Source organism: Collinsella sp. HCP28S3_G2, from assembly GCF_052065125.1.
GTDB lineage: Bacteria > Actinomycetota > Coriobacteriia > Coriobacteriales > Coriobacteriaceae > Collinsella.
Map to the genome: position 1 here is coordinate 1 of NZ_JBQHUO010000010.1, position 57671 is coordinate 57671.

The following is a 57671-nucleotide window of genomic DNA, read 5'->3' on the forward strand; positions in this document are numbered from 1 at the left end:
GCGTTTCCTCAGCTCCGCACCCTTGCGGGTTCGAATCCCATGCACCGGGCGCAAACAAAAACGGTCCCCTTGCGAGGACCGTTTCCAATTCAGTGGTGGGCGATGAGGGATGTCCGCGTGCGGCTGGCGCCGCCCGCGCCCCGCTTCGTCGCTTCGCTCCTCGCGTGCTACGCTGGAAAACGCTTCGCGTTTCCTCAGCTCCGCACCCTTGCGGGTTCGAATCCCATGCACCGGGCGCAAACAAAAACGGTCCCCTTGCGAGGACCGTTTCCAATTCAGTGGTGGGCGATGAGGGATTCGAACCCCCAGCCTTGTGCGTGTAAAGCACCTGCGCTAACCGTTGCGCCAATCGCCCGCGGGAATTGAGTATAGCGGAAACCCTGCGGGGTTCACCGCTAATTCATAACGAAATCTAAGCGGCGACTTCGGTGCCCTTGTTCTCGTCGATAAAGAAGCGCTTGTACCAAATGAGGAACGTCAGCGTGGTGTAGATCTTGCGCTGGTTGAGCGCGCGGCCCTCAAAGTGATCGTCGAGCAGCTTCATGAGCGCATCGGTGTCAAAGAAATCGGCAGCCCACGGTGCGGTGAAGTACTCCTTGACGTAGTCGTAGTATTTCTGCTCGCGCAGCCAGAACTTAACTGGCACCGGGAAGCCAACCTTCTTGCGTGTTGCCCACTCATCGGGCAGCGTGCGATTGGCGGCGTGGCGCAGGACAAGCTTGCAGCCCTCTTCGTTGACACGGTAGTTGGCGGGAATATGCTCGGCGAACTCCATGACCTTTTTGTCCAGGAACGGAACGCGGAGCTCCAGGGAGTGTGCCATGCACATCTTGTCTGCCTTGAGCAGAATGTCGCCCGGAAGCCACATGTTCATATCCAGATATTGCTTCTTAGAGAGCTCGCAGCAGTCGGGGACCTGCTTGTAGTACTCTGCGCACATTTCGGAGGCGTTCTTGTCGGTGTCGTAAGCTGGCTTGAGAACCTCGTCAACCTCGGACGGGTCGAACACCTTTGCCTGGCCCACGTACCAGCGCTCGGGGACCTCGGCGCACTTGGTCAGGAAGTTGTGACCCTTAAAGTAGGGGAGATGCTGAACGAGCGAGCCCAGGGCACGGCGCACGCCGAGCGGCACGCGCTTCTTGAAGGATCGCATCTCGGGGGTGTCCTCGTACCACTCGTAGCCGGCAAACAGCTCGTCGGCGCCCTCGCCCGAAAGGACGACGGTAACTTCCTCGGCGGCCATCTGTGCCAGATAGTACAGCGGTACGCTGGAGAGGTTCGATTGCGGCTCGTCCATGTGGTACTGGATATCGGGTAGCGCGTCGAAGAACTCGTCGGCGGTGATCATCTTGCGCACGTTCTTAATGCCAAGCTTGTCGGAAAGCTCGGCGGCGTAGTTGGTCTCGTTGAAGTTCTTGTAGTCAAAGCCGACGGAATACGTGGTGTCGGGCATGAGGCAGGCGGCAATGTAGCTGGAGTCGACGCCGCCGGAGAGGAACGAGCCAACTTTAACATCGGCGATGCGGTGCGCGGCAACGCTCTCGTGCACGACCTTGTCGCACTCGTCCACGTACTCCTCGAAGCTCTTGGAGTTGTCATCGGTAAAGTCGCAGCTCCAGTAGCGCTTGATGTCCATAGTGTTGGTCGTAAGGTCGTACGTAAAGCAATGCGCGGGGGCAAGCTTGAACACGCCCTTAAAGAACGTCTCCTCCGTGGCAGGGAACTGCAGCGTGAGGTAGGGACGCAGCGCGTCGCGGTTGACGGCCTTCTCAAACTTGGGGTGGTCCAGGAAGCTCTTGATCTCGGAGCCAAACAGCAGCGAGCCGTCGGAGGCCCGGTAGTAATAGAACGGCTTGATGCCAAAGATGTCACGGGCGCCGAAGAGCTTGTTCCTGTTCTGGTCGTGAATCACGAACGCATACATGCCGCGCAGGCGGTTGACCAGGTCCTCGCCCCACTCCTCGTAGCCGTGCACCAGGACCTCGGTGTCGGCGTTGCAGTGGAAGACGTAGCCGGCAGCCTCGAGCTCGGCGCGAAGCTCCTGGAAGTTGTAGATCTCGCCGTTGAAGACGATGGTGACCTTGCCGTCATCGCTCGACATGGGCTGAGCGCCAGCCTCGGAAAGGTCGAGAATCGAAAGACGGCGGAAGCCGAGGGCGACGTTATCGACGATGTGCTGGCCACCCATATCCGGCCCGCGATGGATGATGCGATTCATCATGGCCGTGAGAACCAGCTCACTCTGTTCATCTGTACCGGTAAAACCGACAAAACCGCACATGCAAGATCCTTTCTGCTGACGGCTTAGGTCCGCTGCCGCAAGGTTTGCAGCAGTCGATATCAATCAATCCTTACTATCATGCCAATCTTTTGCTTCGTGATGGGGCATAAGCGCCGAGGGGACCGAAAAACCACGGCCCGCACGTTGGGTGAAGCGGCGGGCCGTGACTGCGACGATTGCTGTGTGCGAGAGCGCGAGAGGGGCTAGCGCCTGCCGCGCTTGGCAAGGCGGTGCTCTACCTTGGCGACGACGTGGATGAGCGGAATCGTCACAACCAGATAGTAGGGTGCGGCGCAAATGTAGGGTGTGATGTTGCCCGTGGTGGTCGTGAGGTTTTTGGAGAACAGCACGAGTTCCATGACGCCGACGCTCGAAAACAGCGACGTGTCCTTGTAGAGCATGACAAACTCACTGGTCATCCCCGCATCACGCGCATCTGTAGGGCGGGGTTTTGTTATTTCGAATTAACCGTGCGCTGGTCCTTGCAAGTTTTTAGGGTGCTGAGACACTCGCAAGGTCAGGTGGCATATTAGGATGGTTGATAATACAGGGGCGCGGCCGGATTCATCTGGGACGGTTTTTGCTCTTTTAAGGTTAGGTTTAGCGAGAAAGGTCGTTATATGTCGGGTACGACGAAGGAGAAGCTGGCTTTGATGCGCTATGTGGAGCTGCTCGAGGCCGAGGCCCTTGTTGTTTCCAAGCCGGATACTCTTTGCGACCAGCGCATCGAGTTTGCGACCGACGACTCGCGCCAGGTGCGTCCGGGCACATTGTTTGTCTGCAAGGGCCGTGCGTTCAAGCCCGAGTATCTGGTCTCGGCGATTGCCGAAGGCGCCGTGGCGTACGTGTCCGAGGTCGATTACGACGTCGATATTCCCGCTGTGATCGTCAACGATATCCGCCGCACGCTCGCTGTGGTGGCGGACGCCTATTACGGTCATCCCTCGGGCAAGGTGAAGGTCTGCGCTTTTACGGGCACCAAGGGCAAGTCGACCTGCAGCTTTTATCTGCGTGGCATTCTTGCCAACGAGGCTAAGCTCACGGGCCGTCATCGACCAGCCCTCAACACGGGTATCGAGTTCGATGACGGTATCGAGGCCGGTCCTTCTAAGCTAACGACCCCCGAGTCCTTCCTTTTGCAGTCGCGTATCGCCCATGCCGCCGAGGCGGGCGCTCCGTGGCTGGTCATGGAGGCGTCGAGCCAGGGCCTCAAATACGAGCGTACGGGCAAGATTGACTTTGAAGTGGGCGCCTTTACCAATATCGGTGAGGACCATATCTCGCCGATCGAGCACCCCACGCTCGAGGATTACTTTGCCAGCAAGCTCAAGATTTTTTCGCAGAGCCGCTTTGCCGTGGTCAACCTCGATATGGACCACGTCGACCGCGTGCTCGAGGCGGCGTCCCGCTGCGAGCGCACGGTGACGTTCTCGCTGACCGATGGACGCGCCGACGTGCGTGCGTTGGCCATTCGCAACGGCGATTGCGGCGTGATCGCCACGGTCCGCACGCCGCGCTTTACGCGTGACATCGTGATCCCCACGCCCGTCAAGTTCAACGTGTCCAATGCGCTTGCCGCTATTGCCTGCGCCGAGGCCCTCGGCATTTCCGAAGAGGGCATCGTCCATGGCTTTGAGGGCGTCTTTGTTCCCGGTCGCATGGAGCTCTATCCGTCTGCATCGGGCAAGATTTTGGGCGTCGTTGACTATGCGCACAACGGCATGAGCCTCGAGACGCTTTTGCGCGACCTGCGCGAGAACTATCCCGAGCGCGAGCTGGCGGTTGTCTTTGGTGCAACGGGAGGCAAGGGTGTCGATCGCCGTACTACGATGGGTATCGCTGCCGGCAAATACGCCGATCGCATCGTGATTACCGAGGATGACCCGGGCCCCGAGGACGTCGAGGACATCTGCGCCGAGATCGCGCGCAATGTCCAGGCGCAGGGAAACGATAACTGGCAGATCGTGTGCGACCGCGCCGTCGCTATCGAGACGGCCGTGCGCGAGACCGACCGCCCCGCTGTGGTTATCGTGACCGGCAAGGGCGAGGAGGAGTGCATGCTGCGCAAGAACGGACCCGAGCCCTGCGAGCGTGATGGCTCGGTTCTCAAGCGCATCCTTGCGGCGTACGACGCCTAAGCGCCGCTGCCTTTAGGATGGCGTTTGCGAATCATCGACGCCCGATGATGCGGTGCCTCTCAAGCGTGTTCACCTTAGGGAAAACGCGGTACCAAGATTAAGTCTTTTCTACGTAATAAATGGAGTGACCATGTCCCACAACACCCTGCCGACCGTTGCCGAGCTTTCGGGCGAGATGCGCGAGCGCCTTGCCAAGGTCAAGTACGTCTTTACCGATCTGGACGCCACGATGCTCGCGCCCGGCTCGTGCGTGCTGCGCGACAACGACGGCAATCCCTCGACCAAGCTCGTCGAGGCCGTCGTGGCGCTTGCCCGCGCTGGCATCCAGGTAATTCCCACCTCGGGTCGCAACCGCACCATGATCCACGAAGATGCCCGCGTGCTCGGCCTCAACTCCTACATTGGCGAGATGGGTGGCCTGGTCATGTACGACCTCAAGGCCAACGACTGGGAGTATCTGACCGGCGACATGCCTTACGACCCCGCCTGCGGCCTTACGCCGCACCAGGTGATTGAGCAGACCGGCGTGTGCGAGAAGATTCTCGCTCGCTGGCCGCACAAGATCGAGTACCACAACGACATGTCGACTGGCTATAAGTACCGCGAGGTCACCGTCGGCATGCGCGGCGATATTCCCGATGACGAGGCGCAGGCCATCCTCGACGAGGCTGGCTGCGGTCTGGTCTGGGCCTGCAACGGCCACTTGACTCATCTGTCCAAGCCGACGACCCTCGAGCTCGATCGCGTCGAGGACGGTCGAGCCTTTAACATCAATCCGTCGGGTCTCGACAAGGGCGTGGCGGTCGCGCGTTTCTGCGAGCGTCTGGGCATCGAGCGCGACGAGACGCTGGCACTCGGCGATTCCGAGTCTGATTTCTACATGGCCGACCACGTGGGCACGTTCTGCCTGGTCGAGAACGGTCTGACCAGCGCCGGCGCGTCCGAGTTTCTTGCGTCCTGCGATAACGCCTTTGTCACGCGCGGCAGGATCGTTGACGGCTGGGCGGCGACGGCGGAGCTGCTCGTCGCGGCCCGTTCATAGCGCAGTGCCGTTACGCTTGGCCATATCTTTTCGAGAGAGAATCTGGTGAGGTAATGTCCGATATCGAGAATCTGGCCGGTGATACGCGCCCCATCGGCGTGTTCGACTCGGGCCTGGGCGGCTTGACGGTTGCGCGCGCGATTGCGACGGCGCTTCCGCACGAGTCCGTCTACTACTTTGGCGATACCAAGCGCTGCCCTTACGGCACCCGCACCGAGGACGAGGTGCGCTCGTTTGCGCTACAGGCGGGGCGCTGGCTTTCGAGACACGACGTCAAGATCATGGTCATCGCCTGCAATACGGCGACGGCAGCGGCGCTTCGCCTGGCTCAGCAGGTGCTCGATGTCCCCGTGATTGGCGTAATCGCGCCGGGCGCGCGTGCCGCCATCAACAGCACCCGCACGCGCCGTGTGGGCGTGCTCGCCACCAACCTCACCATCCGCTCGGGCGCCTACACGCGCGCCATCCAGGACTTGGATGCCGGCGTGGACGTGTATGGCTGCCCTGCCTCGAGCTTTGTCGAGGTTGTCGAGCACGAGCTCGCCTCGGGCGCGCATCTGCAGGAGCAGTGGCTCGAGAACGAGGATATTTTTGATACGCCAGCCGTTCGCGCGCTGGTCAACGCCACAGTCGAGCCACTGCACGATCGTGGCATCGATACCGTGGTGCTCGGCTGTACGCACTTTCCGTTGCTGGTGGGCCCCATCCGTCATGCGTTGGGGCCCGGAGTGCGCGTGGTGAGCTCCGCCGAGGAGACCACCCGCGAGCTGACCGATATCCTCACGCGCCGTGAGCAGCTGGCGGGCAACACCGCCGAGCCGCAGCATCGCTTTGCCACCACGTCCGACAACATTGCCGAGTTTGCGGTGGCGGGCAGCTTTATCTTTGGCCAGCCGCTCAAAAGCATCGAGCATGTCGATATCGACGAACTCGGTTAGGCACGCAATGTCGCCGGAGTCTTCGCCACATCTTTTGCCGAAAGGATAGTTCCATGGAATATATGCAGGTCAACCGCGCCAACGGCCGCGCCGCAAACGAGCTGCGTCCCGTTAAGCTCACTCGCGGCGTCATGAAGCACGCCCACGGCTCGTGCCTGGCAGAGTTTGGCGACACGCGCGTGCTGTGCGCCGCCACCATCGAGGAGGGCGTTCCGGGCTGGCGCAAGGGCGCCAAGGCCGGTTGGGTAACGGCGGAATATGCGATGCTGCCGGCGTCGACCGGCAAGCGCTGCAAGCGCGAACATGCCAACCGCAAGGGCCGTTCCATGGAGATCGAGCGCTTGATCGGCCGCAGCCTGCGCACCGTCGTCAACATGAAGGCGCTCGGCGAGTACACCGTTACCGTTGACTGCGATGTGATCCAGGCCGATGGCGGCACGCGTACGGCGAGCATCACCGGCGCCTGGGTGGCGCTGCACGACGCCCTTGCCATGTGGGTCGAGGCGGGCAAGCTCGAGCGCATTCCGCTTACCGGTCAGGTTGCCGCTATTTCCATGGGCGTCGTCGACGGCAACACCCTGCTCGACTTGGATTATTCCGAGGACAGCCACGCCGAGGTCGACATGAACCTCGTCGCCACCGACTCCGGCGAGATGATCGAGCTCCAGGGTACCGGCGAGCAGGCGCCCTTCGACCGCAAGCGTCTCAACGCCCTGCTCGATCTGGGCGACAAGGGCATCGCCGAGCTCATCGAGCTTCAGCGTCAAGCCCTCGCCTAACCTGCCAAAAGGGGATGTTGATTTTGGCAGGTTTAATCTGCGAAAACGCCGAAGTATAAGACTGCCGTTGATTGAGAGGGGAGAGGCCGAGGCCCTCGTCGTCCTCTACACGGCATTGCTATAAGAGACAAGGAGGCCAGCTATGGCACTTGAGAAGATTGACATCGACACCCTCGACCCGGCGGCGACCATTGTTGTGGCCACGGGTAACGCCCATAAGCTCACCGAGATCGAGGCCATTTTGGGCAAGGTCATGCCCGAGGTGCGCTTTGTGGCGCTCGGCCAGCTGGGCGATTTTGAGGACCCCGAGGAAAACGGCACGACGTTTTTGGAGAACGCCATCATCAAGGCGCAGGCTGCGGTCGAGGAGACGGGCCTTATGGCCATCGCCGACGATTCCGGCTTGGTCGTCGACGCGCTGGACGGCGAGCCGGGTGTGTATAGCGCGCGTTATGCGGGCGTACACGGCGATGATGCCGCCAACAATGCCAAACTTCTCGTTAATCTGGAAGGCGTGGCAGACGAGGATCGCACCGCACGCTTTATGAGCGTCGTTGCGCTCATCGACCAAGACGGCCTGGTCACCTATGGCGAGGGCGCCTGCGAGGGCGTTATCGCACACGAGGGCCGCGGCGACCACGGCTTTGGCTACGACCCGCTGTTCCTGCCGGTCGATACGCCGGGCAAGACTATGGCCGAGCTCACAGCGGACGAGAAGAACGCCATCAGCCATCGTTTCCATGCACTCGAGCACCTGTCCGCCAAACTCACGGGCGAGGAGTAGGCCGTGCGTGCGGTGGTGCAGCGCGTGCTCAACGCCGGTGTGACGGTCGACGGCGAGTGCGTGGGCCGCATTGGGCGCGGCTATCTGGTATTGCTGGGTGTGGGCCATGGCGATACGCGTGCCGAGGCCGATAAACTATGGGGCAAGCTCCGCGGGTTGCGTATCAACGAGGACGAGAACGGCAAGACTAACTTGGCGCTTGCCGATGTCGACGGCGAGGTGCTCGTGGTGTCGCAGTTTACGCTGTTTGCCGATTGCCGCCACGGCCGTCGTCCGTCGTTTACGGATGCTGGCGCGCCCGATGTTGCCAACGAGCTTTATGAGTACTTTCTGACGCTCGTCGCCCAGGACGTCGACCACGTGGCGCACGGCATCTTTGGCGCCGACATGAAAGTCGACCTGGTCAACGACGGCCCGTTCACCATTGTCCTCGATACCGACAATCTGTAAGTAGCCTAATTAGCTACTTGCGTGGGGTTGTAACAGGGTGCTATAGTATTAGAGTTTTGTCTATCTTAGGGGTATTATCCCCTTTTTGAATTGCACCTTCTGGAGGCCCTGTTCATGGAAGAGATGGAAGTCAATTACGTCGACGACATCCACGAGAAGCTGACCGATATGGTGGGCGATCGCGTCAAGGTGAAGGCCAACATGGGCCGTACCCGCGTTGTCGAGCGCATGGGTACCATCAAGAGCGTCCACCCGGCTGTCTTTATCGTCGAGGTTGACGAGCGCCGCGGCCGCAAGTCGCGTCAGTCCTACCAGTACATCGACGTCCTTACCGGTCAGGTTGAACTGTTCGACCCCGAGAGCGGCGAGCACATCTTTACTCCGCTCGGCAACCAGCTCGAGGAGCATTAACGGTGACCGATCGGTCCCTCATCCTTACTGCGCCGGCAAAGATTAACCTCTACCTGGGGGTTCATACCGAGCGCGATACCCGCGGCTACCACAAAGTCGATTCCCTGATGGCAGCTGTCGGCCTAGCCGATACCGTGACGGTCACGCCGGCGCAGGCGTTGACCGTCCAGACGGTTCCGGCATCAGATTTTCCCATGCAAAAGAATACTGCCTACCGCGCCGCCGTCGCCATGGCCGATCATTTCGGGCGCGAGGCAAACGTGTGCGTGACGATTGAGAAGCGCATCCCGCTGTGCGCCGGCCTGGGCGGCCCCTCGACGGATGCCGCGGCGGTTATCGTTGCCCTGGCTGAGCTGTGGGGCATCGACCGCACTGATCCTGCGCTGGACGAGATTGCGCGTGGCATCGGCGCCGACGTGCCGTTCTTTTTGCATGCGAGCCCCGCATTCTACGTGGGTGGGGGAGACGTTCTGGCAACTGAGTACCCCGCGCTTCCTGTGACGCCCGTTGTGCTGGTCAAGCCGCGGGAGGCGAGCGTTTCGACAATTGAGGCCTATCGACGTTTTGACGAGGCCCCGGTGCCCGCGACTGCGCCCGGTGCCATTGCATCGGCTCTTAGCGTGAATGATGCGAAGATGGCGTATTCGCTCATCCATAACAACTTGGGCGTCATTTCTGCTTTGATGGAGCCGCAGATCCAGGCGGTTCTCGACTGGCTGAGCGCACAGGAGGGAACCGTTGCCGTGGACGTGTGCGGGTCGGGTGCCTGCTCGTTTGCCATTTGCGACACCGCCGCCACGGCCGAAAGGCTTGTCGACGCCGCCCAGCAAAATGGCTGGTGGTCCTGCGCGACTGAGCTTATTCCCAACACGGTTCAAATCGACGCGCCAAAGAAATAAAAATTTCTCTAGCACGCGGCGAAAAACTTTGTTACTATAGTCGAGCTAACGGGTTGTGGCTCAGTTTGGTAGAGCACTGCGTTCGGGACGCAGGGGTCGCTGGTTCAAATCCAGTCAACCCGACCAGAGCATGAGGAGGGACCGCTTCTTGCGGTCCCTTTTTTTAGCTATTGTTGTGATACCGCGATACCCGCGGTATACTCATTCGAGCTTGTCTCGCTGTTTTGTGGAGGTCTACATGTTTGGACTGAGGGCTCCTGAGCTCATCATTATTCTCGTCGTTGTCCTGATTATCTTCGGGCCCAAGAACCTGCCGAAGCTCGGCAAGTCCCTCGGCTCTACCGTCAAGAATATCCGCGAGGGTATGGAGGGCGACGATAAGGACGAGACCAAGCAGGCCGAGGACGTTGTGGTCGAGGAGTCCGAGGAGGACAAGAAGATCGCAGAGCTCGAGGCCCAGCTCGCCGCCGCCAAGAAAAAGAAGGCAGAGGACGGCGACGCGGACGCAGAGTAGTCCCATCCCTTTGGGGTGAGCACCTGACCGGCTTGCCCGCAGGCTAGCCGGTCTTTTTCGTTATGTTGACAGTTGATTGTTACATCATAGTTGGGGAGATATCCGTATGGACGCAAGCCAGATCGTACTGACCGCTGAGGGCCGCCAGAAGCTCGTCGAGGAGCTCGCTTGGCGTGAGGGCGATTACGCCAAGGAGATCGTCGAGGACATCAAGGAAGCCCGCGCGTTTGGCGACCTTTCGGAGAACTCCGAGTACGATGCCGCCAAGGACAAGCAGGCTCAGAATGCTGCTCGCATTGCCGAGATTCAGGCTATTCTCGCCAACGCTCAGGTTGCTGCCACCACGGGCGATCTGACCGTCTCCATCGGTTCCACCGTTTCGCTGATTGATCCCAACGGTGAGGTCATGGAAGTCACGCTCGTCGGTACCACCGAGACCAACTCGCTCGAGCACAAGATCTCCAACGAGTCCCCGGTCGGCCACGCCATCATCGGCCACGGCGAGGGCGACTCCGTCGAGGTCGTTACGCCTTCCGGCAAGACTCGCGTCTACACCATCGCCAAGATCGCACGCTAGACCACGGTCCCGCGTAAAGGTATGTTTTCGCTCCCTGGGACCGAATCCTGGGGAGCGTTTTAGTTTGAGGAGCTAACTTATGGCAGAGAACCAAAACGCCGCCGAGCAGGCATCGACGCTCAACGACGAGCGCGCCACGCGCCTGGCCAAGCGCGCCGCCCTGTTCGAGGCGGGCCAGAACCCCTATCCCGAGCACTCCGAGATCGAGGACTACGTTGCCGACATCGAGGCTAAGTATGCCGATCTTGCCGATGGCGAAGACACCGAGGACGTCGTGAAGATCGGCGGCCGCGTGGTCGCCAAGCGTGGTCAGGGCAAGATCATGTTCATCGTCGTGCGCGACGCAACGGCCGAGATTCAGCTGTTCTGCCGCATCAACGACATGGACGAGGCAGCCTGGAATACGCTCAAGGCCCTCGACCTTGGCGATATCCTGGGTGTGACCGGTGTGGTTGTGCGTACTCAGCGCGGCCAGCTCTCCGTCGCCCCTAAGAGCGCGACCCTGCTCTCCAAGGCCGTTCGCCCGCTGCCCGAGAAGTTCCACGGTCTCTCCGACAAGGAGACCCGCTATCGTCAGCGCTATGTCGACCTGATCGCCAACGACGATGTCCGCGAGACCTTCCGCAAGCGCTCGCAGATCCTCTCCACCTTCCGTCGCTTTATGGAGTCCGACGGGTACATGGAGGTCGAGACTCCCATTCTGCAGACCATTCAGGGTGGCGCTACGGCTAAGCCGTTCATCACGCACTTTAACGCTCTCGATCAGGAGTGCTACCTGCGCATTGCTACCGAGCTGCACCTCAAGCGCTGCATCGTCGGTGGCTTTGAGCGCGTCTTCGAGATCGGTCGTATCTTCCGTAACGAGGGCATGGACCTCACCCACAACCCCGAGTTCACCACGATGGAGGCCTACCGTGCCTTCTCCGATCTCGAGGGCATGAAGGCGCTCGCCCAGGGCGTCATCAAGGCTGCCAACAAGGCCATCGGCAACCCCGAGGTCATCGAGTACCAGGGCCAGACCATCGATCTTTCCGGTGAGTGGGCAAGCCGCCCCATGACTGATATTGTCTCTGACGTGCTCGGCAAGAAGGTCACCATCGACACGCCTGTCGAGGAGCTTGCTGCCGCCGCGCGCGAGAAGGGCCTGGAGATCAAGCCCGAGTGGACTGCCGGCAAGATCATCGCCGAGATTTACGATGAGCTGGGCGAGGACACCATCGTCAACCCGACCTTCGTGTGCGATTACCCCATCGAGGTCAGCCCGCTCGCCAAGCGTTTTGAGGACGACCCGCGTCTGACCCACCGCTTTGAGCTGGTCATCGCCGGCCACGAGTACGCCAACGCATTCTCCGAGCTCAACGACCCGGTCGACCAGGCTGAGCGCTTTGCCGCCCAGATGGCCGAGAAGGCCGGCGGCGACGATGAGGCCATGGAGTATGACGAGGACTACGTGCGCGCCCTCGAGTACGGTATGCCTCCCGCGGGCGGCATTGGCATCGGTATCGACCGCGTGGTCATGCTGCTCACCAACCAGGCTTCTATCCGCGATGTCCTGCTGTTCCCGCACATGAAGCCCGAGAAGGGTTTCCAGTCCGGTGCCGCTGCCGCCAAGGCTGCAGAGGCCGGCAACGCCGCGAGCCCGTTCGTTAAGTCGCTCAAGCCCACGCTCGATTACTCCAAGATCGCCGTTGAGCCGCTGTTTGAGGAGTTCGTCGACTTCGATACCTTCTCCAAGAGCGATTTCCGCGCTGTGAAGGTCAAGGCATGCGAGGCCGTCAAGAAGTCCAAGAAGCTGCTGAACTTTACGCTCGACGACGGTACCGGTGCCGACCGCACCATCCTCTCCGGCATCCACGAATACTATGAGCCCGAGGACCTGGTCGGCAAGACCCTGCTTGCCATCACCAACCTGCCTCCGCGCAAGATGATGGGCATCCCCAGCTGCGGCATGCTCATCAGTGCCATCCACGAGGAGGAGGGTGAGGAGCGCCTCAACCTGATCCAGCTCGACGCCTCCATTCCTGCCGGCGCAAAGATGTACTAACTAGTTACGCGGTTCTACGAACCGCGTAACGGCTCGACGCTGCGCGGGCCGCACCTGTACAATCTGACGTTCAACTTCAAGGGCGCGACCGAAAGGTCAACGCCCTTTCGTTTCACGTCACCTTGTCTCAAATGCAGCCCGCTCGCTGACTTATGCTCAACCTGCGGCGCCATTTTGCTTGAAGGTACCTTGCTCGCTCTGGCGGGCTTTCGCTGTCGTTGCCAACACATCGGCGTTGCCTTGGCCGTCAAGCTAAACGTCGCTCGCTGTCCGTCCTCTACCTGCGGCGTTGCTCGCTTTGTCTTCCGACGCGCCTTCCCCATGGGAACCGTCTTTGAAGAGCAGCATATGGAGCTCGTGCGCATGCCGGGCGCTTCCGTTGCCGATGCCGTCAATGACGTTGCCGAGGACATGGGTGTTGAGCCCGCCTGCTAGGCAACAGCCTCTAACCTAGAGCGCCCGCCGCACCCGGCGATTCCTTTTTTGTAGACGTTGTCGTATGGCTGCACGCGGAAAAGGCCACAGCGGTTAACATATACTCCATATGGGTAAAGAGACCAAAGCGCCGCCACGAGTGGCGCTTTGCGTTTGAAAAACTAGCTCGTCTAAGAGGAACTAGCATGTTGGACCGTTTTACCGATCGCGCGCGCAAGGTCATGTCCATGGCCAAGCAGGAGGCGCTCGATCTTCACTCAAATAAGGTGGGTACCGAGCATCTGCTGCTCGCGCTCGCCAAGGAGGACGAGGGCATTGCCGCCGAGGCACTGCGCTCACTCGATATCTCCTACGATGACATCATGGACACGCTCAAGGAGGTCCAGACCACCGTTCCCGAGCCCAGCGAGGAGACCGAGGCCGCTAAGCTCGCCTTTACGCCGCTCGTCATCAGCGTGATGGAGCGTTCCTTCCGCGTGGCGCGCGAGAACAACCAGACCTATGTGTCGACCGAGCACCTGCTCATCGGTATCGTCGAAGAGGGCAACGGCATGGCCATGGACATTCTCATGCGCCTGGGTGTTTCGTCCGCTTCCATTAAAAAAGCCATCGAGAAGCTTACCGCCAAGGATCAAGACAAGAAGCGCCCGCTCGCCGGTGCCGGTGCCGGGCGTCCCGGTACAGGCCTGCCGTTCTTTAGCGGCTCGGACGCCTCGCAGCAAAAGGGGAGCGGCACCGACACGCTCAAACAGTTCGCCACCAACCTTACGCAGAAGGCGCGCGACGGCGAGCTCGACCCGGTGATCGGTCGCGAAAAGGAAGTCCAGCGCATGATGGAGATCCTTTCGCGCCGCACCAAGAACAACCCGCTTATCTTGGGTGACCCCGGCGTGGGCAAGACGGCCATCGTCGAGGGCCTGGCGCAGCAGATCGCTGCCGGCAACGTGCCCGAGAACCTTATGAACCAGAACATCTGGACGCTCGACCTGCCGGGTCTTGTCGCGGGCGCCAAGTATCGCGGTGAGTTTGAGGAGCGTCTCAAGAACGTAATCCAGGAGGCAACCGAAGCCGACGACGTCATCCTGTTTATCGACGAGATGCACACCATCATCGGTGCCGGTTCTGCCGAGGGATCCATCGATGCAAGCTCCATGCTCAAGCCCGTGCTCGCGCGCGGCGCTTTCCAGATCATCGGTGCCACCACGGCCGAGGAGTTCCGCAAGTACCTCACCAAGGACCCGGCCTTCGAGCGCCGCTTCCAGACCATCGATGTTGAGGAGCCAAGCGTCGAGGACACGGTCAAGATCCTGACCGCGCTCAAGCCGCGCTACGAGGAGCACCACCACGTGCGCTATACGCAGGGTGCCATCGAGGCCGCCGCGAACCTCTCCAACCGCTACATCCAGGATCGCTTCCTGCCCGATAAGGCCATCGACCTCATCGACGAGGCCGGCGCCCGCGCCCGCATTGCCGCCAACCGTGCGCCTGAGCCGGTGCGCGAGGCCGAGCATCGCGTGGAGGAGCTCAAGGCTGCCGCGCAGGAGGCCACCGAGGGCGACGACATGAACAAGGCCGCCGAGATTACCGAGCAGCAGAAGGCTGCCGAGATTGAGCTCGCCGAGGCCAAGGCAGCTTGGACGGCCGAGCTCGACGCCAGCCCGCTCACCATCGATGTCGCCCAGGTTGCCGACATCGTGTCCGTGACCTCGGGCGTGCCGGTGTCTTCGCTCACCGAGAGCGAAAGCCGTCGTCTGTTGCAGACCGAAAGCGTGCTCAAGACCCGCATTATCGGACAGGATGAAGCTGTCGAGGCCGTGGCCAAGGCAGTGCGCCGCAGCCGCTCGCCGCTCAAGGACCCGCGTCGTCCCGGCGGCAGCTTTATCTTCTTGGGTCCTACCGGCACAGGCAAGACCGAGCTCGCCAAGACGCTCGCCGAGTATCTCTTTGGCAGCAAGGACGCGCTCATCAGCTTCGACATGTCGGAGTTTGGCAGCGAGTTCGAGGTCTCCAAGCTTATCGGTAGCCCCCCGGGCTACGTGGGCCACGACGAGGGCGGTCAGCTCACCAAGGCCGTTCGCCGTCACCCGTACTCGGTCGTGCTGTTCGACGAGATCGAGAAGGCGCACCCCGATATCTTCAACATCTTGCTGCAGGTGCTTGAGGAGGGTCGCCTGACCGATAGCCAGGGCAAGACGGTCGATTTCCGCAACACCGTGATCATCATGACGTCCAACGTGGGCGCCCGCGAGATTGCGCAGGATGCGAGCGTTGGCTTTGGCACCACCGGTGAGCAGGGTCTTACCTCGAGCGAGATTAAGGGCCGTGCGATGGGCGAACTCAAGCGCCTGTTCCGCCCCGAGCTGCTCAACCGTATCGATGACATCGTGGTGTTTCAGAAGCTTTCGGGCGAGAACTTGACCAAGATCGCTCACCTGCTGGTGGACGACCTGCGCCAGCGCCTGATTGCCAACGGCATGAACATCAAACTCACCGATGCGGCCTACGACAAGATCGTAGCCGAGGGTACCGACCTCACCAACGGCGCACGTCCGCTGCGCCGCGCCATCCAAAAGCTCATCGAGGATCCGCTATCCGAGGAGCTGCTGGCCGGCGAGTGGGGTAGTGGCGATACCGTCCTGTGCGACGTGGCCGACGGCAAGTTCGTCTTTAGCCACGGTACGGGCGAGATCCCGGCGCCGCGTCCGGCAGGTGCGCTTGGGGGCGATACCGCTCCGGCAGCGCCGCACACCGGAAACGCCGCGCCTGTGAGCAGTGGCGTAAGCTCGGGCCCCGGCGGCATGATGCAAGCCGGTTCCGGCGCGCTGTAGGGCGTAACAAACCTTGTGTCCACGAGGGCGTTCCAAAGGAGCGCCCTTTTTTCTGTTGGAAAGGCCCCTCGTTCAAAGTAAATCTCATTAAACATACCAACGGCGTATGCATAAGCGTTGGTCAAGCGTGGAGGTTGGTTGAAGGGTCCAACGTCCCTTCGGCGCAGTCCGTCTACCTGCTTTATCTTAATAAAGCGGCGTTTCTCCGCCGTTAGCCGATGATGCGAGAGCGCTCGGCGTTTTCGACTGGTTTATGCAAACGAAGTCTGGGAATATACAAGGCACATGTCTTATTGTCTAACCAGTTGCGCCAAGGAGGCACCATGGACTACAAGATCACCGGCTATGAGCCCGCCCAGCTGTTCCATTTCTTTGAGGAGGTCAGCGCGATCCCCCGTGGGTCTGGCAACGAGAAGGGCATCAGCGATTTCCTGGTTGCGTTTGCCAAGGAGCGCGGCCTCGATGTGTATCAGGACGAGGTCTACAACGTCATCATTCGCAAGCCCGCATCTGCCGGTGCCGAGAATGCCCCGACCGTAATGCTTCAGGGCCACATCGATATGGTGTGCGACAAGTTGGGCTCCGTTGAGCACGACTTTACGACCGATGGTATCGACCTGCTCGTCAAGGACGGCGTTCTCACCGCTAACGGTACTACGCTGGGCGCTGACAACGGCATCGCCGTCGCGCTTATGCTTACCGTGCTCAACGACGATTCGATTGCCCATCCGGCCCTCGAGTGCGTATTCACCACCGACGAGGAGACTGGCCTGGTCGGCGCCGAGACGCTCGACAAGTCCCAGATTAGCGCCCGCACCATGATTAACCTTGACTCCGAGGAAGAGGGCGTTGCCACCGTCAGCTGCGCCGGCGGCGTCGTCGTTACCTACACCTGCCCGATCGCGCGCGAGCACAAGACCGGTAGCACCCTCACGCTCGACATCTCCGGCCTGCTGGGCGGTCACTCCGGCAGCGATATCCACCTGGAGCGCGGCAACGGCAACCTCATCATGGCCCGCATCATCGACCGCCTGATGGTTGCCGGCGAGCCCGCCATCGTTAGCTTTAACGGCGGCACCAAGGACAACGCCATCAACCGTGAGTGCAAGGCTGTTCTGGTCTACGCCGACCACGCTGCCGCCGAGGCCGCGGCCCAGATCGCAAAGGGCATTATCGCCGACGTCACTGCCGAGCTCGAGGTCTTCGACCCCGGCTTTACCTGCACTGTCGAGATTGCCGACGACGCCGAGGTCGAGGCCATGGACGAGAAGTCCGCGCTTGCCCTCATTCGCGCCCTGCGTCTTGCCCCCAACGGCGTGATCCGCCGCAACGTCGCTACCGACGGCTCCGTCGAGGTTTCCTCCAACATCGGTGTGGTTGCCACTTCTGACGACGAGGTCAAGATCATGCTGTCCCCGCGCTCCTCGATCACCTCGCTGCAGAACGAGTTCAAGGACCGCCTGCAGACGCTGGCCGATGTCCTGGGCTTCGACGCCAAGTTTGAGTTCGAGTATCCCGGCTGGAGCTATGCCGAGCATTCGCCGGTCCGCGACGTCTTTATCGAGAGCTATCGCGAGCTCTTTGGCTCCGAGCTGCGCATCGAGTCCATTCACGCCGGCCTTGAGTGCGGCCTGTTTGCCGAGGCCCTGCACGGCCTGGACGCCATCGCCGTGGGCCCGACGCTCTCCGATGTCCACACCCCGGACGAGAGCATGGAGCTCGCTTCTGCCGAGCGCTTCTACGAGCTGCTCATCGACGTCCTCAAGCGCCTTGCCGTGTAAAGGTCGCCTTGGTTAAGCCGCTCTAAAACGGCTGGCTATGAAAACGGCCGCCTGGCGTAATGCCGGGCGGCCGTTATTCGTCACAGTGCGAGGATCCCAAGGTGCTCAAGCAGGATCTTAAACCCGATGAGGACGAGTACGACGCCACCCACGATGGTGGCGGGTTTTTCGTAGCGCGCGCCAAAGGTGTGGCCGATCGCTACGCCGGCGACGGAGAAGATAAACGTTGTGACGCCGATAAGCGATACAGAGGGCACGATATCGACTGAGAGCGCGGCAAACGAGACGCCCACGGCGAGCGCGTCAATCGAGGTGGCGATGGCAAGGATTAGGTACTCGCCCAGGTCGATCTTTTCGGCATCCTTGCCGTCGCCTTCGTCCTCATCCTCGTCTTCGGTAAAGGCTTCCCACAGCATCTTGCCGCCGATAAAGGCCAAAAGGATAAAGGCGATCCAATGGTCTATGGGACCGATGATGCCCATGAACTGGCTGCCGAGTGCCCAACCGATTACGGGCATGCCGGCCTGAAAGCCGCCAAAGAACAGGCCGAGCACAACGGCGACTTTAAGGTTGATCTTTTTCATGCCGAGACCTTTGCAGATGGAAACGGCAAAGGCGTCCATCGAAAGGCCAACGGCGAGCAACACGAGCTCTGCGAGTCCCATAGTCTGGCCCCCTCTCTGCGGGCGAACCCGATTACACGACCACTCCCTCATTTATATGAGACCCGATGCTACCACATGAGCAGCCAAAAGAGCCCCGTCCCAAATGAGCTACCTAAGCGGTGTTCGCTCATTCTGTAAGCATCGGAATTTGCGGGCGTCACAGGGGCAAACCGTGAGAAACTTATTGACGTTTATGGAGCGTATACGATGGGAGCGATGCCTTGGATAAGAACGAGCTGCAAAAGCGTATGGAACAGGCCATCCGCCTGACGGCACCTGGTCAGCCGATCCGCACCGCCCTTGACATGATCATCGCCGGTCACCTGGGCGCCCTTATCTGCGTCGGCGACACCGAAAACGTGCTCGCTGCCGGTAACGACGGCTTCCCGCTCAACATTTCGTTTACCTCGAACCGCCTGTTTGAGCTTTCCAAGATGGACGGCGCCATCGTCATCGACGGCGACCTTACCCAGATCCTGCGCGCCAATTTCCACCTCAATCCCGACCCCTCGCTCGCCACGAGCGAGACGGGCATGCGTCACCGTACTGCCGCTCGCATGTCGGTGCTCACCGACGCCATCGTGATCTCGGTCTCGGCCCGTCGTGCCGTCGTCAACGTGTATGTGCACGGCAAGAGCTATGAGATTCAGCCCGTCACCACCATCATGAGCTCGGTCAACCAGCTCGTCGCTACGCTTCAGACCACCCGTCAGTCGCTCGACCGCTCCCTGCTGCGTCTGACGGCCCTCGAGCTGGACGACTACGTCACGCTCGCCGACATCACCGGCATTTTCTCGAGTTTCGAGATCATGCAGCAGGCAAAGACCGAGCTTAAGGATTGCATTGTCAAGCTGGGCAACCAGGGCAAGCTCGTGCAGATGCAGCTCGAGCAGCTCGCCGGCTCCAGCATGGATACCGAATACGACTTGATGATTCGCGACTACGCAAGCGATTCCTCCGAGGCAAACGCCGAGAAGATCCGTGCCGAGCTTAGCCGTATGACGCCCAAGGACTTGTCCGACCCGCAGCATGTGGCGGCGGTTCTGGGTTACGACGACCTGGACGAGGACTCCGTCATGACGCCGCTGGGCCTGCGCACGCTTTCGCGCGTGTCCGTCGTGCGCGACGGCGTGGCCGAGAAGATTGTCGACGAGTATGGCTCGCTGCAGGAGCTCATGGACGACATCAGCAAGGATCCGGAGCGCCTGGGCGACTTTGGCGTTAACAACCCTGCCATTCTTGCGGACTCCCTGTACCGCATGAAGGGCACCAAACAGGGGAACGCATAATGGCGCCCGTATGCGCCGTGGTCGTTGCCGGTGGCAGCGGCCAGCGCTTTGGTAATCCTGGTGGCAAGCAGCTCGTCAATGTAGCGGGCCGTCCGCTTATGAGCTGGTCCATCCGCGCGTTTGACCGTAGCGATAAGGTCGGCCATATCGTCGTGGTTTGCCCTGCCGAGCGTCGTGCCGAGATGCGCCGCCTGGCCATCAGCCCGTATTCGTATAACACGCCCATCAGCTTCGCCGATGCCGGCGATACTCGCCAGGACTCCACTCGTGCCGGCGTGCATGCGGTGCCGGCAGGCTTTGAATACGTCGCCATTCACGACGGCGCTCGTCCGCTCATTACTACCGAGGCCATCGATCACGCTATCGACGTGCTCGTGAGTGACCGCTCGCTCGACGGTGTCGTGTGTGGCCAGCCCGCGATCGACACGCTCAAGATCGTCGATGGGGACAACATCGTCGAGACGCCGCCACGCGAACTCTATTGGGCCGCGCAGACGCCGCAGATCTTTAGTGTCGACGCCATGAAACGCGCCCATGCCGCGGCGATTGCCGAGGGCTTTATCGGTACGGACGATTCGTCACTGGTCGAGCGCATGGGTGGGCGCGTCCGCTGCGTCCAGAGCCCGCGCGACAACCTTAAGGTGACGGTGCCCGAGGACTTGCGTCCCGTAACCGCGATTTTGCTCGGGCGGATGGCCGAGAGAGAGGACCTTCCCCATGTTCAGTAACCTGCACATTGGCCACGGCTACGACGTCCACCGTTTGGTGGAGGGGCGTCGATGTATCATCGGCGGGGTCGACATTCCCTACGAGCGCGGCCTGCTGGGCCACTCGGATGCCGATGTGCTCGCGCACGCGCTGGCCGATGCTATTCTGGGTGCCTGCCGCGGGGGAGACATTGGCAAGCTGTTCCCCGACACCGACCCCGCCTACGAGGGTGCCGACTCGATGGTGTTGCTTGCCCGCGTAATGGACTATGCGCGCGAGCTGGGCTTTGAGTTTGTCGATGCCGACTGCACCATTGCCTGCCAGCAGCCTAAGATCACCCCGCACCGCGATGCCATGCGTGCCAACTTGGCCCATGCCCTGGGCGTTGACGTCGAAAACGTGGGCGTCGCCGCCACCACGACCGAAAAGCTCGGTTGGGAAGGTCAAGGCGAGGGAATTGGCGCCTGGGCCGTCTGCCTGCTACAGAAAACCGTTAAGGAGTAACGAATGCGTATCTACAACAGCGCTACCCATAAAAAGGAAGAGTTCCAGCCCATCGAGCCCGGCAAGGTCCGTATGTACGTGTGCGGACCCACGGTTTACGACAACATCCACATCGGCAACGCCCGCACGTTCATCAGCTTCGATGTGATTCGACGCTGGCTCATCGCGAGCGGCTACGAGGTCACGTTCGCCCAGAACCTTACCGATGTCGACGACAAGATCATCAAGCGTGCCAACGAGCAGGGCCGTACGGCCGCCGAGGTCGCGACGGAGTTCTCGGATAAGTTTATTGGCGTCATGCGCGCTGCCAACGTGCTCGATCCCGATGTGCGCCCCCGCGCCACCAAGGAGATCGGCCCCATGATTGCCATGATCAAGGCGCTCATCGAGCAGGGCCACGCTTACGCCGCCGATAACGGCGACGTGTACTTTGCCGTGCGCAGCGATCCCAACTACGGTCAGGTCTCGGGCCGCAACATCGACGACCTTATGGTGGGTGCGCGCATCGAGGAGAACGAGGACAAGAACGACCCGCTCGACTTTGCGCTGTGGAAGGCCGCCAAGCCCGGCGAGCCCAGCTGGCCGAGCCCCTGGGGCGAGGGCCGTCCCGGTTGGCACACCGAGTGCGCCGCCATGGTGCACCGCTACCTGGGTACCCCGATCGACATTCACGGCGGTGGTTCCGACCTTGCCTTCCCGCATCACGAGAACGAGTGCGCCCAGGCTGCCTGCGCCTGGCACCAGGGCTTTTCCAACACCTGGATGCACACGGGCATGCTGCTGGTCGACGGCGAGAAGATGTCCAAATCGCTTGGTAACTTCTTTACGCTGGCCGAGGTGCTCGAGCAGCACTCCGCTGCCGCCCTGCGTCTGCTGATGCTGCAGACGAGCTATCGCTCGCCGCTCGACTTCTCCTGGGAGCGCCTGGAGGGTGCCGAGAATTCGCTCACGCGTATCGCCGGTACGGTCGAGAACCTGCGCTGGGCCGCGAACCATGCGACGGCCGATGCCGATGAGGCAGCATCTGAGGCGTTTGCCGCCAAGGCTGCCGAGACCCGTGCCACCTTTAAGGAGTGCATGGACGACGACTTTAACACCGCCGGTGCCATGGGCGCCGTCTTTGGTTTTGTCACCGAGTGCAATCAATATCTGGAGCAGGCGGGCGACGCTGCCGACAAGGCCGCGGCTCTTGCTGCCGCCGATACGCTGGTCGAGCTGCTCGATACGTTTGGCGTTGAGCTTCCCGAGCCCAAGGTCGAGCTGCCGCTGGGCCTTTTGGGCGTTGCCGCCGGCTTGGTCGCCTACACTGGTGACGACGTGGACGAGGCCGCTGCCAAGATTCTCGAGGCTCGCGCCGAGGCCCGTGCCGCCAAAAACTGGGAATTGGCAGACGCCATCCGCGATCAGCTCAAGGACCTGGGCCTGACGATTGAAGATACCGCCGCCGGCACCCGTATCAAATCCCTCTAACCCCTGCGGGTTTCCCAAGCACCCGACCGCCCGAGCCACGGCACCTTGCCTTTCAATCGTCGGGCATGGCCCCAAGGTCTATGCCCTCCTCTTTCAAGGCAATCTGCCGCACCTCGGGCGGTCGGTCTATTTGTATCGTTTGATAGTTGTATTTAGGAGGCCGTCCTATGGCCGACAATCGCAAGCGTGCGCCTCGTGGCGGCAAGCAGGCCGCTTCTGGCTCGCGTCCGATTCGCCGAAATGACCGCGCTGCCGCTTCCAAGGGCCAGCGCGATCGCACCCAAGCTGCGCGTCCGCAGCGCGATCGCAACCGCGACGCTGTCCAGGCTCCCAAGGGCGAGTTTATCGAAGGCCGTCGTGCTGCCGTCGAGGCCCTGCGCACCGGTTTTCCCATCAAGTGCGCGCTCATTGCCGAGGGCGGGGAGCGCGATGCCGCCTTGTCTCGTCTGGTCGATGACCTCAACGCCGCGGGTGTCCGCATTAAGTATGTGCCGCGCGCGCAGCTCGATGCGCTGTCGAGCCACGGCGCTCACCAGGGCATTGCACTCGAGGTGGGCAACTTCCCTTATGCCGATGTTGCCGATATCCTCGACCGTGCGGGCGAGGGCCCGGCACTTGTCGTGGTGCTCGACCACGTGACCGATGACGGCAACTTTGGCGCCATCGTGCGCTCCGCCGAGGTCGTGGGCGCGGCGGGCGTCATCATCGCCAACAAGCGTGCCGCCGGCGTGACCGTGGGCAGCTACAAGACCTCAGCCGGCGCCGTCATGCATCTGCCTATCGCGCAGGTCCCCAATATCGCTCGTGCGCTCGACGATCTTAAGGCCGCTGGCTTTTGGGTGGGCGGCGCCTCCGAGCACGCCGAGGGCAGTTGCTGGGATGCTCCCTTCGAGGGCCGCGTGGCGCTTGTCATGGGCTCCGAGGGCGACGGCATCTCGCGCCTGGTGCTCGAGAAATGCGACTTTTTGACCAAGCTTCCTCAGCGTGGCATGACCGAGAGCCTCAACGTTGCCCAGGCAACGACGGCACTGTGCTTTGAGTGGCTACGTCGCAACGCCGGCGAGCTCATGGGGGAGGAGTAGCGCATGTCCAAGAAGAACCGCGCCAAGTCTAAGGCCAAGCGCTTTGGCGAAGGCTCGGCCAAGCCGATTGTCTCGGCCGCGACCTACGGCGTAGGCGGCAATGCGTTTTCGCAGGCTATCGCCGACCCGGTCTCCACGGTGCACTCCAATAAGCCCGAGCTGCTGGTGGTCGACGGCTACAACGTGATCCACTGCACGCCGCGCTACGAAAAGCTCGTGTACGACCATTCCGACGATCCGTATTCCAGCGACGTTCACGATATGGCGCGCACCGCCCTTATCAACGACGTCGCCGCCTTTGCCCAGGGCCGCTACGAGGCCGTAATTGTGTTTGACGGTGCAGGCAATATCTCTAGCGAGCGTCCCAACTTGCCGGCTCGCGGCGTGCGCATCGAGTTTTCGCCGACGGGCGTATCGGCCGATACCGTGGTACAAAAGCTCTGCATTGAGGCGCGCGAGGAAGGCCGCGCGTGCTCCGTTGTATCGAGTGACGGCACAATCCAGGCCGTCGTCATGGGCAAGGGCGTTACGCGTATCTCGAGCCGCATGCTGGTGGACGAGATCAAACAGATCGATAACGACGTCCGCGAGGCAGAGGAAGCTCCGCAGATCAAGATGACTCTGGGCAGTCGCCTGAGCCCCGAGGCACTGGCCAAGCTCAAGGCCCTGCGCGGGAGGTAGGTAAACCTTCTATGGGGAGCTGCTTTCTCGATTGATCAACCAACTGGTTTGTAATCAATGGGTTGCGGCTTGGCATCGCCAAAACGAATAGTTTTTGGTTCTGGCGAACAGATAAAACTATTCGTTCTGACGAATAGTTTTGAGATGTGGTCGGTCAAAGGGCCTGTTGCGCCCCGTCCGCAATTCCTTTATTCTTAATTGGCTTCGCGCGAAAGCGCCAAGTGTGCCAGTGTGGCGCAACGGTAGCGCAACTGATTTGTAATCAGTGGGTTGCGGGTTCGATTCCTGTCACTGGCTCCATGAGAGTTTCGGGCTCTGTTCCCCTGTGGGACAGGGCCCGTTTCTTGTTTTGGCGAGTTGTCGGGCTCGGTATTCGTCTTGTTTTCCAGTTTGTCTCGAGCTGTAACACTAAGACGGGCATTTTGCTTCTATCTGTTACAGATCGAGATGGAAGGTTGAAGGCTGCCCGTCTGTCTCAATCTGTAACAGATAGAAGCGGAATAACGGTCTAGATGTTACAGATTGAGATGAAAGCCACACGCCATTTCTCGTGTTTGCATCGTCGCGCTGACCGAATAATTGACATCCCCGCAAGGCGTTTTGCATATCTCGGTTTAGACTGATAGCTTAGGTGCCAATGAGGCTTGACAGCGATGCAAAAAGCGGCGCCGAGCATTTTGTTTCCAGACGCTGCGTCCGAAGGGCGTTTTATGAATCTGAAGAGCTTTGATAACCAAAACGAGCTGCTTAAAGATGGTCTTATTGAAGCAATCAATAACGGAGATCGAATTTCAGTCGCTGCGGCGCTGTTCTCGATTTATGGATATGGCGAGCTCAAAAAACAGCTTGAGGCATGCGATTCCTTCCGGTTTATTTATACGGAACCGACCTTCTTATCCGTCAAAGCCCAGAAGGAGCAGCGTGAGTACTATATCCCGCGTATGGGGCGCGAGAGCAGTATTGGCGGCACGGACCTCGAGATCAAGCTCAAGAATGAACTTAGGCAGAAAGCCGTCGCTCGTGAATGCGCCGAGTGGATTAGAAAGAAGGCAGAGTTCCGCTCATACCGAGATGCCAATCGCGCGGCCGGTGGTTATCTCGTCGTCGACGGTACCGAGCCTGCGGCGTTCCAGCCTATCGAGGGCCTGACGACGTCCGCCCTGGGTACAACGCCCAGCAAGCAGCTCACTATGACTATGGGCATCCCGGGGGACATGGCGCGCCAGTACCTGTGCCAGTTCAATGCCGCCTGGGATTCGGGCGAGCTTGAGGACGTTACCCAGGCGGTAATCGACTCCATCTCCACCATGTATCGCGAGAACCCGCCCGAGCTGGTCTACTACGCCGCGCTCTACCGCATCTTTAGCGAGTTCCTCGAGGACGTCTCGGTGGATGACCTCGCAAAAGAGGGGACCGGCTTCAAGGAGAGTAAAGTCTGGAACCTGCTCTACGATTTCCAACAGGACGCTGCCCTGGCCATCATCAACAAACTGCAGACCTATAATGGCTGCATCCTCGCAGATAGCGTCGGCCTGGGCAAGACGTTCACCGCGCTCGCGGTCGTCAAGTACTACGAGCTGCTCAACCGCAACGTGCTCGTGCTCTGCCCCAAGCGCCTCTCGGACAACTGGCTCACCTATAAAAAGAACTACGTCAACAACCCCATCGCCGCCGATCGCCTGCGCTACGACGTGCTTTACCACACTGACCTGTCCCGCGATAAGGGAATGACGGTGGAGGGTAACGACCTCGAGAAGTTCAACTGGGGTGCCTACGACCTCGTCGTCATCGACGAGTCCCATAACTTCCGCAACGGTGCAGACACCTCGTCCAAGGTCGAGGACGAGACGCAGGGCAACCGCTTCGAGAGGCTCCTCAACAAGGTGATCAAGGACGGAGTCGAGACGAAGGTTCTGATGCTTTCGGCAACCCCCGTCAACAACAGGTTCCGCGATCTACACAACCAGCTCAAGCTTGCCTATCAGGGCGATCCCGACGCATGGTCGAAAAAGCTCGGACTCGACAAGCCGGTCGATCAGGTATTCCGCGACGCGCAGGCGGCGTTTCGCGACTGGTCGGAGCTGCCCGCGGCCGATAGGACCACGACGGCGCTGACGGACCGGCTCGACTTCAACTTCTTCCAGATTCTCGACCGCGTTACCGTTGCGCGCTCGCGCAGACATGTGCAGCGCTACTACGATGTATCCGCGATCGGTCCGTTCCCCAAGAGGCTTAAGCCGGTATCGTTGCGGCCGAGTCTGGCCACCTCGGACGAGGCGGGCACCTACTCGCAGATAGCCGACACGCTCGCCTCGCTCACGCTCGCGGTCTACCTGCCCACGGTCTATCTCCATCCCAGCGCGGCGCCCAAGTACGCCGACGAGCACGGTCGTCCTCCCACCAGCGGTCGCGAGCAGGGAATGGTCAAGCTCATGTCCTCCATTCTGCTCAAGCGCCTGGAGAGCTCCGTCTACGCCTTTGAGATCACGCTGGGCAAGATTATCGAGGTCATTAGGCACAATCTAAAGGTTATTGAGGACTATCGCGCCGGCGCGTCCGGCGCGTCGGTCGAGGCCGTTGAGTCCTTTGAGTATGAGGAGGGGGACACCGACTTTACGGTCGGCACCAAGAGCAGGTTCTCGCTCGAGGACATGGACTGGATCAGCTGGGAGCGCGATATGCTCAAGGACCTCGAGGCACTCGAGGACATCCGACAGCTTATCGCTCCTATCGATGCCGAGCATGACGCGAAACTGGCCGAGCTCAGGCACGTCATCGCGGACAAGATTGAGAACCCCATAAACCCGGGCAACAAGAAGCTGCTGATCTTTACGGCGTTTGCTGACACGGCGGACTACCTCTACGAGAACATCGGCGCCTACGTCGAGGAGCGCTATGGGCTCGAGGTCGCTGAGGTCGCTGGCGGCTCGCAGAGCGCCCGCTGCTCGATCGAGGGCGTTCGCAACGACATGAACGAGGTCATTACCTGCTTCAGCCCGGTATCGAAGGACCGCGACGTTGCGTATCCGAGGCTCAAGGGCAAGGACATCGACGTGCTCATCGCGACCGACTGTCTTTCCGAAGGCCAGAACCTGCAGGACTGCGACTGCGTCATCAACTACGACATCCACTGGAACCCGGTGCGCATCGTGCAGCGCTTTGGCCGCGTCGACCGTATTGGCTCCAAGAACGCCTGCATCCAGCTCATCAACTTCTGGCCCGATGTTGAGCTCGACGAGTACATCAACCTCAAGGCACGCGTCGAGAACAAGATGCATGCGCTGGTGATGGCATCGACGGGTGATGACGACTATATTAACGAGGACGAGAAGGGCGACTTGGAGTATCGCCGCCAGCAGCTTGAGCGCATGAAGGACGAGGTCGTCGATCTGGAGGATGCCCAGGGCGGCATTTCCATCACCGACCTTGGCCTCAACGACTTCCGTATGGACTTGGTCGAGTACCGGAAGGAGCATCCCGAGATCGAAAACGTCCCATACGGCATCGAGGCGGTCGCTGCCGGCGAAGAGCCGGGCACGATATTTGTGCTGCGCAACGCGAACGGCAACATCGACCGACTCTCCGGCAACCCCATCCATCCCTTCTACCTTGTGTACGTTGGCGAGAACGGGTCGATCCTGCATGGCTATGCCACGCCCAAGGACATCTTGGACGAGATGAGGCGAATCTGTCGAGGCGTCCAGGAGCCGGTTGAAGACCTGTGCCGCGCTTACAACGCTCAGACCGACGACGGGCGTGACATGGCTGCCCAGACGGACCTACTGGCAAGTGCGATCGGCTCCATCGTCGAGGGCAAAAGCGAGTCCGATATCGACAGCTTCTTCAGCGGCGGGACGACGGGCTTTTTGGAGAACGACATTGAGGGCATCGACGACTTTGAGCTCGTGTGCTTCTTGGTGGTGAAAAAACCATGCTAGGACTTCCGGCCACGACTGAGGTGGGCAGGCGTCTGCCCAAAGAGGCCTTCTACCGTCATTTGGATGTCGACGCCGCCACTCGGCGCGACCTTACGGGTGGCGTGGCGTCAATTATCGTCGCGAACTCCATCAAGCCGGCTACGACCAATATCGCCGACGGCAAAGCGGTACACGAGATTCTCGTGCTGCGGATCGATCCCAAAGGGGAACGGGTGCCCGAGCGCGCCGTGCGCCTGGTGAGCAACGCGACGCCCAACAAGACCGTGATTGTTGACGGCGGATCCGGCGATATCGCGATTTGCGAGGAGGGACGCTTGCTGGAGGCACAGGACGTTGAACGTCTTGCCTTGAACGGTTTCGACCTCGACATGGTGTGGGATTCCATGCTTGCTCAGGTCGCGCTCGGAGAATTCGATGGTCACAACGTCTGGGAGAGAATCGATCGCCGTGAGAAAATAGACGGGCTGCGCGCGGAGGTTTCCGCGCTCGATGTCCGCTGCCGCAAGGAACGTCAGATTGCTCGAAAAAACGAGCTATTCCGCCGAATGCGGTCGCTCGAAAAGCAGATTGAGGAGTTGGAGAAGGGGGAGGACTTCAGATGAGGCTATCCGATCAAGAGCTTGACGCAATCCTCGCCGAAGGCGGACTCGAACTGGCGCAGCCGTATTCCGAGAGCTGTGAATACAACGAGGACGATTATCTCTTTACGCGCTGCGTGGCGTGCGGCGCCGAGGCACACTATCGTCTCAAGTACATCCTCAAGAAGAACGAGGACGGCGAGAAGGTCTGTCGTGCGTGCCATTGGAGGTGCTGGTATGTCGAGTGCCGTGACCGCGACTATCCCGGCATCGACCTCGACTGGTTGACGGGCGCCGGCGCGGCAAGGCCGCTGACTGCCATGACGTTCCCCAACGCGTACAAGCTCGCTGCCGCCAACGGTTATGAACTCGTCGAACTTCTTTCTGGGGAGCGTACCGGAGAAGACCTGCTGGTGGTCCGCTGCAAGGCATGCGGCGTCCAGAGTGTCGAGAGGCCATGCGATGTTGCCTGTGGTTGCGGATGCCACGGTGAATCAAGGGGCGTTTCGGTCGGGGAAGAGCATGTCGAAGTTCCCAGGGAGGCGACTCCCGTCGCCTCGGACCGTTATCAAGACGGTACCGCGCGTTTTCTCGTTGACTCTGATGCTCCCTGTGTGGGCTGGTGGGACGAGAAAGCGAATCGCGGCGGCATCCCGAGTGATCTTACCTGCCGTTCACGTCAGGTTTACGCTTGGAAGTGTTCCGAGTGCGGATATGAGTTTCACGCTCCCGTCTATTTGGCTCATTCGATGAGGCGCTGCCCCTATTGCACCGCCCTTAAGGCCATAGAGTTCGATATCAAGTGGGACGCCCTAAGAGAGATGACGGCGTTGGACTTCCCCGAGCTCCTTCTTGCCTGGGATGACGCAAAGGATCCCTCAACTGTCTCTATCACCAGCGGAAACCTGATTCACCTCGAATGTCCGCAGGGACATCATCCGTCGCAGACGCTCTACAGCTATCTCAAGAACGGATGCATGGTGTGCAGGGGCCTTGCTACAAAAGCCCGCCCAGACCAGAGCTATCTCGATACTACGGATCCGGAACTCGCGGCGGAGTGGGTGCGTCCACGGGATGGTGGTAACTACAGCCCAAGCAACGTCAAAGACGGCAGCAAGAGAACTGTTGTCTGGCATTGCATCGCCTGTGGCTATGAGTGGGAGGCGACGGTAAAGGAACGGCAGTACAAGAACTACAACTGCTGTCCTTCATGCGGCAAAGTTATGGGATCGCTTGCTTGGAAGTATCCTCAGCTTGCGGCAGAGTGGAGCCCTCGCAACCCCATTAGTCCCTGGAACATCAAACCCTTTAGCGCCTTGGGCTTTAAGCCCGAATGGGTGTGCAGCCAGAATCCGAATCACGTTTGGCAGATGACCACCAACCTTAGAATCAACAAGGGGCGAGGCTGCCCCTTTTGCGAAAAAGAATCCAAGAAGTAACGAGGAAGAGAAAGCATGGATAAGATCAGTCAGGAGACCCCCGACCTCACGCAAGAGAACATCGCCAAGATCGCCGCGCTCTTCCCCGACGTGGTGACCGAGACCAAAGATGCTGATGGCAACGTCACCCTCGCGGTCGACTTCGACGCGCTGCGCGATGACCTCTCCGGCGAGGTGGTTGACGGCCCGCGCGAGCGCTATCAGTTCACCTGGCCCGGCAAGCGCGAAGCCAAACTTGAGGCGCGTCGCCCCATCAAAAAGACCATGCGTCCCTGCCCCGAGAAGTCCAAGGATTGGGATACCACCGAGAACCTCTACATCGAGGGCGATAACCTCGAGGCCCTCAAGATCATGCGCGAGACCTACGCCGGCAAGGTAAAGCTGATCTACATCGACCCGCCCTACAACACGGGTCACGACTTCGTCTACGATGACGACTTCTCCAAGACGCGCGCGGAATACGACGCCGAGAGTGGCGACTACGACGAGGAGGGCGGCCACCTGGTGGCCAACCCCGAGTCCAACGGCCGCTTCCACTCCGACTGGTGCTCGATGATGTACCCCAGGTTGATGCTAGCCAGGGACATGTTGAGCGAGGATGGCGCGATCTTCATTTCAATCGACGACAACGAGTCCAAGAACCTCCGCGCCATCTGCGACGAGGTATTTGGCGCGTCTTGTTTCGTCGGGGATGTGATTTGGCAGAAGACCTACTCGCCCAGAAACGATTCGAAAGGAATCCCCACTGTAGCGGAGCATATTCTTATTTATTGTAGGGTATCTGGTTGGATTCCGCAACGTTTGCCCAGAACAGAGGCTATGAATGCAGGTTATGGGTCGCCCGATGGCGACAGCTTGCTGTGGTCATCGGGCGACCCGGCCGCGGCTGGGGGAGCCAGTCATCAAGGCATGGTGTACGGAATCCAGCATCCCTTCACTGGACAGTTTATTTACCCGCCAATGGGTTCCCATTGGCGGGTCGGACAACCCGGCCTATTGGACATTCTTTGCCAATGGGCCCCGTATGAACTCAGGGATTTGCATGACGAAGAGGAGCGCGCCAAAGTGTGCGGTATTTCTCCTAAGGAAGTAAGGCCTGGGGTCAAGGCAATCGTGCTATCTGTTCCCGTTGAGGAGGCGGCGAAGATTGCTCGCAAACGTTACGAAGAGGGTTCATGGCCGCTTATGTACTTTACCGGGGGTGGCACCGGGGGGATGCGCCGAAAGCGCTACCTTGACGAGTCCCAGGGTCGTGTTTGCGATAACCTCTGGCTCCATGAGGAGGTCGGTCACACCGATGAGGCCAAGAAAGGCCTTAAAAAACTATTCAACGGTTCCGCGCCCTTCGACACTCCAAAGCCCGTTCGCCTGCTCGATCGCATCCTAACCATCGCCAGCGACAAGGACTCCATTGTCCTGGACTTCTTCTCTGGGTCTGCCACCACAGCAGAAGCCGCTATGCGCAAGAATGCCGAGGACGGCGGCAATAGACGCTTCGTCCTCGTCCAACTGCCCGAAGAGACTTCTGGCGGCTGGGACAACCTGTGTAACGTCGGCGAGGAGCGCATCCGCCGCGCCGGTGAGAAGATTAAGGCCGAAATCGACAAGGACAACGAACAGCTCGAACTCGGCGCCGATCCCAAGTCCGTGCCCGATATCGGTTTCCGCGTGCTGCGTGTAGATGACTCCTGCCTCAAAGATGAGTTCGCTGCACCGGACCAGTACGACCAGACCCAACTCGACCTCTTCGCCGACAATGCCGCCGAAGGCGCTGCGCCGCTCGACCTACTCTTCCAGGTTCTGCCCACATTCCGCATTGAGTACTCCGCCAAGATTGCCGAACGCGAACTCGGCGGTAAAACGTGCTTCGATGTCAACGATGGCCAGCTTATTGCCTGCTTTGACGAAGATGTCGATACTGCGGCATTGGAGGCTATCGCCGAAGAGCGCCCGCTCTACGCCGTCTTCCGCGATGCATGCTTCTCCAACGATGCCGCCGTGGCAAATCTCGAAGAGCTATTCAAAACCTTCAGCCCCGACACCATTCGCAAGGTGATCTAGGGTAATTGCTTATGAGCTCTCTCGCCCTTTCCATGAGGCGAGAGAACTACTTTTATTTCAAAGGGATTCGCCTAGAAAAAGTTGTGGCATCGCTTGGTGACAGTGATGGCAAAGGCTCCGCCAGAACGTTTATTTGAGCACAAAGGCACGGCGCTTTGGTTATGAGGGGAGAGGTTGACCATAAATAGTGAGTAATAAGCAGTTGACTCACCATAACCACTATGTTCCTAGGTTCTATCTACGGCGCTGGTCTTCAAATGGGAATAGCATCTGGGACTACAGAGTCATTGTCGAGGATGAACATGCAAAGTGCTGGAAGACCACTAGCCTTAAATCCGCGGCGACCTGGGATGATTTATATACGCAGCATGTAGATGATGAAGACGACGATAGCGTCGAAGATTATCTGTGTGACCACTTTGAGACCCCGACATCCAGAGTGTTGGAGAAGATTGACGGTGGTCGTGCACTTTCTGCACGTGATTTTATGATTCTTGCTGACTATTGGCTTATTCAATACTTGCGCACACCGGCTTTCATGATGCAAAACGTTAGGCTAACTGAGAGCCTGTTTGATTCAGTGGTCAACAATACTGTCGAATCTGTTAGTAAGCAGCTGATGGATAAAGGCGAAAGACAACACATGAGAAGGGTAGCCAATAAAACCGTTAGGAACCCTTTCCCTCAGCATCCGATAGAAGTCGAATTGAATCGTGAATCACGTGAGATTACCGTTAGGACATCCACTGGCCGTAGCGGATATTTGGCGACGATTAATTCGATGCTAAATGGGATGGTCGGAAATCACGTGCGGAGCTGCAATTGGTCTATTGTTCATGCCCCAGTTGGGTCACACTTTTATACATCCGATAATCCATCGGTCGTTTTTGGACTGAGAGCTGACGGTTCTGTAGCGGTGGGCGATATGGGACTTGGCCAGCGTAACGCTGATTTGGTATTGCCTTTGGATGCTCAAAAAGTGCTATTTGCTCAAGTCGGGAGCAGTTCCCTCGCTTGTCCTCCTGTATTTAGTAAAAGGCAAGTCAATGTAATCAACGAAGCCATCTGTAAGTCGGCTTTCAGGCACATTTACTCAAGAAAGAAGGACAACTCGGTTTGCCGTATTCGGCCTAGGGCCGTTGACGGGGGTCTTGTGCGGGACGAGAGGAACCTGCGCAAATCATGGAATCAAGATCAAGCGAAATTAGAGCGGGAGCATGAGGAGTGGCTAAATATGAATGCTCGAACCAAGGGCTTGCTCTAGCAGAGGGCATGCAAGGTGCTGCCCATGCGCGTCGTTTTGCGAAAGAATTGAATTGCACTGTTGGCTTTATGCTTGCGGTGCTTGCTGTTGACGCTGCGTGCCCCGCTCGTGCACAGTTCACTTATAAATGAACTGTACACGAGCGGGGTTATTTGGACAAAGGCGAAAGGGGCGACATGTGCGATGGTTCCGAACTGGTTGAGTATCGAATTGATGAGTCTCACGTGTTTTGGGAACTAAAGAAGTCGTCGCAATGTCAGTCCGAGCTTCAAAAGGCCATGGCCGATCGGCGCCTTAGGGAGTCCTGCCACAAGCTCTTTTTGCAGCTGGTAAAGATAATCGATTACGGTGTCGCTGCATCGTGCCAAACCGGAAAACTCAGGTGTCTAGATTCGCGTGCAGGTCTTTTTGAGATACAGGGTTTTGACGGTGTGGCTCGCGAGATGGCCTATATCGTATGTAGCGATTCGGCACACATCGTTCTTCTTCGTCGCTTTAGAGGGCATCAGGGCGGCGGAAACATACATAAGGAAATTAAACTCGCAAAAGAACTTGCTATGGAAGCTTCTGTACAGCTTAATCAGCTGGGCAAAGCAAAATAAGGAGGAGCCATAATGGAGACCGTAGATCTTTCATCGTTTATGGAAAAGACAAAGTCTGCGGAGACCATTGCGTATGAACACGCTTTGGAGCTCTCGTATCTTGCGGTAGATGAGATGCGGAGACAGGGGATTACTAAGAAGGAGCTTGCCCAGCGCATGGGCGTGTCGGCTCAGCGTCTTGCCAATATGCTCAACACCCAAACCAATATGACTCTAAAGACTCTTGCGCAATTTGAATTGGCCCTTGGGATACAAATCGATTTCAATTCCGCTCTCGCGTTTACCTCTGAGCTTCCGTATCGGACCGAATCGAGGATGGAGGGCGTTGATAGCTGGCGCGGTGAAAAGGTTCAGCGTAGCGATGACTCGATGCAGGGAAAAAGCTCCGCTGAGCATTTGACGATGATAAAGGGAGGCTTGGCGGCATGATGGAAAATGCAATTATCGCGTCTATTCAGCTCGATGACCTGTTCTTGGTAAGGTCTTCATTTCAGATCGCGGATTCGCCCGCAGATAACATGGACCAGCGACTTGGGCTGGATTTCTCGATTAAACAGCTTGACGTCGATGGCGACGAGGGCTTGGTTGCCCTTTACCTTACGGTGGAAACATCGCTTATCGATCGCGAACACAACGAGGATAAGATGTCTGCGAGTGTCCAAGTATTTGCTTCGGCGCATGCAGCACTGCCACAGGGCATTACCGAGGAGCAGGCAAAAGAGTATTTGCTCTCCAATGCCATTGCCATGGCATACGGTCACGCTAAGACGTGCATCATGACCATGGCGGGCCTCTCGCCGGCGGGTCCGGTTATGATTCCTGCAATCCTTCCGCTTGATATTGCGCGCGATTATCTGGCGGGAACTGCAGGGGGCGACAAGGAATAGGTGCGGCATCTCGTTATGATGCTGTTGCTCTAAAGGCCACGAGATGCGTAAACTATGCGAGAGGATTACTACCAGGTTTATTCATACGCATCGGGATGGCGGGGGCAGTGCGGATGCAGTTTAAGTTTAAAATTCAGCCGTATCAGACTGAGGCTGCGCGCGCGGTGACCGATGTCTTTGCCGGTCAGCCCAATTCTGGCGCCTCGCTCTATTTGCGTGATCTCGGTCGCGCGGTGGGCGGTGACGGCACCGAGGCACTGCCGGGCTTCGAGACGCAAGTCCAGGCGTCCGAGGGCTACGCGAATGCCCCCATTGCCCTTGGCTCCGCTACGCTGCTCGAGAACATTCACAAGGTGCAGCGCCGCAATCGAATCATTGAGTCTTCGTCGCTTGCCACCGGCCCTGCTCTGGTAAACCTCGACGTGGAGATGGAGACGGGCACGGGCAAGACTTATGTCTACACCAAGACCATGTTCGAGCTCAACCGCCTTTACGGCTGGACTAAGTTCATCATCGTGGTGCCGTCCGTCGCCATCCGCGAGGGCGTCTACAAATCGCTTAAGAATACCGAGCAGCACTTTTTTGAGCAGTACGGTAAGGCCATTCGCTACTTTGTCTACAACAGCAGCCGCCTGGGTGATATAGACCGGTTCTCAGCGAGTTCCGATATCAACGTCATGGTCATCAACATGCAGGCGTTCAATACGTCTATGAAGGAGGGCGGGCGCTCCAAGGAGGCCCGTATCATGTACTCCGAGCGCGATGAGTTCGCAAGCCGTCGCCCCATCGACGTGATCGCCGCCAACAACCCCATCGTCATCCTGGACGAGCCGCAGAAGATGGGCGGCAGGGCCACCCAGGCGGGCATCGCCCGTTTCCGTCCCATCGCGTGTCTCAACTATTCGGCGACGCATCGCGATCACCACGATGCTGTTTATGTCCTGGACGCGCTTGACGCATTCAACCAACGTCTGGTCAAGCGCATCGAGGTTAAGGGCTTCGAACTCAAGAACATGCGCGGTACCGATGGTTACCTGTATCTTCAGGACATCAAGATCTCCAAGAACAAGCCGCCCCAGGCGGTCATCGAGTTCAAGAAGCTCAACCCTTCTGGCTCTATCTCCAAACGTGCGCAGGGCTTCTACGAGCAAGATGACATCTATCCCGCGTCCGGCGAGCTCGAGGCGTATCGAGATGGGTTCACCGTGTCCGAGATCGTCCCGGACAGCGATGCCCAGCTGGGCTACGTCAAGTTCCTCAACGGCATCGAGCTTTGTCGCGGCGACGTCTACGGCGATTCTTCCGATCGCGATATGCGCCGCGTGCAGATTCGCGAGACCATCAAAAGCCACCTGGAGAAGGAGGAAGCGCTGTTCGCGCGCGGCATCAAGTGCCTGTCGCTCTTCTTTATCGACGAGGTCGCCAAGTATCGTGTGTACGATGACGACGGCGAGGAGGGCCTGGGGGAGTACGGCCATATCTTTGAGGAGGAATATGCGCGCGCCATCGAGGAGTATGGCCGTGGGCAGCAGAATCTCGATGCCTCGCTCGATGCGGGCCTTGGTGAAGTACGTCGCCGCTACCTGGAATGGCTGCGCGGCATCGACGTCCATGCGACGCACAAGGGATACTTCTCCATCGACAAGAAAGGACATTCGGTTAACTCTAAGCTCAAGCGCGGCAGCGATGAGTCTGATGACGAGAGCGCCTACGATCTCATCCTCAAGGACAAGGAGCGCTTGCTGTCGTTCGATGAGCCCACGCGCTTCATCTTTAGCCACTCCGCCCTGCGCGAGGGCTGGGACAACCCCAACGTGTTCCAGATCTGCACGCTCAAGCATTCCGACTCCGAGACCGGTAAGCGCCAGGAGGTGGGCCGCGGCCTGCGCCTGTGCGTGAACCGGGAGGGCGAGCGACAGGACCTGGAGGCGCTGGGCGAGCAGGAGGTGCAGCGCGTCAACACGCTCACCGTCATCGCCACCGAGAGCTACAGCGACTTCACGAAGTCCCTGCAGAAGGACATCAACGATGCCCTGCGCGAGCGTCCCAAGGCGGTCACGGAGGAGTTCCTCAAGGGCTTTGCCGTTCAGGCGGACGAGGAGAAGACCTATGCGCTCACGCAGGAAGACGCGCACGATGTCTACTTCGCGCTCGTACAGTACGGCCTCATCGATCGCGAGGGCGTGCCTACGCAGAAGTTCAAGGAATCGGGCCTCACGTCCGTTACCGACGACGACCTGCCCGAGCATCTCTATGCCTATCGCAAGGATATCGAGGCACTGGTGAAGAGCGTCTACGACGAGCATGCGCTCGACGACTACATCCGTAACGGCAACGAGCCCAAGGTTCGCGAAAATCCGCTCAACGCCAACTTCGCGCGTGCCGAGTTCCAGGAACTTTGGAACAAGATCAACTCCAAGCACTCCTACACCGTCGATTTTGACGACGATGAGCTGCGGGCTAAGGCAATCGACCGTATTAACCGCGAACTGTTTGTGGCCAAGGCGTCCTACGTCATGACGACCGCCGCGCAGCGTTCGACCCAGACGCGGGAGAACCTTGAACGCGGTGAGTCGTTCGGCGATGCCACGAGGCGCGACTACGAGGTGGGCGAGGATGTCTCGGGCGTTACGTACGACCTGCTGGGTGAAGTCGCAACCGCGGCACGCATCACGCGCAGGAGCGCGGCGGCGATCCTCAAGGGCATAGCCCCCGTCAAGTTCCGCATGTTCCGCGATAACCCTGAGGAGTTTATCGCCAAGGTCTCCCGTTGCATCCTGGCCGAGAAGGCGACGATGGTGGTGGACCACATCACGTACCATAAACTCGACGAGCGATACGATTCCACCATCTTCGCCGAGCGCATGCCCGAGAACGTTGGCCGGGCGCTGGAGACGAGCCGCTGCATCCAGGACTACGTGTTTTGGGATTCCGAGGGCGAGCGCGATTTCGCACGAGACCTCGATTCTGCTGAGGGTAAGGTTGCGGTTTACGCCAAGCTGCCGAGGTCCTTTAAGATCCCGACGCCGGTGGGCAACTATGCGCCTGACTGGGCCATCGCCTTCGAGAAGGGGAGCGTGCGCCACGTGTTCTTCGTCGCGGAGACCAAGGGTAGCATGGACAGTCTCACGCTGCGCGACATCGAGCGCGGCAAGATCGCCTGCGCGCGCAAGCTTTTCAATGAGTTCTCGGACGAGGACGTGCGTTATGACGTGGTGCACAGCTACGAGGATTTGCTGACCGTAATCCAGGGGACGGAGTAATCCCTGATTCCTGTTGCCTTCCGATTGGGGCGTTGAGATGCCGACAGTTATCGATATCGATCAATTTCCGTCGATGGGGGAACGACGTTACGCGGTGGCGTGGTTGGATTCTCCGATGCCGCATTATGGGAAGCTTGCCTTGGTGGGCAATTACGTTCTCGAGACCGAGCTCTTCCATTTTCGATTTTCTGACCCGGATGACATCTTGAAGCGTCCCTTTATCGGTCTCGGTTGGGATAAGGTTGATATTCCGCCTGATGTGCTTTTTGCCGAGGACGTTATCCCTGTTCCCATCAAACGGCCGAGCGGACGACGTGACATTTCGAGCCTTTCCGGCATGTTCGAGCCCCAGGTCGAAAGCATTCTCGGTAGAGAGCGATATGAGGAAGATGATGGAGAGTGGGCTGACGTGTCTTCCCAGATTGTCCGCTCGATGACTCCGGCTCGCGAAAAATCTGGCGGGCAGAATTCGAGATGTGGTTGAATACGCGTTTTGGCTATCGTCTAAGCAAGAAGGATTTCGAGGCCATCTTCGAGATTCGCGGGCTGGAGCCAAATGAATGGACCGGTCGGTTCGTTGAAGATCTGCTGCTGATCAAATCAAAATGGCGTCGCTGGTGAATCCCGTCTTCCAATTATTGGGAGACTTGCATTGCGGTTTGGGGCGTCGCTATAAAGTCCGAATCGAACCACACGTACATGAATTGAAGCGTGTGGTTCGATTCCAGCGCACAGCTATTTTCGATTACCCGCCGTTAGCTTAAAAGCGACGAGGTACAAGATGCCGCCGATAACGTACATGCAGGCATCAAGCGGATCTGGGGTACTAAACTTGAGCACCATGGGCGCAAGTACTTCCCAGCAGATTGAGCATCCCACCGATAATGCCAAGCTACTTGCGAAGTTGCATATCGGCGTTTTCCCGCTCACCGTTTCGCAGAGGACGTTTACGTAGGCGGGAAAAATGATTCCTCCGCACAGATCTCCGAGCTGATAATGGGCGAAGTCGTAGGGGAGGAAAAAGTCGAAGCTCGCGATATATCTGTTAACGAGATACACGATGCCGGCAAGCAGCGGCAGAAGATTTGCGCTGGAAATAAGCGCAGATCTGAATCGTTTAGCCACAGACCGCAAACATAGTCAGGCCAAGGCAAATGCCCAAAGCAATGATGATGATCTGGCTGCAGCCGTTACCCGAAGGGACCATGACACTCTCTTTCTCGATACATTAGTAAATTAAAGTATGCCACAGGAGGCAGCGTATTTGTTGAGCAACAACCTGTGGCTGATACCGTGTTACACGGCCTTGCGTCGGCTGAGGCATCAGCCGAATGACCTGGCACCTGTCGTGATGGCGCTCGACAATGGCGTGAGCACCGTCTACGCCCGTGACGGGCTATCGGTAGAACACATCATCTGGCTTCGAATAATGGGGGCGAGTGCGAGTATTGGCGTTCCTCGAAGCGCTCGTTGCGCTCACCGATTAATAGGCAACCTGTTGGGACTCATTGTGTAGCCCGATTTAAACTGCTGGCTTGGGTGCCGCATGCATTTCGCATGGTCGCGGGAGGCTGTGCAACCGCCTGACGCTATTTATGAGTCATGAGCTGTTTTGGTTATGCGAGATATCGAAAGGAATTCTAGGATGTCTGTAGATCTGAAAACAGTAGAAGATGCGATGAGCCTTGCGGCGAAGGTCCTGGTTGCGGCCGCGGACGTCATTGATGGCGCAAAGCAGCTCGGCGTCGATGTCGAAGCTGTCGGCGGCGCTGTAAAGGATGCTGTGGATGGTGCCGCTAACGGTGCACGTGTCGTTGCCGATGGTATTGGCAAGGGGCTCGGTGTCGCGGCCGATGGCTTTGGCGCGGCAGTTGGCGCGCTGGGCGGCGCCGCGAAAGCGTTGCAGGACTCAAGAGAGGCCGCCGAGGCTCGCAAGAAGATCAACGCCGCAAGACAGTCGATTTTCGAAAGTGCGTCGACGGCGATGCCCCTGCACAAGTTTGTCTGCCAGCAGGAAAAGGCTGCCGATGCCGCGTTTAACGGCTTTGATATGCCTGGCTGCTACCTTATCGCAAAGTATCAAAAGGGCGATCACGATAAGAACTACAGTGACTATCTGGGAATTTATGTGGGCTCAAGCGAGCACATGTCGGAGGATATCGTTTCCACGCCCACGCGCTTGGGCGATCCGGATGTCTATGCCGATTACAAGTATCATCAAAACGTGATGCTGTTCGTGTTCCCCTGCGAGCTAAAGGACCTCGATGAACGTCGCGAACTCCTGCTGCGCTCGTTTGAAGGCAGCAGGCTCTACAACGGATCTGAGGTACTGGCTTAAGAGCTTGGTTGGGGTTAGTTGACAATCTAGATCTGTAACACGAGGACGAGCGTTCAGCTCCCAGCTGTTACAGATTTAGACAATCTAGGGTCGAGCTGAGAAGTGTCTCAATCTGTAACAACTAGGGAAGGAAAACCGTTCTAACTGTTACAGAATGAGACGTAAGCTAGGGTCTCTGCGAAACATCTCAATCTGTAACAGATAGGGGAGAAAATGTTCTCTAAATGTTACAGATCGAGACAAAGGCCGGACCGGTCCCAGTCATCCTGGTTGAGCGAGGATATTCGGACGCACGAGGATCGTTATCGAAAGTCGATACCGCAAGGGTACTCCACCACACCAAAGTGTTCCCTCGGGAAATGTCGCCAGCGCAGCCAAATCCGCCGTTCTTCATATCTAAATTCAGCAAAACCGCAGGTCAAAGGTATATAGATACGCCCGGCACCGTGTATTTAGAGGTTTTCGTTGACAGCCCCCAAGGTTGCATCGTATTATCTTTTTCGTTCGCGGGGGCGGAGGCCCAAAAGACCAAAGAACCTGCGGATACTTGAACGATTGGGAGTTTGCCCGAGTGGTTAATGGGGACGGGCTGTAAACCCGTTGGCTCTGCCTACATAGGTTCGAATCCTATAGCTCCCACCCGTCAAGTGCCTGTATAGCTCAGTCGGTAGAGCACTTCGTTGGTAACGAAGAGGTCACCAGTTCAAGTCTGGTTGCAGGCTCCATCCGGCGGTGTAGCTCAGTTGGTTAGAGCACACGGTTCATACCCGTGGCGTCACTGGTTCGAATCCAGTCACCGCTACCATAGGTAACACGGTGGCTTCTCAATAGTATGTTGAGAGGCCACTATGGTATAAAGGCATAGTCCCGTCCGGGGACGACCTGTTTAGAGGAGGGCTTTATGGCCAAAGAGAAGTTTGAGCGCACTAAGCCGCATGTTAACATCGGCACCATCGGTCACGTCGACCACGGCAAGACCACGCTGACCGCTGCCATCACCAAGGTTCTCTCCGAGACCGAGGGCTGCAAGGCTGACTTCACTGCGTTCGAGAACATCGACAAGGCTCCCGAGGAGCGCGAGCGCGGCATTACGATCTCCGTCTCCCACGTCGAGTACGAGACTGCTGCCCGTCACTACGCCCACGTTGACTGCCCGGGCCACGCTGACTACGTCAAGAACATGATCTCCGGTGCTGCTCAGATGGACGGCGCTATCCTGGTCATCGCCGCTACCGACGGCCCCATGGCTCAGACCCGCGAGCACATCCTGCTCGCCCGTCAGGTCGGCGTTCCCTACATCGTCGTCTTCCTGAACAAGTGCGACATGGTCGACGATGACGAGCTCATCGACCTCGTCGAGATGGAGACCCGTGAGCTCCTTTCCGAGTACGAATTCCCCGGCGACGACATCCCCGTCATCCGTGGTTCCGCTCTGGGCGCTCTCGAGGGCGACGCCAAGTGGATGGACGCCATTCGCGAGCTCATGTCTGCCGTCGACGAGTACATCCCGACGCCTGCTCGTGACAACGACCTCCCGTTCCTGATGGCCGTTGAGGACGTTATGACCATCTCCGGCCGTGGTACCGTTGCTACCGGCCGTGTCGAGCGCGGTGAGCTCAAGCTCAACGAGCCCGTCGAGATCGTCGGCATCAAGGATACCCAGAACACCGTCGTTACCGGTATCGAGATGTTCCGTAAGTCCATGGACTTCTGCGAGGCTGGCGACAACGTCGGTCTGCTGCTCCGCGGCATCAAGCGCGAGGACATCGAGCGCGGCCAGGTTCTCTGCAAGCCCGGTTCGGTTACCCCGCACACCAAGTTCACCGGTGAGATCTACGTTCTGACCAAGGAGGAGGGCGGCCGTCACACCCCGTTCTTCGATGGTTATCGTCCTCAGTTCTACTTCCGTACCACCGACGTTACCGGTACGGTCAAGCTCCCCGAGGGCACCGAGATGGCTATGCCTGGTGACCACATCACCATCGAGGGCGACCTCATTCACCCGATCGCTATGGAGGAGGGCCTGCGCTTCGCTATCCGCGAGGGTGGCCACACCGTCGGTTCGGGCATCGTCTCCACGATCATTGAGTAAATTAGCTCTCTGATACAGCTGACTTAGAGAACCCGGCACTTATATGGGTGCCGGGTTCTTTTCTACGCTGGTCTTTTTGCCTGATGATTACGCTTAGCTCGCTCTTAAGTTGAGCGTGAGGGATCGATTAGATCTCGTTGGCTCCATTGATGTGTTCCAAATATGAATGGATCTACCGAGAACCAATTGATTCGAGGTTTTCGTTGACAGCACTTACGTAGAGCTGATAAAGTACCAACTCGTGCCCGTACGGGGCGGATATGAAAGGTTCAGGATACATGCGTACTCTAGTTACTCTTGCGTGCACTGAGTGCAAGCGCCGCAACTATACGACCACTAAGAACAAGGCGAACATGCCTGATCGTATGGAGATCAAGAAGTATTGCCCCTGGTGCCGTCACCACACGCTGCACAAAGAGACTCGCTAGTCTCTAGTCACATACGCCAGTAGTTCAATTGGTAGAGCATCGGTCTCCAAAACCGAGTGTTGAGGGTTCGAGTCCTTCCTGGCGTGCCAGTCATTATTCCGTAAGCTCCCATTTGGGGGCTTACGGTTTACTCATGTATAAGCGCATTGCGCGGAGGTAACCCAAATGGCCAACAAGAAGAACAAGAAGAAGGCACAGCAGCAGGCGCCTGCCAACAAAGCTGCCGCCAACTCCAAGGTTGAGGCCAAGAAGGCCGTTGCCAAGAAGAGCGAGAAGGCTGCGAAGTCCAAGAAGAACGAGAAGCCCGGTTTCTTCGCCCGCACCAAGAAGTATTTTGCTTCGGTGAAGTCCGAGATGAAGCGTGTCACGTGGCCCGATAAGAAGGAGCTCGTGAACTACTCGGTCGTCGTTTGCGCTTCTCTGATCGTCGTCGGCGTCGTCATCGCTCTGCTCGATGCTGGCTTTGGCGAGGCTCTTGCTCTGTTCTCTGGATTGAGGGGCTAAACCATGTCTAAGCGTTGGTACGTCGTCCACACTTACTCTGGATACGAGAACCGCGTTAAGTCCGATCTCGAGCATCGCATCGAGACCATGGGCATGCAGGATCGTATCTTTGATATTGAGATTCCTATGGAGCGCGTCACCGAGATCAAAGAGGGTGGCAAGCGCGAGACCAAGGATTCTAAGATCTTCCCGGGTTATGTCCTGGTTCGCATGGAGATGGATGACGATGCATGGACGTGTGTTCGCAACACGCCCGGTGTCACCGGTTTCCTGGGCGGCAACGGCAAGCCCGCTCCGCTTTCCCGCGACGAGTACAATAAGATGACTCGTCGTCCCGGTAAGGGCGATTCGCCCAAGCGTACGTCGGTTGATATTGAGGTTGGTACGTCCGTCCGCGTCACCGATGGCCCGCTTACCGACTTTGATGGCAAGGTCTCCGAGGTTAACGCCGAGGCAGGCAAGCTCAAGGTCACGCTGATGATCTTTGGCCGCGAGACGCCGGTTGAGCTTGACTTTAACCAGGTCGCTGTCATCGCTTAAGTTTTCGTCCGTTCGCGCGAGCGTGCTTCTTCTGTGACTGCTCATCTCAGGAGTGCTTCTAACACGTGCGTGCTTACGATATAGCAAGTACTTCACACTCGTGATTCGAAAGGAATGACCATGGCTGAGAAGAAGGTTGCCAACGTCATTAAGCTCCAGATTCCTGCTGGTGCCGCTAACCCCGCTCCTCCCGTCGGCCCCGCCCTGGGCGCTGCTGGCGTGAACATCATGCAGTTCTGCCAGGCCTTTAACGCCGAGACGCAGGACAAGAAGGGCGACATTATCCCCGTTGAGATCTCTGTCTACGAGGATAAGTCCTTCTCCTTCATCACCAAGACTCCGCCGGCGGCTCACCTCATCAAGAAGGAGCTGAACCTCAAGTCTGGTTCCGCTAAGCCCCAGGCCGACAAGGTTGGCCAGCTCTCTCAGGAGCAGCTCACCAAGATCGCCGAGATCAAGATGCCGGACCTCAATGCCAACGACATTGACGCCGCCAAGAAGATCATCGCCGGTACCGCCCGTTCCATGGGCGTCACCATCGCTGAGTAGCGTTTTTCTAGGTAACGACGGGTGCTCCGACCGGGGCGCCCGTTAAATGTGTGCAATAGGGCACACGATACGATGTGGGAGGGTTCACGCCCGTTTAACCACAGGAGGTAATGCACATGGCTAAGCATGGTAAGAGCTATAACGCCGCTGCCGAGAAGGTCGACCGCGCCACGCTCTACACCCCCCTTCAGGCTGCCAAGCTCATCAAGGAGCTCGACACCGCCAAGTTCGACGAGACCGTCGAGGCCCACTTCCGTCTGGGCATCGATACCCGTAAGGCTGACCAGAACATCCGTGGTTCCATCTCCCTGCCCCACGGCACCGGCAAGACCGTTCGCGTTGCCGTCTTCGCCGAGGGCGAGAAGGCCCGTGAGGCCGAGGCTGCCGGCGCCGACATCATCGGTTCCGACGAGCTCGTCGCCCAGATCCAGAAGGGCGAGATCAACTTCGACGCCGCTATCGCTACGCCGAACATGATGGCCAAGGTTGGCCGCATCGGTAAGATCCTTGGTCCCCGTGGCCTCATGCCGAACCCCAAGCTCGGCACCGTGACCATGGACGTCGCCAAGATGGTCTCCGAGCTCAAGGCCGGTCGCGTTGAGTATCGCGCCGACCGTTATGGCATCTGCCACGTGCCCCTGGGCAAGAAGTCCTTCTCTGAGCAGCAGCTCGTTGAGAACTACGCTGCCCTGTACACCGAGATCCTGCGCGTCAAGCCCTCTTCTGCTAAGGGCAAGTACGTCAAGTCCATCTCTGTGTCTTCCACCATGGGCCCTGGCGTCAAGGTCGATCCCGCTGTCCAGCGTGACTTCCTGGCTGAGTAACTTCTAGCTACTGCCTGAGCAAAGCAAGCATTGCTAAAGGAACCCGGTTCTGTCTCGTGCAGGACCGGGTTCCTTGCTATTTCGGGCCAAAACCAACACGAAGGAGATAGGCGCCTTTGTGGTGGTTTTGGTTCAAAATCCCCGTTGCGCGTCGTTTTGCCTGTGTTACACTTTAGCCCAATGTAGTGAATACCCAAGGCTGAAAGGAGCCAGATATGTTCTATAACAAACAGCAGCTCCTAGGCCTAGCGCTACTAGATTGGATAGCGCGCTAGGGTTGTAATTTCGCTATAACGATTAGTTGTACCCGGGTGCGCTATCTTCCGCCGCTTTTGGGCGTGATGAGCGACACGGGTATTATTCTATCTTGAGGCACTCCATCTCTCCTGAAAGCCATCTGTATCTTTAGCCTGTCAGGAGGAAATCATGAGCCGCAAAATCGCAATCTTTGACACAACGCTTCGTGACGGGGAGCAGTCTCCCGGCGCCAGCATGAATACCGAGGAAAAGCTCGTTATTGCACGCCAGCTGGTACGTATGAATGTCGACGTGATCGAGGCGGGATTTCCTATTTCGAGCCCCGGTGATTATCGTTCCGTACAGGAGATTGGCAAGATCGCGGGTGACCGGTGCACGGTATGCGGTCTCACCCGTGCGGTCGATAAGGATATCGAAGTGGCCGCAGAAGCCCTCAAGACGGCTCAGAGGCCCCGTATCCATACCGGTCTGGGTGTGAGCCCCAGCCATCTGCGTGACAAGCTCCATATGACCGAGGATGAGGCTATCGAGCGCGCTATTCACGCCGTAAAGCACGCTCGTAAGTTTGTCGACGATGTCGAGTTTTATGCCGAGGATGCGGGCCGCTCCGATCAGGAGTTCCTGGTCTGCATTATCGAGGCAGCGATCAAGGCCGGCGCTACGGTCGTGAATATTCCGGACACCACGGGCTATAACATGCCTTGGGAGTTTGGTGCTCGTATTCGCGATCTGCGCGAGCGCGTGGCCGGAATCGAGGACGTTACGATTTCGGTCCACACGCATAACGATTTGGGCATGGCCACAGCCCTTGCACTCGAGGCGGTCCGCAATGGCGCGACGCAGATCGAGTGCACCGTCAACGGCTTGGGCGAGCGCGCGGGCAACACGGCGCTCGAGGAGGTCGTCATGGCCATGAGGATGCACGAGCAGGACCTGGATGCACATACCGATATCGTGACGACCGAGCTTACGCGCGCATCCAAGCTCGTCAGTTCAATTACTGGTATTAACGTGCAGCCCAATAAGTCCATTGTGGGCGCTAATGCGTTTGCCCACAGCTCGGGCATTCACCAGGATGGCGTGCTCAAGGCGCGTGACACCTACGAGATTATCGATCCCAAGGACGTGGGTGCAGCGGGATCCGAGATTATCCTTTCGGCACGTTCGGGCCATGCGGCGCTGCGCCATCGTCTCGCTGAGCTGGGTTATACGTTTGGCGATGAGGAATTCGAGTCGATCTATCAGCGCTTCTTGGAGATTGCAGATCAAAAGAAGGAAGTCTTTGACGAGGACCTGGAGTCGATGATTCAGGAGCGCCAGCGCGAGGTCAAGGCGATCTACACCCTCGACGCGCTCCAGGTTTCCTGCGGCGACCCGCTTATTCCTACGGCCACGGCAACCATCACGGACGAGGACGGCGCGACACGGGTGGTTTGCTCGACGGGTACCGGTCCGGTGGATGCGGCGTACAAAGCGGTTGACAAGGCCATCTCTGCCCATGGCGAGCTGACGGAGTTCAACGTTAAGGCCATTACGCGTGGTATCGACGCCATCGGCGAGGTGACGGTGCGCATCACCGCCGAGGACGGCAAGATCTACACCGGCCGCGGCGCGGATACCGACATTATCGTGAGCTCGGCCAAGGCTTACATCAACGCTATTAACCGCATGATTCAGACCAACCGTTCCAAGGCGGGCAAGTAACAAGCACCAGCCGGGCATGCGCCCGTACGAGAGGGGAATCACATGGCACGCTCCATGACCGTAGCAGAGAAGATTTTGGCGGCACACGCCGGGCTCGACGAGGTAAAGCCGGGCCAGCTGGTCGAATGCGACCTGGACATCGTGCTCGCCAACGACATTACCGCACCCATCGCGATCGATGTCTTTCGCGAGCTGGGTGCCACCGAGGTGTTCGATCGCGACCGCGTTTGCCTGGTGCCCGATCACTATGCGCCCAACAAGGACATCAAGAGCGCCGAGCAGACCAAAAAGATGCGAGATTTTGCGCACGAGCAGCATGTGACGCACTATTACGAGCAAGGCTGCGCGGGCATTGAGCATGCCCTGCTGCCCGAGCGCGGCGTGGTGGTCCCGGGCGATCTGATTATCGGTGCCGACTCGCATACCTGCACGTATGGCGCCTTGGGTGCGTTTTCGACCGGTGTGGGCTCAACAGACGCCGGCGTGGGCATTGCCACGGGGCGCGCATGGTTTAAGGTGCCGCCGACGATTCGCTTTGAGATTAACGGCGAGCTTGAGGACGGTGCCACCGCCAAGGACATCATCCTGCACATTATCGGCATGATCGGCGTGGACGGTGCCCTGTACCAGGCCATGGAGTTTGCCGGCAGCACCATCGAGGGCCTGTCGATGGAAGGTCGCATGACAATTTCGAACATGGCGATCGAAGCGGGCGGCAAGGCGGGCATTATCGAGGTCGATGATGTTGCCCGCGCCTGGCTCAAGGGGCGCTGCGAACGTGATTACGTTGAGTATCACGCCGATCCAGACGCCGAGTATGCCAAGGTTATTGCCATTGACGCGGCCGACATTAAGCCGTGTGTATCGTGGCCGCATCTGCCCAGCAACACCCATCCGGTGAGCGAGAGCCGTCACATCATGATCAACCAGGCGGTAATCGGCTCGTGCACCAACGGACGTATCGAGGATATGCGTGCTGCGGCCGAAGTCATGCGCGGCCATAAGGTTGCCGACGGGGTGCGTTGCATCGTGATTCCGGCGACCCAGGCGGTCTTCCGCCAGTGCATGAAGGAGGGATTGACCGACATTTTCCTAGATGCCAACTGTGTGTTCTCCACGCCCACGTGCGGTCCGTGCCTGGGCGGCTACATGGGCATCTTGGCGGCGGGGGAGCGTTGCGTTTCTACGACCAACCGCAACTTTGTCGGCCGTATGGGCGACCCCACGTCCGAGGTCTATCTGGCCTCGCCGGCCGTGGCGGCTGCTTCTGCCGTGGCGGGGCACATATGCTTGCCGTCTGACCTGTAGGGGCTACGGGGTCCTTCGACCTTTGCTCGCTACTGCGGACAGTCCTGGCACTTTTTTGTTCGCCGAAGGCGAACGCTAACTTTCCATTAGCTTTTTTGTAGCCGAAACGCGAACGAGGGATTTGATATTTGCTTGCGTCGAGTTCCGCACGAGCCGGAGAGCACTTAATGTGCTCTCCGTGCGAGCAGGACTGTCCGAGTAAGTAAGTAAATATCAAATCCCCCGCATTCCATGTTTGAACGGAGAATGATATGAACTTTGAAGGTTCGGTTTTTCGATATGGTCGTGACGTTGATACTGATGTGATTATTCCTGCTCGGTATCTGAACTCGTCCGACCATGCGCACTTGGCGGCGCATGCTATGGAGGATATTGATCCCGCGTTTGCCTCTGCCGTGAGGCCCGGTGACATCATTGTGGCTGAGGAGAACTTTGGTTGCGGTTCTTCGCGTGAGCATGCCCCGGTTGCCATTAAGGCTGCAGGGGTGTCGTGTGTTATTGCCAAGAGCTTCGCACGCATCTTCTATCGCAATGCCATTAACGTGGGCCTGCCCATTATGGAGTGCCCCGAAGCTGTCGATGCGATTTGTGCCGGCGATACCGTGAAGGTCGATACCGATGCGGGTGTCATCACCAACGAGCGTACTGGCGAGACTTTTACAGCTGAGCCGTTCCCGCCATTTATTGCCGAGATTATCGAGGCCGGCGGTTTGGTTGCGCGCACGCGTGCCAAGATTGTCGCGGCAAAGGCTCAGGAGGCGTAAGCGATTATGACGGTCAAGCTGGATAATCCGTTTGCAAACGGGCCGAGTAGCGAGAGCTGGAGCTGCAACGTGAAGAAGACCTATAAGATCTGCTGTCTTCCTGGTGACGGCATTGGGCCCGAGGTCATTGCCGAGGGTAAGAAGGTGCTGGCTGCCGTGGGCAAGCGCGCTGGCGTAGAGTTTGCCTTTGAGGATCACCTGATTGGTGGCGCGGCGATCGATGCGTGCGGCAATCCGCTGCCCGATGAAACCCTTGCGGCGGCAAAGGCGTCGGACGCCGTGCTGTTGGCATCCGTCGGTGGCCCAAAGTGGGATTCGACCGATCCGGCGGTCCCGCGCCCCGAGCAAGGCTTGCTGCGTATCCGCAAAGAACTCGGCCTCTATACCAACCTTCGCCCTGTAAAAATCTACGACGCACTTGCCAGCGCATCGACGCTTCGTCCCGAAGTCATCAAGGGCGTTGACATGGTACTCGTCCGCGAACTTACCGGTGGCATTTACTTTGGCAAGCACGAGCGCTTTTATGACGAGGGCGGTGCGGGCACCGACGGTGTGGCTGGCCAGCGCGCGGTTGACGTAATGGAGTACCGCGAGTACGAAGTTGAGCGCATCGCCCGCCAGGCGTTCGAGGCAGCTCGCAAGCGCCGCGGCAAGGTGACAAGCGTGGACAAGCGCAATGTATTGGAGACGAGCCGCATGTGGCGTGAGGTCGTGCATCGCGTGCATGACGAGGAGTATCCAGATGTAGAGCTTGAGGACCTGCTCGTCGACAATGCCGCCATGCAGCTCATTAACCGACCGGCCGACTTTGACGTCGTAGTTACGGAGAACATGTTCGGCGACATTCTCTCCGACGAGGCGGCGCAGATTACCGGATCGCTCGGCATGCTTGCCTCGGCTTCGCTGGGCGATGGCGTGTCGCTGTTTGAGCCGAGCGCCGGCAGCGCGCCCGACATCGCGGGGCTCGGTATCGCTAACCCGCTCGCGCAGATCCTGTCGGCGGCAATGCTGCTCACGTACGCGCTCGACATGGGTGAGCAGGCTGCTTGGATCGAAAATGCCGTGGCACGTGTGCTTGATGAAGGCTGGCGTACCCGCGACATCGCCGATGCCAGTACCCCTGCCGATAAGATCCTCGGCACGACCCAGATGGGCGATAAGGTCATCGCCGCGCTGTAGCGTCGAGATGTCCGGAGCCACCACAAAGGCGCTTGTCCCCTTTGTGGTGGTTACCAGGGGGTTCTGGCGGTTGAGGACTCGATTGCCTCGTGGCGCTTGAGCTCGCGGCGCATGGTTTGCGAATTGAGCCAGGCTGCCTGCCATCCACGGATGGGGTAGCGCGCCTCGTCAAGCTCAAACTGCGTATAGCCGCAGGCGTTGATAATCGTCGTCCCGCATGCGTGCTGGCGTTCGCGTTGAAAGTCGCGAACATAGCATTGGTGCACATGCCCGTGCACCATGTAGTCGGGATTCCATGTCTCGAGCGCTGTGTTAAAGCATTCGAATCCTCGATGCGGCAGATCGTCCAGATCGCCCATGCCGGCGGCGGGCGCATGGGTGAGCAAGATGTCGCAGCCGCCGACCATCCTCACTTTGCGGGACAGCTTACGCATGCGCTTGGCCATCTCGCGCTCGGTGTACATGTTAGCGCCATCTCGATAGCGCATGGAGCCGCCAAGCCCCGCAATGCGGACGCCGCGATACACGTACACGGTGTCTTCGACACAGATGCAGCCGCCCGGTGCATGACGCGCATAGCGGTCATCGTGATTGCCACGCACGTAGATGAGCGGTCTGTTGATGACCGTGACCAAAAACTCAAGATAGTCCGGGTCCAGATCGCCAGCGGACAAAATCAGGTCGACACCCTCAAAGCGTTCCTTGCGAAAGCACTCCCATAGGCATCGCTCTTCGGTATCGGCTATGGCAAGAATTTTCATAGAGCACGGACCTTCGGCTCATCGTCGGGCTGCGGAATGGTGCCCACCACGTTGTCTGCCAGCCAGTCCATCTCGACGATTTGCGTGCTCGGCAGTGGGGGAAAGCCCTCAATCTGCACCACGCCGTCTTGGCTATGGAGCTCGCCGCCAAATGGATTGATGGAGCCCTCGACGATGCCATTGCGGAGGAGCTGAACAAGCTTGCGCGTCTGATAGGGCAGACCCGGAGCGTAGCGAATATCGATAACGCCCGAGCTCATGCCATACCAGTAGTTGACGGCGCGAACCTGGCTGTCGTCACTGGTCTCGTCCCAGGTGCCATGCAGTAGACTTCGCACGATAAGCTCGTAGTATCGGCCCCAGTTCCATACCGGCATGGCAATGCCGGCAACCTTGCCATCGACCAGGCGGTGGAGTCCGTAGGCCGTGGGGTCTTCGAGCGACTTTGACATGTCGGCGCCGGTCATGACGCTTACACCTTCGCGGCACATGGCCTCGGCAAGGCCTCCGGCGGGCACATCGCCCCAGGTCAGGATAATTTGCGCACGGGGGTCGAGCAGCGAGGCGCCAATCGCAAAGGCATTGATCTCGCTGAGTGCACCCGAGGCGAAGACCGACGCGTGGTAACCGATGCGGTGGTTGTCCGCCATGCTGGCGGCAAGGGCGCCCAGGAGAAACTTGGCCTCGTACATCTTGCCAAAGTACGAACGGACGCTTTGGTGGGGAAGGCCGATGGAGCAGTTAAGGAACCGAACCCGGGGATATTCAACGGCAGCCCTGAGCGTGTATTCCATCAGGCGGTGTGAGGTCGAGAAGATGACGTTAGCTCCATGTTTGACAGCCGTTTCCACAGCGGCATAGAACACGTCCGGATCGTGACAGTCCTCAAACGCCTCGGTGCGCACGATACCTCCAAAGTGCTCATCGAGATACTGACGCCCTTGGTCGTGCAGGCTGTCCCAGCTCGACGTCGCACAGGTGAATTCATGGATAAAGGCGATGCGCAGGGGGTTGGCCGCCGAATAGACGGTCTTGCCCATAAAGAAGTTGAGCATGCCGGAGGTGGACTTGGCGGGCAACTCCTCCTCATCGACGTTTGGCGCTTCGACAAGATCGACCTTGTCCTCGTCACTTTTCCCGGCAATGACCAGCTCGCGCCAGATCTTGCACAGGCGGTTTACGACGATATCTGTCGGCGTATCCAGCAGGCGGTCCTGGTTGTATACATTGAGGTAGACGAGCATGGCGTCGGCGGGCGTAATGTCCAGGTGGTCGCCGCCCGCGCGAAGGTAGGCGCGCTTAAAGAGTAGGAAGGTGTGGCGCAGGTAGTCGACCTTTTTCTGGGGCCATTTTTCGATAAGGTTCTGGCCGAGCATCTTGGCGAGCGTCTCGTAGCTTCCCTCACGCGAGAACTCGATCTCGTATAGGGGGCAGACGCGCCAAAACGCGCAGAACTCGCCGTACAGGCGGCTTTCGACGGAATCCCATTTGCCGGGGTAGAGGCGGGTGACCTTGGCCGAAACCGTTGGAGCGTCCAGGAATTTGAGGACACTGACGCGCTTGTTGCCCTCCTGGACATAGAACCTATGCATGAACTCGGTGACGATGATGGGGTCGCGATAGCCCTCGGTTACCTGAATGTCGTAGAGGTTGGACCACTTGCGGGCGAACTCGGTGCTAAACGGCAGCAGGGGCATAAAGTTGCATGAAAAGGCGGACTGACGGCCCTTGGTAACCGTGCCGACAACCATTTCGAGCGGAATATCCCGCAGGCCGACATTCTCTCGCTGACCTAGGGGGAGCTGGGCAACCAAACTGTCGAGGTCCGTAAGGTATGGATGCTCGCTTTGGCTAATGGCGCGTCGACGTCCTTGCTCGCCGCGCTTGCGTGCTTGACGGTAGGCCTCTTCCATAGTTTGCTCCCTTAGTCGTTTAAACAACTGTATGAACTATGGTACCACGAATGAAAACCTCCCATTTTCCGATGTCAAAGAAATGGGAGGCAGTTCACTGTCCCCTTTGTGGTGCTTTAGGCGATGATGGGGGCGATGGCGCGGATGCAGGCGTCGGCTGCCGTGAAGGTGGTGCTGTCGTCGCTGACGATAAAGATGATCTTGCCCTTGATGCCAAAGTCGCCGATTTCGCTAAAGAGCACGTAGGGCTCCTGGTCAAAGCCCGAGATTGGCGAGACGGCCGTTTTGGTTGCTCTCGTGAGCTCGTCTGCTAACGCATCGAGTGATGCCCATTTGGAGGGGTCTTTTACCGCGAGGGGCACGGCCACACGTCCAAAGGGCATCAGATGCACGAGCGTGTCCTTGGAGATGTTGGAGTTGGGCACAATGATGGTCTGCCCGTAGGCATCCTCGATGGTCGTGTGGCGCCAGGTGATGTCCTGTACCACGCCCGACACGCCGCCAACCTCGATATTGTCGCCGGGCTTGATGATGCCCATAAAGGTCACCTGCATGCCGCCGATAAGGTTCGACAGCGTGTCCTGAAAGCCGAGCGAGATGGCAATGCCGCCGACGCCAAGAGCGGCGACGAGCGCGTTTGCGTTAATGCCAAAGCAGTTGTCGAGGATAAAGCTGCCGCCAATCGTCCAGATGACGGCGCGCGCAATGTTGATGAAGATGCTCGATGCCGGAAGCGGGTTATCGTCGCGGTTGAGCAGGTGACGCAGCGTCTTGGAAACGACTTTGGCGGCGACGGCGGTGCCTATCGCCAAGATGCCAGCCCAGATGATGTTGTGGACCCACCGCTGCTCAAAGAAATGAAGAATCGGCTCAAACAATTCCATGTAGGGAAAACCTCCTCAAGATCGTTCAACCATAATACCCACCAAAAAGCCCGTCCGATCACATTGGACGGGCCGATAACTTGAGATGGGGCGTCCGCGGTGGCGTAAGCTGGGGCGCCGGCGAGTACGCCGGCAAGGAGTGCGGCGGTCAAGCAAGACGAGGAAGAGATCCTCTCATGGCAGTTTCCTTAGTTCTTAACCAGTAGTCCCTGCTGACGCTGGATTATCGACATAATATGCGAAAACCGCCGCAAAGGTGCCTGTCCCTTTGCGGCGGTTTTGACGTCTGCGCAGATAAAACCTGCCAAAATAAACCTGTCCCTTTTTGGTAGGTTTAGCTCAGCAGCATGCGGTCGTTGGCGAGCTCGCCGCCCGAGACCTCCTCGAACTTCTGAAGCAAGTCGGCCACGGTGAGCGATTTCTTCTCATCGCCCGCCACGTCGTAGATTACGTGGCCCTCGTGCATCATGATCAGGCGATTGCCCAGACGGATAGCGTCGTTCATGTTATGCGTGACCATGAGCGTGGTCAGGTGGTTCTCGTCGACGATCTCCTCGGTCAGATTGAGCACCTTAGAGGCCGTCTTGGGGTCGAGTGCCGCGGTATGCTCGTCGAGCAGCAGCAGGCGCGGCTTGGTGAGCGTGGCCATGAGCAGGGTGAGTGCCTGGCGCTGGCCGCCCGAGAGCAGGCCGACCTTGGCGTTGAGGCGCGTGTCCAGACCAAGGTCCAGGCGTTTGAGCAGCTTGACGTACTCGTCCTTCTCGGCCTTGGTGACGCCCCACGAAAGGCCGCGACGCTGGCCGCGACGCTTGGCGAGTGCCAGGTTCTCGGCAATTTGCATGTCGGCTGCGGTGCCGCGCATGGGGTCCTGGAACACGCGGCCCAGGTACTTGGCACGCTGCGACTCGCTCAGACGCGAGATGTCGGTGCCGTCGAGCTCGATAACGCCCGAATCAAGCGGATATACGCCGGCGATCATGTTGAGCAGCGTGGACTTGCCGGCGCCGTTGCCGCCAATCACGGTTACAAAGTCGCCATCGTTGAGGGTAAGGTCGACGCCGGTAAGAGCGCGCTTTTCGGTGACGGTGCCCTTGTTAAAGGTCTTCTTGACGTGCGAGAGCTTAAGCATCTGCCTCATCCCCCTTCGTGTAGGAGCTGCGGAGCTTATAGCGCTCCCAAACCACGGGCACGCATAGGGCCACGGCGACAATCACGGCGGAGAGCAGCTTCATGTCGTTGGCGTCCATGCCCAGCTGCAGCACGATGGCGCGGATGAGGAAGTACACCACGGAGCCAAAGACGGCGGAGGCAAGACGGACGCTAAACTGCGTGAGACCGCCGGGCAGCAGGCGGCCGAGCACCTCGCCGATAACAATGGCGGCGAGACCGATAACGATGGCGCCGGTGCCCATGCCAATGTCGGCGTACTTCTGGCTCTGGCAGATGAGCGCGCCCGAAAGGCCAATGAGGGCGTTGGAGAGCACGAGGGCGATCATCTTAGTGGAGTTGGTGTTGACGCCCAGGGCACGGATCATGTACTCGTTGTTGCCGGTGGCGCGCAGCGCCGAGCCGATCTCGGTGCCAAAGAACCAATACAGGATGGCAACGATAGCCACGGCGAGCAAGATGCCCAGGATGATGGCAACGGTGGACTGCGGCAGGCCCGTCATATTGCTGACGGCCGAGAACACGGTGCCCTTGGCAAGGATAGGCGTGTTGGATTTGCCCATGATGCGCAGGTTGATGGACCACAGGCTGATCTGGGTGAGGATTCCGGCGAGGATCGCGGGAATCTCAAAGACGGTGGTCAGAATGCCCGTGACCGCGCCCGCAATGGCACCGGCGCACATGCCGGCCAAAACGGCGAGCAACGGGTCGACATTGTTGCTGACGATGAGCACGGCGCAGACGCAGCCGCCGAGGGCAAAGCTGCCGTCGCAGGTCATATCGGGGATGTCGAGCAGGCGGAACGTGATAAACACGCCAAGCACCATAATGCCCCAGAGGACACCCTGCGAAACGGCGCCCTGCAATGCAATGAGCATGCTTCATACCTCCTAGGATAGGGTGGACACGTGATTTTCCATAATAGCGGTACCAATGCATAAAAGAGCAGCGGACGGACATTTTGTTTTACCAAAAACAAGCAGGGCGAACGCCGGTCTTTAGCGTTCGCCCCAATGACTCAGATATTGAATAACGCAGCTATGGCGCAAGCGCGTGCCTAGCTGCGTTACCGCGCATGGCGCTACTCGTCTAGAGCGGAAAGGTCGATGCCCAGGGCCTCGGCCATCTCGTCGTTCTTGACGACGACCAGATCCTTGCTCGAGAGGTGCTTGATCGGCATATCCTCGGGCTTGGCCTCGCCCTTCAGAATCTTAACGGCCATCTCGCCCGCGGCGTAGCCCAGGTCCTCATAGTTGATGGAAAGGGTGAACAGGCCGCCGGCCATGCACATGCCCTCCTCGCCGGTCACAAAGGGAAGCTTGTTCTCCTTGCAGATCTGACCGACCTGCGAAGCGCCCGCGGCGATGGTGTTGTCAGTAGGGGAGTAGAGCGCGTCGACCTTGCCCACGGCAGACTCGACGACAGACTGGATCTCGTTGGAGCTCGAGACGGTGAAATCGGTGTACTCCAGGCCCAGCTTGTCGAGTTCCTTCTTGGCGGCCTTGATCTGGACGTCGGAGTTGGACTCGGCGGTGCAGTAGAGCAGACCGACCTTTTTAACGTCGGGCAGGACCTTCTGCATCATCTCGAGCTGCTCGGCGACCGGGGTGAGGTCGGAGGCGCCGGTGACGTTGGTGCCGGGCTTGTCGTTGTCCTGGACCAGGCCGGAGGCGGCGTAGTCGGTGATGGCGCAGCCCACGATGGGGATATCGGCCGTGGCGCCGGCGGCAGCCTGTGCGGCAGGCGTGGCGATGGCGTAGATCAAGTTGACGTTGTCGCCCACAAACTTGTCGGCGATGGACTTACATGTGGACTGGTCGTTCTGGGCGTTCTTCTGGTCGATCTTGACCTTGAGTCCGCTCTTCTTGATGGCCTTGACAAAGCCGTCGTTGGCGGCGTCGAGCGCGGAGTGCTCAGTGAGCTGCAGAACGCCGATGGTGTAGTCGGAACCGGCGGCTGCAGAGCCGGAACCAGAGTTGCCGCCGCATCCGGCGAGCGGGGCCAGTGCGAGCAGGCCGGCGGAGACCAGAAGGCTCCTGCGGCTGATGGTGATGTCGTTCATGTCATTACCCCCAGTATAGAAATTGCTGGAAACACTGCACTCAAACAAAGTGCAAGTGGGTCTA

The 57671-nt window shown here is 58.9% G+C and carries 51 protein-coding genes and 7 tRNA genes; 47 read left to right on the top strand and 11 right to left on the bottom strand.

From position 1 onward, the window contains the following. Positions 1–279: 279 nt before the first annotated feature. The 3 genes from ACTNB2_RS06620 to ACTNB2_RS06630 all read right to left on the bottom strand — a co-directional run bounded on the left by ACTNB2_RS06620 (position 280) and on the right by ACTNB2_RS06630 (position 2700). Positions 280–355 (bottom strand) — tRNA-Val (locus tag ACTNB2_RS06620). Positions 356–412: 57 nt separating this feature from the next. Next, positions 413–2281 (bottom strand): asparagine synthase (glutamine-hydrolyzing), encoded by a 1869-nt coding sequence (asnB, locus tag ACTNB2_RS06625; RefSeq protein ID WP_441044578.1) that lies wholly within the window; start codon positions 2279–2281, stop codon positions 413–415. A 203-nt stretch (positions 2282–2484) separates the two neighbouring features. Next, entirely contained in the window at positions 2485–2700 is a 216-nt protein-coding gene (locus tag ACTNB2_RS06630) for a hypothetical protein (RefSeq protein WP_441042420.1), read from the bottom strand. A 201-nt stretch (positions 2701–2901) separates the two neighbouring features. Here ACTNB2_RS06630 and ACTNB2_RS06635 point away from each other — a divergent pair, with 201 nt between their 5' ends. The 15 genes from ACTNB2_RS06635 to ACTNB2_RS06705 all read left to right on the top strand — a co-directional run bounded on the left by ACTNB2_RS06635 (position 2902) and on the right by ACTNB2_RS06705 (position 17901). Next, positions 2902–4419 carry a Mur ligase family protein gene (locus ACTNB2_RS06635; protein WP_441042418.1) on the top strand — a complete coding sequence of 506 codons (1518 nt, stop codon included), beginning with the start codon at positions 2902–2904 and terminating at the stop codon, positions 4417–4419. Positions 4420–4549: 130 nt separating this feature from the next. Further along, positions 4550–5461, top strand: a complete 912-nt coding sequence (locus tag ACTNB2_RS06640) for an HAD family hydrolase (protein ID WP_427747684.1) — start codon at positions 4550–4552, stop codon at positions 5459–5461. Between the two features lie 53 nt (positions 5462–5514). Beyond that, positions 5515–6399: a glutamate racemase gene (murI, locus tag ACTNB2_RS06645; RefSeq protein ID WP_117769301.1), complete on the top strand. Its 885-nt coding sequence runs from the start codon at positions 5515–5517 to the stop codon at positions 6397–6399. A gap of 53 nt (positions 6400–6452) precedes the next feature. Beyond that, entirely contained in the window at positions 6453–7178 is a 726-nt protein-coding gene (gene rph, locus ACTNB2_RS06650; protein WP_117799672.1) for a ribonuclease PH, read from the top strand. A 142-nt stretch (positions 7179–7320) separates the two neighbouring features. Further along, the gene (rdgB, locus tag ACTNB2_RS06655) at positions 7321–7962 is read left to right on the top strand and encodes an RdgB/HAM1 family non-canonical purine NTP pyrophosphatase (RefSeq protein ID WP_118206636.1); all 642 of its coding nucleotides are present in this window, start codon (positions 7321–7323) and stop codon (positions 7960–7962) included. Positions 7963–7965: 3 nt separating this feature from the next. After that, positions 7966–8412, top strand: a complete 447-nt coding sequence (gene dtd, locus ACTNB2_RS06660) for a D-aminoacyl-tRNA deacylase (protein ID WP_117797049.1) — start codon at positions 7966–7968, stop codon at positions 8410–8412. Between the two features lie 114 nt (positions 8413–8526). Next, complete coding sequence (locus ACTNB2_RS06665) at positions 8527–8823, top strand: Veg family protein (RefSeq protein WP_118206416.1); 297 nt, start codon at positions 8527–8529, stop codon at positions 8821–8823. A 2-nt stretch (positions 8824–8825) separates the two neighbouring features. Continuing rightward, positions 8826–9722, top strand: a complete 897-nt coding sequence (gene ispE, locus ACTNB2_RS06670) for a 4-(cytidine 5'-diphospho)-2-C-methyl-D-erythritol kinase (RefSeq protein WP_441042415.1) — start codon at positions 8826–8828, stop codon at positions 9720–9722. Positions 9723–9771: 49 nt separating this feature from the next. Beyond that, positions 9772–9848: transfer RNA gene (locus tag ACTNB2_RS06675), tRNA-Pro, on the top strand. A 112-nt stretch (positions 9849–9960) separates the two neighbouring features. Next, positions 9961–10236, top strand: a complete 276-nt coding sequence (gene tatA, locus ACTNB2_RS06680; RefSeq protein ID WP_195838497.1) for a twin-arginine translocase TatA/TatE family subunit — start codon at positions 9961–9963, stop codon at positions 10234–10236. Positions 10237–10342: 106 nt separating this feature from the next. After that, entirely contained in the window at positions 10343–10813 is a 471-nt protein-coding gene (gene greA, locus ACTNB2_RS06685; RefSeq protein ID WP_006234960.1) for a transcription elongation factor GreA, read from the top strand. A 79-nt stretch (positions 10814–10892) separates the two neighbouring features. Continuing rightward, entirely contained in the window at positions 10893–12857 is a 1965-nt protein-coding gene (gene lysS, locus ACTNB2_RS06690) for a lysine--tRNA ligase (RefSeq protein WP_154514782.1), read from the top strand. Positions 12858–13097: 240 nt separating this feature from the next. After that, the gene (locus ACTNB2_RS06695) at positions 13098–13292 is read left to right on the top strand and encodes a hypothetical protein (RefSeq protein WP_441042413.1); all 195 of its coding nucleotides are present in this window, start codon (positions 13098–13100) and stop codon (positions 13290–13292) included. Between the two features lie 185 nt (positions 13293–13477). Further along, the gene (locus tag ACTNB2_RS06700; protein WP_427747689.1) at positions 13478–16120 is read left to right on the top strand and encodes an ATP-dependent Clp protease ATP-binding subunit; all 2643 of its coding nucleotides are present in this window, start codon (positions 13478–13480) and stop codon (positions 16118–16120) included. A 323-nt stretch (positions 16121–16443) separates the two neighbouring features. Next, positions 16444–17901 carry an aminoacyl-histidine dipeptidase gene (locus ACTNB2_RS06705; RefSeq protein WP_441042409.1) on the top strand — a complete coding sequence of 486 codons (1458 nt, stop codon included), beginning with the start codon at positions 16444–16446 and terminating at the stop codon, positions 17899–17901. A gap of 80 nt (positions 17902–17981) precedes the next feature. On the opposite strand, the gene ACTNB2_RS06710 is transcribed toward ACTNB2_RS06705, so the two are convergent. Continuing rightward, positions 17982–18566: a manganese efflux pump MntP gene (locus ACTNB2_RS06710; RefSeq protein ID WP_441042407.1), complete on the bottom strand. Its 585-nt coding sequence runs from the start codon at positions 18564–18566 to the stop codon at positions 17982–17984. Positions 18567–18814: 248 nt separating this feature from the next. Here ACTNB2_RS06710 and disA point away from each other — a divergent pair, with 248 nt between their 5' ends. The 17 genes from disA to ACTNB2_RS06795 all read left to right on the top strand — a co-directional run bounded on the left by disA (position 18815) and on the right by ACTNB2_RS06795 (position 38816). Continuing rightward, positions 18815–19855 carry a DNA integrity scanning diadenylate cyclase DisA gene (gene disA, locus ACTNB2_RS06715; protein ID WP_370450554.1) on the top strand — a complete coding sequence of 347 codons (1041 nt, stop codon included), beginning with the start codon at positions 18815–18817 and terminating at the stop codon, positions 19853–19855. Continuing rightward, positions 19855–20583: a 2-C-methyl-D-erythritol 4-phosphate cytidylyltransferase gene (gene ispD / locus ACTNB2_RS06720; RefSeq protein WP_154514770.1), complete on the top strand. Its 729-nt coding sequence runs from the start codon at positions 19855–19857 to the stop codon at positions 20581–20583. The genes disA and ispD overlap by 1 nt, the downstream gene beginning before the upstream one ends. After that, a complete protein-coding gene (gene ispF, locus ACTNB2_RS06725) occupies positions 20573–21067 on the top strand; it encodes a 2-C-methyl-D-erythritol 2,4-cyclodiphosphate synthase (RefSeq protein ID WP_441042405.1) in 495 nt (164 codons plus the stop codon). The genes ispD and ispF overlap by 11 nt, the downstream gene beginning before the upstream one ends. A 3-nt stretch (positions 21068–21070) precedes the next feature. Next, positions 21071–22537 (top strand): cysteine--tRNA ligase, encoded by a 1467-nt coding sequence (gene cysS, locus ACTNB2_RS06730; RefSeq protein ID WP_441042403.1) that lies wholly within the window; start codon positions 21071–21073, stop codon positions 22535–22537. Between the two features lie 167 nt (positions 22538–22704). Further along, a complete protein-coding gene (rlmB, locus tag ACTNB2_RS06735) occupies positions 22705–23619 on the top strand; it encodes a 23S rRNA (guanosine(2251)-2'-O)-methyltransferase RlmB (RefSeq protein ID WP_427796169.1) in 915 nt (304 codons plus the stop codon). Positions 23620–23622: 3 nt separating this feature from the next. Further along, the gene (locus tag ACTNB2_RS06740) at positions 23623–24300 is read left to right on the top strand and encodes an NYN domain-containing protein (protein WP_441042400.1); all 678 of its coding nucleotides are present in this window, start codon (positions 23623–23625) and stop codon (positions 24298–24300) included. A 225-nt stretch (positions 24301–24525) separates the two neighbouring features. After that, a tRNA-Thr gene (locus tag ACTNB2_RS06745) sits at positions 24526–24600 on the top strand. 410 nt (positions 24601–25010) lie between these two features. Next, positions 25011–28238 (top strand): helicase-related protein, encoded by a 3228-nt coding sequence (locus ACTNB2_RS06750; protein ID WP_441032121.1) that lies wholly within the window; start codon positions 25011–25013, stop codon positions 28236–28238. Further along, positions 28232–28840: a DUF4391 domain-containing protein gene (locus tag ACTNB2_RS06755; RefSeq protein ID WP_441042397.1), complete on the top strand. Its 609-nt coding sequence runs from the start codon at positions 28232–28234 to the stop codon at positions 28838–28840. The genes ACTNB2_RS06750 and ACTNB2_RS06755 overlap by 7 nt, the downstream gene beginning before the upstream one ends. Next, complete coding sequence (locus ACTNB2_RS06760; RefSeq protein ID WP_441032125.1) at positions 28837–30255, top strand: zinc-ribbon domain-containing protein; 1419 nt, start codon at positions 28837–28839, stop codon at positions 30253–30255. The genes ACTNB2_RS06755 and ACTNB2_RS06760 overlap by 4 nt, the downstream gene beginning before the upstream one ends. 15 nt (positions 30256–30270) lie before the next feature. After that, positions 30271–32316: a site-specific DNA-methyltransferase gene (locus ACTNB2_RS06765; RefSeq protein WP_441044581.1), complete on the top strand. Its 2046-nt coding sequence runs from the start codon at positions 30271–30273 to the stop codon at positions 32314–32316. A 187-nt stretch (positions 32317–32503) separates the two neighbouring features. Beyond that, entirely contained in the window at positions 32504–33580 is a 1077-nt protein-coding gene (locus ACTNB2_RS06770) for a DUF4238 domain-containing protein (protein ID WP_441042394.1), read from the top strand. Positions 33581–33756: 176 nt separating this feature from the next. After that, the gene (locus ACTNB2_RS06775; RefSeq protein ID WP_441042391.1) at positions 33757–34182 is read left to right on the top strand and encodes a hypothetical protein; all 426 of its coding nucleotides are present in this window, start codon (positions 33757–33759) and stop codon (positions 34180–34182) included. A gap of 12 nt (positions 34183–34194) precedes the next feature. Beyond that, the gene (locus ACTNB2_RS06780; protein ID WP_441042389.1) at positions 34195–34611 is read left to right on the top strand and encodes a helix-turn-helix transcriptional regulator; all 417 of its coding nucleotides are present in this window, start codon (positions 34195–34197) and stop codon (positions 34609–34611) included. Continuing rightward, positions 34608–35069, top strand: a complete 462-nt coding sequence (locus tag ACTNB2_RS06785) for a hypothetical protein (RefSeq protein ID WP_441042386.1) — start codon at positions 34608–34610, stop codon at positions 35067–35069. The genes ACTNB2_RS06780 and ACTNB2_RS06785 overlap by 4 nt, the downstream gene beginning before the upstream one ends. A gap of 113 nt (positions 35070–35182) precedes the next feature. Next, on the top strand, positions 35183–38332 hold the full coding sequence (locus ACTNB2_RS06790; protein WP_441042384.1) for a type III restriction-modification system endonuclease: 3150 nt from the start codon (positions 35183–35185) through the stop codon (positions 38330–38332). 37 nt (positions 38333–38369) lie between these two features. Further along, entirely contained in the window at positions 38370–38816 is a 447-nt protein-coding gene (locus ACTNB2_RS06795) for a hypothetical protein (RefSeq protein ID WP_441042381.1), read from the top strand. A gap of 251 nt (positions 38817–39067) precedes the next feature. Here the strand turns inward: ACTNB2_RS06795 and ACTNB2_RS06800 are convergent, their stop codons facing one another. Next, positions 39068–39457 carry a hypothetical protein gene (locus tag ACTNB2_RS06800; RefSeq protein WP_441044583.1) on the bottom strand — a complete coding sequence of 130 codons (390 nt, stop codon included), beginning with the start codon at positions 39455–39457 and terminating at the stop codon, positions 39068–39070. A gap of 520 nt (positions 39458–39977) precedes the next feature. On the opposite strand from ACTNB2_RS06800, the gene ACTNB2_RS06805 reads away from it, so the two are divergent. The 15 genes from ACTNB2_RS06805 to leuB all read left to right on the top strand — a co-directional run bounded on the left by ACTNB2_RS06805 (position 39978) and on the right by leuB (position 50820). Beyond that, positions 39978–40670, top strand: coding sequence for a hypothetical protein (locus tag ACTNB2_RS06805; protein ID WP_441042002.1), 693 nt, complete (start codon positions 39978–39980; stop codon positions 40668–40670). Between the two features lie 557 nt (positions 40671–41227). After that, positions 41228–41309 (top strand) — tRNA-Tyr (locus tag ACTNB2_RS06810). Positions 41310–41319: 10 nt separating this feature from the next. Further along, a tRNA-Thr gene (locus ACTNB2_RS06815) sits at positions 41320–41395 on the top strand. A gap of 3 nt (positions 41396–41398) precedes the next feature. Continuing rightward, positions 41399–41475 (top strand) — tRNA-Met (locus ACTNB2_RS06820). A gap of 96 nt (positions 41476–41571) precedes the next feature. Beyond that, positions 41572–42762 (top strand): elongation factor Tu, encoded by a 1191-nt coding sequence (gene tuf / locus ACTNB2_RS06825; RefSeq protein ID WP_154514756.1) that lies wholly within the window; start codon positions 41572–41574, stop codon positions 42760–42762. 278 nt (positions 42763–43040) lie between these two features. Beyond that, on the top strand, positions 43041–43190 hold the full coding sequence (gene rpmG / locus ACTNB2_RS06830) for a 50S ribosomal protein L33 (protein ID WP_102372646.1): 150 nt from the start codon (positions 43041–43043) through the stop codon (positions 43188–43190). Between the two features lie 13 nt (positions 43191–43203). Beyond that, positions 43204–43279, top strand: a tRNA-Trp gene (locus ACTNB2_RS06835). A gap of 76 nt (positions 43280–43355) precedes the next feature. Continuing rightward, entirely contained in the window at positions 43356–43694 is a 339-nt protein-coding gene (gene secE / locus ACTNB2_RS06840; protein ID WP_154514754.1) for a preprotein translocase subunit SecE, read from the top strand. Positions 43695–43697: 3 nt separating this feature from the next. After that, the gene (gene nusG, locus ACTNB2_RS06845; RefSeq protein WP_427718370.1) at positions 43698–44234 is read left to right on the top strand and encodes a transcription termination/antitermination protein NusG; all 537 of its coding nucleotides are present in this window, start codon (positions 43698–43700) and stop codon (positions 44232–44234) included. A 120-nt stretch (positions 44235–44354) separates the two neighbouring features. Further along, positions 44355–44783: a 50S ribosomal protein L11 gene (gene rplK / locus ACTNB2_RS06850; RefSeq protein ID WP_022093893.1), complete on the top strand. Its 429-nt coding sequence runs from the start codon at positions 44355–44357 to the stop codon at positions 44781–44783. Positions 44784–44899: 116 nt separating this feature from the next. Continuing rightward, positions 44900–45607: a 50S ribosomal protein L1 gene (gene rplA / locus ACTNB2_RS06855; protein WP_154514750.1), complete on the top strand. Its 708-nt coding sequence runs from the start codon at positions 44900–44902 to the stop codon at positions 45605–45607. Positions 45608–46033: 426 nt separating this feature from the next. Beyond that, entirely contained in the window at positions 46034–47569 is a 1536-nt protein-coding gene (locus ACTNB2_RS06860) for a 2-isopropylmalate synthase (protein ID WP_441042004.1), read from the top strand. A gap of 42 nt (positions 47570–47611) precedes the next feature. Further along, positions 47612–48877: a 3-isopropylmalate dehydratase large subunit gene (gene leuC / locus ACTNB2_RS06865; RefSeq protein WP_441042005.1), complete on the top strand. Its 1266-nt coding sequence runs from the start codon at positions 47612–47614 to the stop codon at positions 48875–48877. Positions 48878–49128: 251 nt separating this feature from the next. Then, on the top strand, positions 49129–49641 hold the full coding sequence (locus tag ACTNB2_RS06870; RefSeq protein ID WP_427727054.1) for a 3-isopropylmalate dehydratase small subunit: 513 nt from the start codon (positions 49129–49131) through the stop codon (positions 49639–49641). A gap of 6 nt (positions 49642–49647) precedes the next feature. Beyond that, on the top strand, positions 49648–50820 hold the full coding sequence (leuB, locus tag ACTNB2_RS06875) for a 3-isopropylmalate dehydrogenase (RefSeq protein ID WP_441042007.1): 1173 nt from the start codon (positions 49648–49650) through the stop codon (positions 50818–50820). Between the two features lie 50 nt (positions 50821–50870). Here the strand turns inward: leuB and ACTNB2_RS06880 are convergent, their stop codons facing one another. The 6 genes from ACTNB2_RS06880 to ACTNB2_RS06905 all read right to left on the bottom strand — a co-directional run bounded on the left by ACTNB2_RS06880 (position 50871) and on the right by ACTNB2_RS06905 (position 57607). Further along, on the bottom strand, positions 50871–51581 hold the full coding sequence (locus tag ACTNB2_RS06880) for a metallophosphoesterase family protein (protein ID WP_441042008.1): 711 nt from the start codon (positions 51579–51581) through the stop codon (positions 50871–50873). Then, the gene (locus tag ACTNB2_RS06885) at positions 51578–53494 is read right to left on the bottom strand and encodes a BMP family ABC transporter substrate-binding protein (protein ID WP_441042010.1); all 1917 of its coding nucleotides are present in this window, start codon (positions 53492–53494) and stop codon (positions 51578–51580) included. Before ACTNB2_RS06885 ends, ACTNB2_RS06880 begins: the two co-directional genes overlap by 4 nt. 116 nt (positions 53495–53610) lie before the next feature. Beyond that, positions 53611–54378, bottom strand: a complete 768-nt coding sequence (locus tag ACTNB2_RS06890; RefSeq protein WP_441042012.1) for a mechanosensitive ion channel family protein — start codon at positions 54376–54378, stop codon at positions 53611–53613. Positions 54379–54712: 334 nt separating this feature from the next. Beyond that, complete coding sequence (locus tag ACTNB2_RS06895; protein ID WP_117839998.1) at positions 54713–55507, bottom strand: ABC transporter ATP-binding protein; 795 nt, start codon at positions 55505–55507, stop codon at positions 54713–54715. Continuing rightward, on the bottom strand, positions 55500–56423 hold the full coding sequence (locus tag ACTNB2_RS06900; RefSeq protein WP_427793564.1) for an ABC transporter permease: 924 nt from the start codon (positions 56421–56423) through the stop codon (positions 55500–55502). The genes ACTNB2_RS06895 and ACTNB2_RS06900 overlap by 8 nt, the downstream gene beginning before the upstream one ends. Positions 56424–56626: 203 nt before the next feature. Continuing rightward, positions 56627–57607: an ABC transporter substrate-binding protein gene (locus ACTNB2_RS06905; RefSeq protein ID WP_427718396.1), complete on the bottom strand. Its 981-nt coding sequence runs from the start codon at positions 57605–57607 to the stop codon at positions 56627–56629. Between the last annotated feature and the right edge of the window lie 64 nt (positions 57608–57671).

Bases quoted from the DNA above. Each gene is read 5' to 3' on its own strand.
- rpmG (WP_102372646.1), top strand. From the start codon at position 43,041: ATGCGTACTCTAGTTACTCTTGCGTGCACTGAGTGCAAGCGCCGCAAC.
- ACTNB2_RS06705 (WP_441042409.1), top strand. From the start codon at position 16,444: ATGGACTACAAGATCACCGGCTATGAGCCCGCCCAGCTGTTCCATTTC.
- rplK (WP_022093893.1), top strand. From the start codon at position 44,355: ATGGCTGAGAAGAAGGTTGCCAACGTCATTAAGCTCCAGATTCCTGCT.
- ACTNB2_RS06635 (WP_441042418.1), top strand. From the start codon at position 2,902: ATGTCGGGTACGACGAAGGAGAAGCTGGCTTTGATGCGCTATGTGGAG.
- ACTNB2_RS06765 (WP_441044581.1), top strand. From the start codon at position 30,271: ATGGATAAGATCAGTCAGGAGACCCCCGACCTCACGCAAGAGAACATC.
- leuB (WP_441042007.1), top strand. From the start codon at position 49,648: ATGACGGTCAAGCTGGATAATCCGTTTGCAAACGGGCCGAGTAGCGAG.
- rplA (WP_154514750.1), top strand. From the start codon at position 44,900: ATGGCTAAGCATGGTAAGAGCTATAACGCCGCTGCCGAGAAGGTCGAC.
- ispD (WP_154514770.1), top strand. From the start codon at position 19,855: ATGGCGCCCGTATGCGCCGTGGTCGTTGCCGGTGGCAGCGGCCAGCGC.
- leuC (WP_441042005.1), top strand. From the start codon at position 47,612: ATGGCACGCTCCATGACCGTAGCAGAGAAGATTTTGGCGGCACACGCC.
- ACTNB2_RS06630 (WP_441042420.1), bottom strand. From the start codon at position 2,700: ATGACCAGTGAGTTTGTCATGCTCTACAAGGACACGTCGCTGTTTTCG.
- rdgB (WP_118206636.1), top strand. From the start codon at position 7,321: ATGGCACTTGAGAAGATTGACATCGACACCCTCGACCCGGCGGCGACC.
- murI (WP_117769301.1), top strand. From the start codon at position 5,515: ATGTCCGATATCGAGAATCTGGCCGGTGATACGCGCCCCATCGGCGTG.
- rlmB (WP_427796169.1), top strand. From the start codon at position 22,705: ATGGCCGACAATCGCAAGCGTGCGCCTCGTGGCGGCAAGCAGGCCGCT.
- secE (WP_154514754.1), top strand. From the start codon at position 43,356: ATGGCCAACAAGAAGAACAAGAAGAAGGCACAGCAGCAGGCGCCTGCC.
- nusG (WP_427718370.1), top strand. From the start codon at position 43,698: ATGTCTAAGCGTTGGTACGTCGTCCACACTTACTCTGGATACGAGAAC.
- ACTNB2_RS06885 (WP_441042010.1), bottom strand. From the start codon at position 53,494: ATGGAAGAGGCCTACCGTCAAGCACGCAAGCGCGGCGAGCAAGGACGT.
- ACTNB2_RS06750 (WP_441032121.1), top strand. From the start codon at position 25,011: ATGAATCTGAAGAGCTTTGATAACCAAAACGAGCTGCTTAAAGATGGT.
- ACTNB2_RS06640 (WP_427747684.1), top strand. From the start codon at position 4,550: ATGTCCCACAACACCCTGCCGACCGTTGCCGAGCTTTCGGGCGAGATG.
- ACTNB2_RS06890 (WP_441042012.1), bottom strand. From the start codon at position 54,378: ATGGAATTGTTTGAGCCGATTCTTCATTTCTTTGAGCAGCGGTGGGTC.
- ispF (WP_441042405.1), top strand. From the start codon at position 20,573: ATGTTCAGTAACCTGCACATTGGCCACGGCTACGACGTCCACCGTTTG.
- lysS (WP_154514782.1), top strand. From the start codon at position 10,893: ATGGCAGAGAACCAAAACGCCGCCGAGCAGGCATCGACGCTCAACGAC.
- tatA (WP_195838497.1), top strand. From the start codon at position 9,961: ATGTTTGGACTGAGGGCTCCTGAGCTCATCATTATTCTCGTCGTTGTC.
- ACTNB2_RS06700 (WP_427747689.1), top strand. From the start codon at position 13,478: ATGTTGGACCGTTTTACCGATCGCGCGCGCAAGGTCATGTCCATGGCC.
- ACTNB2_RS06665 (WP_118206416.1), top strand. From the start codon at position 8,527: ATGGAAGAGATGGAAGTCAATTACGTCGACGACATCCACGAGAAGCTG.
- ACTNB2_RS06895 (WP_117839998.1), bottom strand. From the start codon at position 55,507: ATGCTTAAGCTCTCGCACGTCAAGAAGACCTTTAACAAGGGCACCGTC.
- cysS (WP_441042403.1), top strand. From the start codon at position 21,071: ATGCGTATCTACAACAGCGCTACCCATAAAAAGGAAGAGTTCCAGCCC.
- ACTNB2_RS06760 (WP_441032125.1), top strand. From the start codon at position 28,837: ATGAGGCTATCCGATCAAGAGCTTGACGCAATCCTCGCCGAAGGCGGA.
- ACTNB2_RS06740 (WP_441042400.1), top strand. From the start codon at position 23,623: ATGTCCAAGAAGAACCGCGCCAAGTCTAAGGCCAAGCGCTTTGGCGAA.
- ACTNB2_RS06755 (WP_441042397.1), top strand. From the start codon at position 28,232: ATGCTAGGACTTCCGGCCACGACTGAGGTGGGCAGGCGTCTGCCCAAA.
- ACTNB2_RS06900 (WP_427793564.1), bottom strand. From the start codon at position 56,423: ATGCTCATTGCATTGCAGGGCGCCGTTTCGCAGGGTGTCCTCTGGGGC.
- ACTNB2_RS06880 (WP_441042008.1), bottom strand. From the start codon at position 51,581: ATGAAAATTCTTGCCATAGCCGATACCGAAGAGCGATGCCTATGGGAG.
- ACTNB2_RS06905 (WP_427718396.1), bottom strand. From the start codon at position 57,607: ATGAACGACATCACCATCAGCCGCAGGAGCCTTCTGGTCTCCGCCGGC.
- ACTNB2_RS06795 (WP_441042381.1), top strand. From the start codon at position 38,370: ATGCCGACAGTTATCGATATCGATCAATTTCCGTCGATGGGGGAACGA.
- ACTNB2_RS06870 (WP_427727054.1), top strand. From the start codon at position 49,129: ATGAACTTTGAAGGTTCGGTTTTTCGATATGGTCGTGACGTTGATACT.
- tuf (WP_154514756.1), top strand. From the start codon at position 41,572: ATGGCCAAAGAGAAGTTTGAGCGCACTAAGCCGCATGTTAACATCGGC.
- ACTNB2_RS06805 (WP_441042002.1), top strand. From the start codon at position 39,978: ATGTCTGTAGATCTGAAAACAGTAGAAGATGCGATGAGCCTTGCGGCG.
- disA (WP_370450554.1), top strand. From the start codon at position 18,815: ATGGAACAGGCCATCCGCCTGACGGCACCTGGTCAGCCGATCCGCACC.
- ACTNB2_RS06785 (WP_441042386.1), top strand. From the start codon at position 34,608: ATGATGGAAAATGCAATTATCGCGTCTATTCAGCTCGATGACCTGTTC.
- greA (WP_006234960.1), top strand. From the start codon at position 10,343: ATGGACGCAAGCCAGATCGTACTGACCGCTGAGGGCCGCCAGAAGCTC.
- ACTNB2_RS06780 (WP_441042389.1), top strand. From the start codon at position 34,195: ATGGAGACCGTAGATCTTTCATCGTTTATGGAAAAGACAAAGTCTGCG.
- asnB (WP_441044578.1), bottom strand. From the start codon at position 2,281: ATGTGCGGTTTTGTCGGTTTTACCGGTACAGATGAACAGAGTGAGCTG.
- ACTNB2_RS06860 (WP_441042004.1), top strand. From the start codon at position 46,034: ATGAGCCGCAAAATCGCAATCTTTGACACAACGCTTCGTGACGGGGAG.
- ACTNB2_RS06775 (WP_441042391.1), top strand. From the start codon at position 33,757: ATGTGCGATGGTTCCGAACTGGTTGAGTATCGAATTGATGAGTCTCAC.
- ACTNB2_RS06710 (WP_441042407.1), bottom strand. From the start codon at position 18,566: ATGGGACTCGCAGAGCTCGTGTTGCTCGCCGTTGGCCTTTCGATGGAC.
- rph (WP_117799672.1), top strand. From the start codon at position 6,453: ATGGAATATATGCAGGTCAACCGCGCCAACGGCCGCGCCGCAAACGAG.
- ACTNB2_RS06790 (WP_441042384.1), top strand. From the start codon at position 35,183: ATGCAGTTTAAGTTTAAAATTCAGCCGTATCAGACTGAGGCTGCGCGC.